This is a genomic window from Anaerotruncus sp. DFI.9.16 (assembly GCF_024461615.1).
In the GTDB taxonomy this organism is placed as follows: domain Bacteria; phylum Bacillota; class Clostridia; order Oscillospirales; family Ruminococcaceae; genus Anaerotruncus; species Anaerotruncus massiliensis.
The window spans coordinates 1-57,671 of record NZ_JANFZX010000003.1 but is presented as its reverse complement, the minus strand read 5'-3'; the positions used below and the strand labels follow the sequence as shown (position 1 = coordinate 57,671).

Below are 57,671 nucleotides of genomic sequence, written 5' to 3'. Positions count from 1 at the left end.
CCTGTCGCACAGGAAGATGGCGACGACCAGGCAGAGCAGCGTCCCGCAGCCGCCGAAGAGCACGAAGGTGTCGAAAAAGGTCTTGGTGGCGATTTCGGTGGGGGCCTGCCCGGCCGCGAGCCGGACAAGGTTCACGTCCATGCCCGTGCGGAAGACCTCGTGCGCGACCCCGTCGAGCACGTTGCTCCCGTGGATGCCGAAGAACCACATCAGATGCATCAGCAGGATGAAGAGCAGCCCGCTGTCCAGCCCCCGCCCCATCCGCAGGAAGAGCCCCTCGAACCAGCCGGAAAACGCCACCGAGTAATCGGCGCCTCCCAGCGCGCGGGTGAGCAGGACGCCCAGCAGGGCGAAGAGGCCGATCACCAGGCAGGCGGGCACGATCGCGGAGATCGACCGCTGGAAGGCGGAGTCCGAGCCGTCGGTGTAGGAGCGCATCCGGATGGAGAACCGCTCGGACAGCAGGGTGAAAAGCGCGCAGCTGGCGATCGTCACCACGATCGCGCCGAACAGCCGCGAGCTCTCAAAGGCCGCGAAGGTAAAGCCCTCCGGCCCGTAGGTGAACGCGAGGTAGGCGCAGAGGCTGACGAAGGGGAGGGTCCCCCGGTGTCCGGCGGGCGTCTCCTCCTCGTAGCTGTAGCTGATCGTCAGCAGCATGATCAGCGAGATGACGCCGAGCGTCGCGTCGCGCACCACCGTCAGCAGCAGCCGGAGCGACCCGCTCCACAGCCCGTCGAGCAGCGCCTGCCAGCCGCCGACCGGGAGGCTCAGAAGCAGCAGCGCAAAGGAGCCCACCAGGATTTCCGGAATGGCGAGCACCATTCCCCGGCGGACCGACGTGAGTATTCGATTGTCCTCGATGCCCCCGTAGAGGCGTTCCAGGACGCTGGGCGACGATTTCACCGCGTTCACCGTCCGATCTCCAACGCCGCCGCTCCGGCGCGCGTCGGCCATTTAATCTGTGTGTCCGGGGGCGCCGTCCCCGGGTCCCCCGTGGTAAAAGACGACCCTTTCCCTTGAGGTTTTCGCCTCGTAGAGCGCCATATCCGCCTTTTTGAACAGCGCGTCAAAATCGGGCGCGTCCGGGGGATAAAACGCGGCGCCGGCGCTGCACGAGCAGACGAAGCCGTCCACCTCGAAAACGCAGATCTTCTCAGCCCTCAGGGCGATCCGCAGCCGCTGCCTGTACTGTTCCAATTCATCCACGCCGAAACTGGTGCCTCCGTTTCATCTGATGGCTTCTTCCATGAAACACGGGTCAGGTCTCCGCTTTTACCAGCAGCACCACCGCCTCCACGTGCGCGGTGCGCGGGAACATGTCGACCGGCCGGCAGCGGACCGTCTCATACCCGAGGCGGGCGAACACGGCGCAGTCGCGGGCCATCGTGGCGCTGTTGCAGGAGACCATAACGACCCGCCCGGGAGCCATTCGCGCGACCGATTCGAGCACCGCCTCCTCGCAGCCCTTGCGCGGCGGGTCGAGGATGACCACGCCGGGGCGGATCCCCTCCCGCGCGAGGCGCGCGGCGGCTTCCGCCGCGTCGGCGCAGAAGAAGCGTGCGTTGGAAATGCCCGCGCGGCGCGCGTTGGCGACCGCGTTTTCCACCGCCTGCGGCACGACCTCGACGCCGATCACCTCTTTGCAGCGGCCCGCCAACGAAAGCCCGATCGTGCCCGCGCCGCAGTAGAGGTCGATCACCGTCTCCTCCCCGGTGAGCGCGGCGAAATCGGCGGCCACACCGTAGAGCCGTTCGGCGCCGGGGCTGTTCACCTGGTAGAAGGACTGGGGGGAGAGGTCGAACTCCACCCCGCAGAGCACGTCGCTGATCTGCCCCTTCCCATAGAGCACGCGGGTCTCCCGCCCGAGGATGACGTTGGTCGGGCGGTCGTTGACGTTGAGGACGATCGATACGATCCGCGGGTCGCAGGCGCGCAGGCGCTCGACCAGCTCCCGCTCGTGCGGGAGGCGGTCGCCGTTGACGACGAGGCAGACCATCGTCTCGCCCGAACGCTGCCCGGCGCGCAGATAGACGTGCCGCACAAGGCCCGTCCCCGCCGTTTCATCATAGACGGGGACGCGGCAGTCCCGCAGGTAACCAAGCACCGTCTCCAGGATCCGCGCGAAGCCGGGTGGCTGGAGGCGGCAGTCGTGGCAGTCGATCACCTCATGGGTGCGCGGCGCGAAAAAGCCCGCCGCGAGCTTCCCCTTCTGCATCCGGACGGGGTACTGCGCCTTGTTGCGGTAGCCCTCCGTCCGGGGCGACGGCAGGATCGGCTCCACTTCCAGTTCGATCCCGCCGATGCGACGCAGGTTCTGCTGGACGAAGGCCTGCTTGTAGCGCAGCTCCGCCTCATAGGAGACGTGCCGGAAGACGCAGCCGCCGCACCGGCGGCTCACCGGACAGTCGGGGGGGACGCGGTCGGGCGAGGAGGTCAAAACCTGCTCGATCTTCCCGAAGCAGTGGGTCTTGTTGACCTTGACCAGCCGCACCAGCAGCCGGTCCCCCACCGCCGAGGCGGGCACGAAAACCGCCATGCCGTCCAAATGCCCGACGCCGCTGCCTTCATGGGTCATATCGGTGACGTCGAGCGTCACCAGGTCGTTCTTCCGCGGCATCCGCCCACCCCTTTGCATTTCGGACAATCTATGCTATACTCATCCTGTATTTTCCGTTGAATTGCCGGCTCTCCGGATATTGTATCACAGTTTTTGGGCGGGTACAACCGGATTCTCCCGCGCCGATTGTGTTGCCCCGGTGAAGCCGCGTTGACGACAGTGTGAATTTGTTGCAGTAAATCGCGGGAAAAGCCGCACCTATTGATCGGTATGCCGGAAGGGGGTGGCACTTTGGAAACCGCCGCGCGGGCCAAAACCGGCCCGAAACCCATGATCAGCGTGCGCCATCTGCGCAAGGTCTACCGCATCGGCGATGAAAAAGTCGTCGCCCTCGCGGACATCAACCTGGAAATTTTAAAGGGGCAGGTCGTCTGCATCGTCGGGACCTCCGGTTCCGGCAAATCCACCCTGCTCAACCAGCTCGCGGGGCTTGAAAAGCCCACCCGCGGCTCGGTATATATTGGAAAGACCAACATTTCCCGCCTGTCGGAAAACCAACTCGCGATCTTCCGGCAGCGGTTTTTGGGCTTTGTCTTCCAGTCCTATAACCTCCTGCCAACCATGACCGCGCTCGAAAACGTCTCCCTGCCGATGATCTTCAAGGGGGTCTCCAAATCGAAGCGCAACAAGGCGTCGATGGCGATGCTCGCCGCGGTGGGGCTCAAAAAGCGCGCCCACCACAAGCCCACCCAGATGTCGGGCGGCCAGCAGCAGCGCGTGGGCATCGCGCGCGCGTTTGTCTCGCGGCCGAAAGTGGTTTTCGCGGACGAGCCGACCGGCAACCTCGACACCCGGACGACCATCGACGTCATGCGCATGATGGTCCGGTTCGCTCGCCGGTACCAGCAGACGCTCATCATCGTTACCCACGACCCCGAGATCGCCGACTACGCCGACCGGGTCATCACCCTGATCGACGGCGCGATCACCTCGGACGTCACCCATACGCCGATCTACGACGGGACCGCCGACGCGGATTCCCTGCCGCCCGAATCGGTGCTTCCCGAGGAGCCAAAGCTCCCGGAAGGGCCCATCCCGGCCGAGGAGGAGCTCCCCCTGCCGCCCGACGACGAGCCGCTGATCCTTCCGGACGACGGGGACGCGCCCTGTGCTCCGCCGCCCGCCCCGGCGGCCGCTGAAGAAGAAAAAGGAGAACTGCCGATATGAACCATCTTTCCAGCCGCGTGATCTCCCTCGTGCTCGCCGTGATCTTCCTCTTTTCGGCGGCGGGCATCTCCTTTGCCACGCTCTTTCGGGGCACGACCGTCTACGCAGAGGAGGGCGATACCGCCGGCACCTCCACGCAGGTGGAATCCCAGGCGCCGAAGGAGGAACCCGACGCGGTGCTCTCCTCCTCCCGGGCGGGCAGCCGCATGCTTGCCGCCGCGAACGAACCCAAAACAGGGGAAGGGACCGACACCGGCGATAAAAACGACGAACAGGATCCCTCGCCGAATGAGTACAGCATCCAAGGCGTCGAGTTCTGGCTTGGCGGAGAGCGTAAACAGGAAGTATCCAGCGGTCAAACCGTTGATCGAATGGTCATCACCATCGTCGACACCCGGTTCAGCTACAAGGACTACAAGGACCTTTCCGGCGGCGAAGGCGACAGCGATGAAGTGCGAAACAAAAACTTTTTCGCCAGCCTCAATTCGGAAAACTTTAAATCGGAATCCGAACCCTCGTTTGTATTCAAGGAGGGAAAGAAGGACTCTGTCTATTACACGGTTACATATGCAAGCGTTCGTTACACTGGGGAGAGCAAGACTCTGCGCCTCTCCGTCTCCTACCCGCCCGCGTGGGGCATCGGCATGACCGATTTCAGCAAGGAGCTCAACGAGCTCAAGGTGAAATCCCCCTCGAGCGAGCGGGAGCACAACAAGAACGACGACGATGACGACGACTCCTCCAGCCGCCCGGATATCGCGCCGCCCACTCCGACGCTGATCGTGTCGGAGTTCGACTACGGCGGCGCGAGCGTGGCCGCGGCCAGCGACTTCTCCCTCAAGCTGCGTTTTACCAACACGAGCAAAAAGCTCCCGATCGACAACATCGTCATCAAGATCACGGTGCCCGAGGCGTTCACCCTCAAGGGCTCCTCCAACACCATCTACCTTGAAAAGATGTCGCGCGAGTCGTCGATCGAGCGCACGATCGCGCTGTCGGTCAAGCCGGGCGCGGAACCGATCTCCCACGCGATCAAGCTCGACTTTGCCTATGAGGCGGTCATCGACGAGGCGCGCAAGCAGCTGACCTCCGAGCAGGAGATCAGCATCCCCGTCACCCAGCTCGACCGCTTCACCCTCAACCCCGTCGAGGTCCCCTCCGAACTCTATGTCGGGGACGACACGAGCATCGAGGTCTCCTTTGTCAACAAGGGGAAATCCCCCATCTACAACGTCTCCGCCGAAATCGCCGGCAACATCGCCCAGCCCGGCCAGCGCCAGTTCATCGGCAACATCGAGGCCGGCAAGGAGGATTCCGCCGATTTCCAGCTCGGCGCCCTGGAGGGCGGCGAGGTCAAGGGCGAGATCATCATCACCTACGAGGACGCGAACATGCACGTCACCGAGATCCGCGAGCCCTTCACGACGACCGCGATCTCCTTCTCGATGCCCTCCGACGACGGCATGGACGCGATGAACCCGATGGACGAGGTCCCCGAGGAGACGCCCTGGTACCAGACGATCCCCGTCTGGGGCTGGATGGTCGGCGGCGTGGTGCTCATGATCTTCGCGGCCTTCCTGATCAGGCTCATGCTCGCGCGCCGTAAGGAGGACGAGGCCTTCCTGGAGGACGACGATGAAGATATCTGATATGATTTCCATGTGCTTTGGAAATCTCTTCCGCCGAAAGATGCGTTCCATCCTCACCGTGGTCGGCGTGGTGGTCGGCACCTGCGCGATCGTCGTCATGATCTCCCTCGGCCTCGGCATGAACCTCCAGCTCGAAAACACCCTCGCGCAGATGGGCAGCCGCCTCACCACCATCAGCGTCTACAACTACCGCTACAGCGGGATGGGCGAGGGCGACGCCGCCGTCATGGACGACAAGGCGGTCGAGCAGATGCAGAACCTTCCCGGCGTCGAGGTCGCGACCCCCATCTATTCCCCCGGCCTCCAGGCGCGCATCTACACGGGCAAGGACGACCGTTACCAGATGGAGCTGTGGGACATCACCGGCATGTATGCCAAAGCCATGCCCAAAATGGGCTACACGCTGCTCGAGGGGGAATACCCCACGGGACCGCAGACCGAAAAGAAAAAGCCGATCTATGTGGTGGTCGGCGAATACACCGGCTACAGCTTCCAGGACAGCAAGAAAAAGTTTGACAACTACCGCTGGCCCGAGACGGACGAGAACGGCGAGCTCAAGCAGAAGCCGTTCGTCGACATCATGAACGACGAGCTCATCCTGCGCAGCAACAAGCAGGACGAGGACGATCCCGACAGCACCCAGTTCTCCCGCGAGATCAAGCCGGTCGGGCGGGTCAAGCAGGACTACGACAAGGGCTGGGAGACCTCGCAGGGCATCATCATGGACATCGAGGACATCAAGTGGCTCGAGGCGGAATACAACCGCGTCAACAAGATCAAGACCAGCACCCGCAACAACAAGGGCTACAGCAACGTCACCGTCAAGGTCGCCACGATGGAGGATGTCGAGCCGGTTCAGGAGGCCATCAAGGCGATGGGCTTCGAGACGAACTCGGCCGAGGACGTGCGCAAGCCGATGCAGGAGCAGGCCCGCCAGCAGCAGATGTTCCTGGGCGGACTGGGCGGCATCTCCCTGCTCGTCGCGGCTATCGGCATCACCAACACGATGATCATGTCGATCTATGAGCGGACCCGCGAAATCGGCGTCATGAAGGTGCTCGGCTGCAAGGTCAAGAACATCCGCTCCGTCTTCCTGATGGAAGCCGGGGTCATCGGCTTTGTCGGCGGCATCATCGGCGTTATCCTCAGCTATTTCATCTCCTTTTTGATGAACTACTTCAACTTCTCCTTCGGCGGGGACAACAGCGGCATGTCGATGCGCTATATGGGCTACTACGGGGGCGGCGGCGAGCAGGCCGCCGCGCAGGTCTCCCTCATCCCGCCGTGGCTCGTCGTGGCGGCGATCCTCTTCGCCACCCTCATCGGCCTGATCTCCGGCATCCTGCCCGCCAACCGCGCGATGAAGATTTCCGCCCTCGAGGCGATCAAGCATGAGTAAACCGAAAAAGCGCCTCCGCGCGCTCCCGTTTCTCCTGCTCCTGCTGGCCGCAGCGGTCCTGCTGACCGCCCGCACACAGGCTGAGAAACAGAAGTACATCGACACGCGCCCCGACACGCCCCTGATGGCCTCCCTGCGCGCACAAAGCCCCAACCACAGCCTTGACCTCGACGAACTGGTCGCCTCTCCCCTGCCCGCCGAGCAGGACGCAGGCCCCATCCTCTATAACGCGACCTTCTATCCCGACGCGCGCACCGTCGTCTGTACGGTCAGCGTCCCCGGGGGAGGAGAGACGGCGCCCTACCTCGTCCGGTACGACCGCAGGCCGATTCCCGGCCGGCACGACCCCGGCGAGGACCGCTACGGGGTGCGCAGGCTCTATTTCGAGGAGGTCTCCGTGCCCCGGTTCGGATGGCTCGACCTTGTGGACGCCGGCTCGCTGAACGGGATGGAGTATAACCCCTATGCCGATCCCCCGCCCGGCCGGGTGCGGTTCCTGCTCGACGAGGAGTATGCTTTCCCCCGTTAGCTTTGGCGCCCCGGCGGGCCTCTTCTCTTAGGTCTTCCGCCCAGCGGGCGCAGGGCCTGCCGGTAGTCGACCGGCGGCGAGTTCCTTTCTTGTTCGCCCAAGAAAGGAAGCGAAGAAGGCCAGTTCCGATAAATCAATCATCAAAAAATGCGGGCCGCTTCGCGGTCCGCATTTTATTATTCCTTTGGCACCCGGTAAGGAGCAACCCACTCATAGGGAATTTTCTTTTTGATCAGGAAGTCTTCCACTGCCTCGTCTATGATCTTCGACATCGGCACCAACGACTCTTCGCTATAACCCTTGATCGCCTTATACAGGCCCTTATCAACGGTCGTCGATAACCGATCTCTATTTTTGAGATCTCCGCTTACTTTGATTGTCGCCATTGCTATCAAAACCTTATCTGTTTAATAAGGTTATTATACAGCATAAACTTATTGACATTCCTACTTATTATGCTGTATAATATTATTACGCTTCATAAGTACGTTTGCTTTGGTGGACCGAATTTGCCTCGTTACCGTTTCCCTTGGTAACTCATCGGCAGTTACTCCCTTCTATAACGGCCGCCTTTGCAAAAAGAGCGCGCAGCGATCGCTGCGCGCCCTTTTCTATTTGCACCTTCCGTTCCCGGCTGTTGGGAGCGTCCGCAACCCGAATTGTGCCCACAGCTGGTGTACCCGTGGGGAGCGGCTGTAACCTGCGGGTACTGGCAAGGTACTCCAGGGGATTCCTAAGGGGGCGGCGGAGCCCCCTTAGGCGGACTTTTGGTTCCTTTTCGTCCGTCCGAAAAGGAACCCGTGGCGCGCGGCGGAACGCGCTCGTGATTCTTGCCGCTTGGAAAGCGGCAATTCCCGTCTACGCCCCGCCGGGCGCAGCGCGGCAAATCAAAGCCTGGCTTCAATCGCCGCAATGATCGCCTTGAGCGTCCGAATGCGGGCGTAGCGCTTGTCGTTCGACTCGACGACAATCCACGGCGCATAGGCGGTGTTGGTACGCAGGAGCATCTCGTCGACCGCCTTCTCGTAGTCGTCCCATTTGTCGCGGTTGCGCCAGTCCTCATCGGTGATCTTGTACTGCTTTTCCGGGGTGTTCTGGCGGTCGGTAAAGCGGGCGAGCTGTTCGTCCTTGTCGATGTGCAGCCAGAATTTGAGGATGATCGCGCCCCATTCGGCAAGCCCCCGCTCAAAGCGGTTGATCTCGTCGTAGGCGCGGCCCCACTCCTCGTCGGTGCAGAACCCCTCGATGTGCTCGACCATGACGCGGCCGTACCAGGTGCGGTCGAAGATCGCCACATGCCCGTCCTTGGGCAGCGCGTTCCAGAACCGCCAGAGGTGCGGATGGTTTTTTTCCAGGGCGGTCGGCGCGGCGATCGGGATGACCTCGTAGCCGCGCGCGTCGAGCGCCGCCGCCACCCGCTTGATGTTGCCGCCCTTGCCCGCCGCGTCCCAGCCCTCGTAGGCGAGGATCATCGGGATGCGGCGGCGGTAGAGCTCGTTGTGCAGCTCGGAGAGGCGTTTCTGGCAGTCCTTGAGCTGCTTGCGGTATTCCGCTTCCTCGATCGTGACGCTCAGGTCGATCTCCCGCAGGCGCGGCGCGGGCAGCGTCTTGATGTCGTCCGACACGCGGATGCCGGTGAACGGCTTTTCATAGCCGTTCTCCTTGCGCTCGATCGCCTGCTCCATCGCGCCGATCACCGTGGTAAAGACCTTCCAGGTCGCATAGCGGCGGTCGGTCGACGCCACCACCGTCCAGGGGGCGTTGTGCCGGTCGGTGCGGGAGATCATCTCATCGAAAATTTCCAGATATTCGCCATACCGGCGGTTGTGGTCCCAATCGGCCTTTGTCACGCGCCAGCGGGTCGATTTCTGATCGTCCAGCAATTTGAGCCGCTTCTTCTGCTCCTTCTTGGAGATGTGGAAGAAGAATTTCACCAGCACGTACCCGTCGTCGGTAATCTGCTGCTCAAAGTCCACGATCTCGTCGAACCGGTGGTTGAGATCGCGGCGGGTGAGGCGTTCCTCATCCCGCGCCACCGAAACCGCGCGGTACCAGCTCCGGTCGAAGATCGCCGTGTCCCCGTAGGTGGGCAGCGCCTGCCAGAAGGGCCGCATCCATGGGAACCGCCGCTCGTCCGCCGTCGGCGCGAGGATGCTGTGCACCGAAAAACCGCGCGGGTCGAGGTTAGTGATCAGGCGGGAGATCTTGTCCCCCTTGCCGGAGGCGCCCCACCCTTCAAAGACAAGCACCATCGGGATCTTCAGCGCGCGGATGCGCTGCTGAAGCACGCCGAGCTTCTGTTTCAGGCCGTCGGACACCGCGTCCCACTCCTCTTTTTCCATCCGAACATCCAAATCCAGATTTTCCAGCATCGTTCATTCCTCGCTTTTCATTCCGAGCTTCCTCCTATTGTGCCCGGTGCGGAGAGGTTTTTCCGCGGGCACATGAGCGGAGGGTTGTTACTCTTGATTATACAATATTTTTCCACTTTCTTCAACCAGAATCGTGCATGATTACAAAAACGGTCCGCCAATGGCGGACCGTTTCCTGTCAGAGCGTGGTTTCGATGAGGGAAAAGGCGGCGGGCTCGCCGCAGAAGGAGACCACATAGTCCCCGACGCGCCGGGTCACGAGGTCGTCCCGGCCGGCCGTTTCGACCTCCCGCAGCGGCAGGGTGATCCCCCGCCCATCCCGTTTGAGAAGCGCCTCCTTGCGGGTCCACACCGCGATCACCTCCTCCGGGCAGTCCGCGAGGGAACGCTCGGCGCCGGTAAAGAACCGCGCGGGGAACCAGTCGTGCAGCGTGCGGGAGGCCGGTTCCACGTCCACGCCGGCGGGGCGTTCCGAGAGTGCGACCGCCACCGCGCCGCGCGTGTGGGAGATGCTGATTTGAATTCCCGGGAAATCCGGCAGAAAGGGCTTTCCCCGCGCGTCCTTTTCGACGCGCGGGGGCTCGGGCAGGCCAAGCGCGCGCGCAAGCAGCGCGCGGGCCGCCGCCGAGAGGTCCCGCGCGCCGGTGCGCGCGAACCAGACGGCGTTTTCCATCACGCCTCCCCCTTCCCGTAGGCGACTACCCAGAAATCCGCCTCGGTCGTGAGGGTTTCCAGCGCCGCGAGCCGGGCCGCCCCCTCCGCTGGGGTCTTATAGTAATAGGGAGTCATCGAAAAGAGGCTCTCGATGAGGGCGCTCCCCTCCAGCGTAAAGGAATAGCGCACGCGGCGGCGGTCCGTGATATGGAACCCCTCCAGCTCGAAGGACTTGTCCGCGTTTTCATAGGGCGCGTCGTAGAGGACGCTTTTGAGCCCCCACAGGTGCCGGGCCGCCGGATAGGCGGCGACGAAATGCCCGCCCGGGGCGAGCCCGCGGGAAAATTCCCGCGGGCAGAGGGGGGAAAAGACGTTGTAGACGAGGTCGGCGCTCCCGTCCGCGAGCGGCAGAGCGAAGAGGCTTGCGACCGCGAAGCGGCCCCCGCGGCAGCGGCGGGCCGCGTGCCGGACGGCGGGCTTCGACAGGTCGACGCCGAAGAGGGCGGGAGCCCTCCCCGCCCCTTCCAGCGCTTCAAAGAGGCGAGCGGCGTAATAGCCCTCCCCGCAGCCCGCGTCGAGGATGCGGGGCGCGTCCCCGCAGAGAGCGAGGACCGTCCCGTTCAGCGCGTCGGAGAGCGGGGCGTAGCTGCCGCTGTCGAGGAACCGGGTGCGCCCCGCGACCATCTCCGCGTTGTCCCCCGGGTTGGGGCTGCTCTTTTGGTTGGCGAGCAGAAGGTTGACATAGCCCTGCGCGGCGATGTCGAAGGAGTGCCCCTCCGGGCACCGGCAGGCGTGCTCCCCCCACGCGAGGCTCCCGCCGCATACCGGACAACTGTACAAATCCATGTCCCTCCCGGTCAAGCTGTTTTATTCATTGTACCAGCCTTGCGCCGCCCCGTCAATTTCCGGTTGTGTCCGGCTTCCCATGCGTGTATAATGGTAGCTGGAATCGAATTGGAAGGGAAGAACCGCATGAAGATCAAACTCCTCGCCCTGGATATGGACGGCACGACGCTCAAAAGCGACCATGTGACCGTCTCCCCCGCAAACCGCGCGGCCATCGAGGCCGCCAACGCGCGCGGCGTGTTCGTCGTGACCGCCACCGGCCGGATGCGCCACCGCCTGCCCGAGGCCATCGAGCAGACGCCGGGGCTCCATTACGCCGTCACCTGCAACGGCGCCTCCGTCTTCGACCTGCGCAGGGAGGCCCCCCTCTACGCCAACCCCATCCCCATGGACACGGCGCTGCGCGTCTTCGACACGCTCGCGCCCTTTCCCGTCTTTATCGAAATCTACAGCGGCGGCTTCGACTACGTCGAACGGGGCCGCATCCCCTATATCGAAGCCTCCGGCTTTTCCGAGAGCCGGATGAAAAACCTCCTGCGCGGCCGCCGCACCGTCGAGGACCAGCGGGAATACCTGCTGCATCCCGCCGCCCCGGTCGAGAAATTCAACGTCCCCTACCTGCCGCCCGAACACCAGCAGGCGGTGTGGGAAGCGATGCGCGGGGTGGAGGGGGTCGCCCTCACCTCGTCGGTCGCGCAGAACATCGAAATCAACGCCGCCGGCACGGACAAGGGGGACGGCCTGCGGTTCCTCTGCGAATACCTGGGCGTCGCGCCCGACGAGGTCATGGCCGTCGGGGACAGCCGCAACGACCTGGAGATGCTCACCTTCGCCGGGCTGGCCGCCGCCCCCGCCAACGCCACCGACGACATCAAGGCGGTCGCGGACTGGGTCGGCCCCTCCAACGACGACGACTGCGTCGCCCGGGCGATCGAACGGTTCCTGCTCTGAGCTTCGCCCGCAAAAGAAAAATGCCCGCGCCGCGGGTATTTTTGCGCGCCGAAGGCGCGCGGCCCTTTTGCGGGCGGGCGGCTGGGAGCCCAAAAAGACGAAACGGCGCCCCGCCGGCGCCGGGAACAAAATACGGCGCGGCGTCCGGCCGCGGCGGGAGGAAGGTTATGGCACCAAAAATCAAGAAATTCCTGCTGATCACCGTCAGCACCCTGATCATTGTGGCGGGCACCTATTTCTTCAAATTCCCCAATAACTTTTCCTTCGGCGGCGTGACCGGCATCGCGGTCGTGCTCGCGCGCGTCATGCCCTTTTCCGCCGCGTCGATCAACTTCGTCATCAGCATGGCGCTGCTTGCCGTCGGCTTCTGCTTCCTCGGCAGGGGGTTCGGCCTCATGACCGCCTACTCGAGCGTGCTCCTGTCGGTCGGGCTGTCGCTGCTCCAGCGGTTCTGCCCCATGTCCGCCCCGCTCACCGACCAGCCGCTGCTCGAGCTCTGCTACGCGATTGCGCTGCCCGCCTTCGGGTCGGCCATCCTCTTCAACATCGGCGCGTCGAGCGGCGGCACCGACATCGTCGCCATGATCTTAAAAAAGCACACGAGCACCGACATCGGCGCCGCCCTCTTCTTTACCGACCTGATCGTGGCGCTCTCCGCCTGCTTCGTCTTCGACATCAAGACCGGCCTCTTCTCCTTCGTCGGCCTCATGGTCAAATCGCTCGTCATCGACAACGTCATCGAGTCGATCAACCTCTGCAAATACTTTAACATCATCTGCGACAACCCCGAGCCCATCTGCGATTTCATCGTGCATGTACTCAAGCGCAGCGCGACCGTCTGCGAGGCACAGGGCGCCTTCACCCACGGCAAAAAGGCAATCGTCTTCACCGCGCTCAAGCGTCCCCAGGCCATGGCGCTGCGCCAGTTCGTCCGCGCCACCGAGCCGAACGCCTTCATCCTGATCTCCAACACGTCGGAGATCATCGGCAAGGGCTTCCTCAACAGCTGACCCATTACGCCCGACAAGGAGTGTCCGTCCATGAAACCAGCCTATCCGGCGCGCGAATTCATCCTGCGGGTCCTCTACTTCTGCCTCGGTACCGCCGTTTGCGCGCTCGGCTGTTCGGCGTTCGTCCTGTCCGGCATCGGGACCGACCCGTTCAGCATGCTCATGCAGGGGGTGGCGCGCACCGCCCACATCTCCAACGGCACCGCCCACATCGCCATCAACTTCACCCTGCTGGTCCTCTATTTCTTCATCGACCGCAAATATATCCGCGCGGGCACCTTCGCCGCCCTCTTCATCACCGGGCCGATGATTGACGCCGCGAGCCGCCTGCTCCGCGGCGTCATCCACGAGGGCCTGCCCTTCCCGGTGCGCGTCGTCATCGTACTGGCGAGCTGCGCGCTCATCGCGCTCGGGCTTTCCGCCTCCATCAACGCGAGCGTCGGCGTCGGCGCGAACGATTCGCTGGCGATCCTCCTGAGCGACAAGCTGCACCTCCAGTTTCGCTGGATGCGCGTCGCGGTCGACCTCACCTTCGTCGTCAGCGGGTTCCTGCTCGGCGGCGTCATCGGGGTGGGCACCGTGATCACCGCCCTGCTCACCGGGCCGATCGTCCAGTTCTTCATGCCAGGCACCGCGCGGCTGCTCTATTCCATCCTGCGCCGCCTGACGCCGCAGACCGAATCTGCGTGAAAACGAAACCAAAAAGCCGCCTCCCGGACCTTCCGGGAGGCGGCTTTTTTACGCGCCCGCTACTTCACAAAGGCGGGGAGCTTGGGATTTTCATTCTTGACGAGATTCGCCGTCTCGTGGTAGCTCTCCCCCTCCCGCACAAGCCGTCCCATCACGACGAAGCGCTGGTCGGGGTTCTGGGTGTAGGTGCCGTATTTGTAGCTGCAGGTCGAAAGGGAGAGAATCCGGTCCTCCGGCGTCACCTCGACGTCGTAGGTGTATTCCGACCGCGCCTTCACGTCGCCGATGAGGGCATTGAAACGCTCGTCGGAATACTCGGCCATGTGGTAGGGCACGGGCGAGGTCTCCGCCTCGCAGTAAAAGACCGCGAAGATTTCAAAGACGTGGGCCGCGCCCTCGGTGGTCAGGTAGACATAGGGGGTCTTTTGGGCGAGCTCGATGTCCTCGAGCTTCAAAAGCTGCGCGAATTTGGCGCCCTCGGGGTCGTCCTTCACCCCCATCGGACTGCCGAGGTTGTGGCCGTAGATGATCGTGTTCTGCGCCAGGTCCGCGCCGTTATCGAACATCACGCTCTCGTAGTCCATATAGTAGCAGCCCTCATAGGCATAGTTCTTTTTGACGTCCCGCCGCAGGTAATAGTCATTGTTGGTCGTCTGCACGACCGCCTCGTTGATCGTGGTGTTGGGCAGGGTGAGCCAGCCGACCACGTCGGAATTCTGCCTGACCGCGTCCGCCAGCTCTGCGGAGACGTTCGGAAGCGCCGGGCGGTAGTTCCCCGACTGGTCGTATTCGCCGTCCTGGGTCGTACCCTGGCCGCCGGATTTTTTGCAGCCCGCGCAGGAGACGAGCAGCGCGGCCGCAAGCAGCAGGGCGGTCCATCGCATGGTAGTTTTCATGGGAACGCTCCTTTTCTCGCAGTTGATACCGCTAGTTTGTGCAAAAAAAGGGCGTTCTAAAAAGGGAAAGGTTGGGTTGGGCTTTTTGCCGCGGTTTTTTCATATACCTTATTATCAAACAAGTCCGTGGTGAAACTATGAAAAAAATACAGCGTTTTTTCCTCAACGCCATGATCATGACCGCGACCTCGCTGCTCATGAACGCCGTGGGCGTCTGGTTCAACCTCTATATCTCCGGTAAGATCGGCGCGGAGGGGATGGGCGTCTTCCAGCTCATCATGTCGGTCTATTCCTTCACCGTCACCTTCGCGGCGTCGGGCATCAATCTCGCGTCGACGCGGCTCGTCGCGGAGGAGGCCGCCAGCCCCAACGGCAACGTCAAGGGCGCGATGCGCCGCTGCTTCGGCTACGCGCTGCTCTTCGGCGGCGCGGCGTCCCTCTTCCTCTTTTTCGCCGCGCCCTTCATCGGGGAGACCTGCCTCGGCAGCGTCCAGACCGTCCGCCCCCTCAAGACCATGGCGCTTTCGATGCCCTTCATCGCGATGTCCTGCGCGCTGAACGGGTACTTTACCGCCGTCGGGCGGGTGGCCAAATCCGCCGCCTCACAGATCTTCGAGCAGTTTTTGAAGATCAGCCTCTCGATCGTCGGCCTGACCTTCCTGATGCCGCCCGGCCTCGAATACGCCTGCCTCGCCATCACCGGCTCGGGCGTGATCGCCGAGGGGCTCTCCTTCGTGAGTTCTCTGGCCCTCTACCTCGGGGACAGCCGGGGCTTCCGCCGGAAGGGCGCGCCCAAAAACCGCCTGACCGGACGGCTGTTCGGCATCGCGCTGCCCATGGCGATGAGCTCCTACCTGCGCTCGGGGCTCGCCACCGTCAAAAACCTGCTCGTCCCCGTCCGGCTTCAGGCGGGCGGGCTCGCGACGGGCGCCTCCTTCGCGGTCTTCGGCGCGGTGCACGGCATCGCCCTGCCGGTCATCCTCTTCCCCGCCGCCTTCCTCAACTCGTTTTCCAGCCTCATCGTCCCCGAGATCGCCCAGCGCCACAGCCGCGGGCAGAGCATCTCCCACCTCATCCAGCGGATGTTCGCCCTCAACCTGTGCTGCTCGATCGGGGTGTGCGGCGTACTCTTCGCCTTCTCCCATGAAATCGGCGCGGCGGTGTCGCAGAACCCCGACGTGGGCGTCTACATCCGCCTGCTCGCGCCCGTCATCCCCGTCATGTACCTCGACACCGCCGTCGACTGCATGCTCAAGGGGATGGACGAACAGCTCTCGGTCATGCGCTACAACGTCGCCGACGCCGCCATCAGCATGGTGCTCGTCTATCTGCTGCTGCCCGTCCTCGGCATCAAGGGCTATATCCTCGTCATCGTTTTGAGCGAGGTCTTCAACTTCTCCCTCAGCCTCGGGAGGCTCATCCGTGTCGCAAAGTTCGAGGTCGACATCACCGAGCGGGTCGTGAAGCCCCTGCTCTGCGCCGCCATCTCGGTGCTCGCCGCGCGCATTCTCTCCCGCGCGGGGCTGCCGCTGCCCGGCTCCCCCATCGGGTTCGCACTCCTGCTTGCCCTGGTTTCCGCCGGGTGTTATCTCCTCCTCCTGCACCTGGCGGGCTGCGACCCGCGCCGCGTGTAAAATCGCGCATAAGGACAGGCAAGTCCGTCATATCCATGATACCGGGCGGGCTTTTCGCCCGCAGTGAAATGTAAAAACGGAAGGAGGGCTTTCCATGCCGCTGACGGACCGGGAACTGTTTGCCCGGCTGATCCAGTGCGAGGCGGGCGGAGAGGGGGACACCGGGATGAAGGCGGTGGCCAGCGTCGTGATGAACCGCGTGAACGCGCCGGGCGGGGAATACAAGCGCATCGGGCAGGGCAGTATCCGCAAAATCCTCTACCAGACGGGGCAGTTCGTCTGCATGTCCGAGACCGAACGGGGCTCCTACAACGCCCAGAACGTCTACAACATGCGCCCCGAACAGATCCACTACGACATTGCCGATTGGGCGATCGCCGGCAACCGCCTGATGGACCTGGGGCAGGCGCTCTGGTTTTTCAACCCCTTCTCCCCCAGCTGCCGGAAGAACTTTCCCAGCAGCATCGGCTATCTGGTCACACGGATCGGCGACCACTGTTTTTACAATCCCACCGATGCTTATTACAAAACATAGAAAGAGGGGTATCATATGGCGAACGGCGACAACAACCTGAACTTCGGGCCATTCGAAAGCCAGCAGGCGGAGGAGAACCCGCAGAATAACGAGGAGGTCTTTCTCGGCTCCTTTTCCTCCATCCTGCAGGCGAACCTCGGCGCCTATGTGATCTGCGAATTCCTGATCGGCACCAACGGCCTGGAACGCAAGGAGGGCTACCTCTATTCTGGCGGCATCAACTACATCACCCTTTACCAGCCGAGCGAGGAGCAGTATACCGTCTGCGACCTCTACTCCCTCAAGTTCGTCACCTTTGTCGACACCCGTCTCAGGCCCCGGCAGGACATGGCCGGCGCGGCCGGACAGCGCTACCTGCCCCCGCAGGCGGTCCCCGGCACCATGACCAACCCCGTCCCCGGCGGTTCGGGCGCCCCGGGCGGCGGGTTCCCCGGCCCCGGTATGGGCGGCAGGGGCTATCCCCGCATGGGCCGGTAAAACAGCAAAAAAAGCGTGCGGCTTTCGCCGCACGCTTTTTTCATGTTCAGATCAGCTGGCGGTTCATCCACCTGCCGCGCAGCAGGCGGGCCATAAACATGGCCGCGCGGAAGACCCAGTCGATGATCATCGCGACCCACACCCCGAGCAGCCCCATCCCGAGATAGCGGCCGAGGATATAGCTGAAGATCACCCGGAACACCCACATCGATACGACCGACGTGATCATCGTGTACTTCACGTCGTTGGCGGCGCGCAGGCCGTTCGGCAGCGCGAAGGACATCGGCCAGAAGAGGATGTTGCCGAGCGCACAGACGAGGCAGATCTGCCAGGCCGCCTCCGCCGTCGCCGCCGAAAGCCCGAACAGCCCGATAACCGGGTGCAGCGCGAAAATCAGGATCAGGTTGAGCAGCAGGTTCATCCCGTGCGCCGCGCCGACCAGCCCCAGCATGTACTTTTTGGCTTGCGGGAACTCTCCCGCACCCACGCACTGTCCCACGACCGTCACCATCGCCAGGCTGACCGCCGCGCCCGGCATCTGGGACATCGTCATGACGCTGTTGCCCACCGCGTTCGCCGCGATCGCCACCGTTCCGAAGGTCGTGATCAGTCCCGCCACCATCAGCTTGCCGATGTGGAACATACTGTTCTCCAGCCCGTTGGGCACCCCGATGCGCAGGATGCTTTTGATCATCGTCGGGTGCCACTCGAGCTTTTTGAGTTCATCGAGGTAGATGCGGTTATTGTGGTGGCAGAGCACTGCCAGCAGGAACGCCGCCGACACCCCGCGCGCGATCAGCGAGCCGAGCGCCGCGCCCGCCGCGCCCAGCCGCAGCCCGTAGATGAAGAGCGCGTTGAAGGAGATGTTGACGATGTTCATGACGAGCGCCGCCATCATCGAGATCTTCGAGTTGCCCTGCGCGCGGAAGAGCGCGGCGCAGGCGTTATAGACCGCCATGAAGGGATAGGAGAGCGCCGAAAGCAGGAAATACACCTCGGCGTTCCCCATGACCGCGGCGTCCGCGCTGCCGAAGAGGGCGTGCAGGATGAGTTTGCTGCCCGGCATGCAGACGGCGACCAGCCCGAAGGAGACAAGCGTCGTCACGGTCAGAAGCTGCTTGGCCGCCGCGTTCGCGCTGGGCTGGTCCTCCCGCCCGAGATACTGGGACGCCACGATCGACCCGCCCGTCGAGAGCGCCGCGAAGACGTTGAGCAGCAGCAGGTTGATCGAATCGACCAGCGAGACGCCCGAGACCGCCGCCTCCCCCACGCTCGACACCATGAAGGTATCCGCGATGCCGACCGTCGCCGCGAGCACCTGCTCAATGATCAGCGGGATGATCAGCCGCACCAAATCTCTTCTCGTAAACATCAGCAAACCGCACCTTCTCATAATCTGCAATCATTCTGCACCTTGTGCATAAAAATTGCAAGCCAATTTTTACATTTTGGCAATTTGCCGGGGAGCGGACCGTGCCGCAATGTAAAATCTGTGTGAAATCCCGGTGGGCGCCCGCGCCGCCTTCCAGCAAAAGGAAGGGCGGCCCTTTCCGTCGCCGGAAAGAGCCGCCCAACCCCGATTTCTGCAAGTTTGCAGAGAAATGGAGCAAAATCTCACAGACTTCTGATGGTTTTTAGAGGTCCGCATTCAGATCCTTGGTAGCCGCGACCTCGTATTCTTCCTCGTTAAAGACATAGTCGTTTCCGGGGAGAATCGCATTCAGCAGGATACCGAGGATTGCCGCGATCGCAAGGCCGCTGAGCGTGAAGCCCGCCCCGCCGATCTGGAAGGAGATACCGCCGATGTTGTTGAAGCCGAGGCCGCTGACGAGGATGATCGCCGCAATCAGAACGTTGCGGGACTCGGTCAGGTCGACCTGGTTCTCAACCAGGTTGCGTACGCCGATGGCGGAGATCATGCCGTAGAGGATGAAGGAAACGCCGCCGATCGTCGCACTCGGGATGGTATGGACGAACTCACCGAACTTCGGGATGAAGGAGAGCAGGATCGCCACTACGGCGGCGATTTCCATGACGATCGGGTCGTAGACCTTGGTCAGCGCCAGAACGCCGGTGTTCTCACTGTAGGTGGTGTTCGCCGGGCCGCCGATGAGGCCGGCAAGGCTCGTGGCAAGACCGTCGCCGATGAGGGTGCGATGCAGGCCGGGGTTCGCCAGGAAGTTGCGCTCGCAGGTCGCGCTGACCGCCGCGATGTCGCCGACATGCTCCATCATGGAGGCCAGCGAGATCGGGACCATGATCAGAATGGCGCTCGCGTCAAATTTCGCAAGGGCAAACGGCGCGATACCGACAAGGTTCGCCGCCGCAACGCCCGAGAAATCGACATGCCCGGTGACCAGCGCCACAAGATAGGACACGATGATGCCCAGCAGGATCGGGATGATCTTGATCATGCCGCGTCCAAAGACGTTTGCCGCCAGGATCACGATGATTGCGACGATCGCCAGCAGCCAGTTGCCGCTCGCGTCGTTGATCGCGTTCGGAGCGAGAATCAGGCCGATGAGGATGATGATCGGGCCGGTAACGACCGGCGGGAAGAAGTGCATGATCCGCTTGATGCCGCACGCGCGAATCAGCGCCGCCAGAATAACATAGACCAGACCTGCGCAGACGATACCGCCGCAGGCATACGGGAGCTTTTCAGCCTCCGTCAGCGCAACGCCGGCGGAATTGGTCAGCGGCAGTGCCTTGACAGCCGCGAAACCGCCGAGGAACGCGAAGGAAGAGCCCAGGAACACAGGCGCTTTCCGCTTGGTGATAAAGTGGAAAAGCAGCGTGCCGATACCGGCGCAGAAGAGCGTTACCTGCACGCTCAGGCCGGTGATAATCGGGACAACAACCGTCGCACCAAACATCGCAAAGACGTGCTGCAGACCCAAAACAACCGTTTTCGGCCAGCCGAGTTCCTGCGGGGCATTATAGATTCCTCGATTGGTATTGGCCATTGACTTACCTCCTCAACATAGTATTAGCCTTGTCTCCATTTCTCTATGTATTTCAGGGCCGAAGCCCTTTATACCGCCATGCTGTCCAAAACACACCTCCGGGCGGCCGGGCCGCATGGCCGCGGCCGCCCGGTCCTTATTTTCTTTAAGCCTCCTGGGCTTTCTTCTCCTTGAGCGCCTTGAGCACGTCGTCGGCCCTGATCGGCATCCGGAAGAACCGGCACCCGATCGCGTTGGCCACCGCGTTGGCGATCGCCGGCGCGCCCGGTACCATGACCGGCTCGCCGATGCCGCGCGCTCCGTACGGGCCCGTCGGCTCCTCGTGCTCCGCGACGCGCACCGTCAGTTCGGGCATGTCGTCCGCGGTCGGGATCTTGTAGTCGACGAAGTTGCGGTTGAGAATCCGCCCGTCCTTGAGCATCAACTCCTCGAAGATCGCGGTGCCCAGCGCCTGGACCATCGCGCCCTCCACCTGCGCCTCGTAGAGCGCCGGGTTGATGACCTTTCCGGGGTCGAAGCAGGAGATCATCTTGAGCACGCGGATCTCGCCCGTGTCGGTGTTGACCTCGACCTCGGCGCCGTTGACGCCGACCGTCCAGAAGGCCACCGGCTTGGGGCTCTGGCCGGTCTCCTGGTCGTAGCCCACGTTGTTCGGGACCACGAAGGAGCCCTTGCCGATCAGCGGGCCGTGGATGCCCGACGCGTCGGGCAGAGTGAGCCCGAGCGCGAAGGTGCTCAACGGGACCTTTTTATCCTTGTGGATCTTATGCACCACATAGCCGTCCTTGAGCTCGAGGTCGCGCTTGCTGCATCCGAACTTGATCTGCGCCAACTCGAGGATCTCGTTCTTCGCGTCCTCGGCGGCCAGTTTGACCGCGTTGCCCGCGCAGTAGGTGGTGCGGCTCGCGACCGTCTGCCACTCGTAAGGGGTGTGGTCGGTGTCGCCGGTGCGGATGGTGATCTTGCTCGGATCGATGTCGAGCACCTCGGCGGCGATCTGGGTGAGCACCGTGTCGGAGCCCTGGCCGATGTCCTGGCCGCTCGTCATGAGCATAAAGGTGCCGTCCTCGTTCATGCGGATGATCGCGGCCGAGGCCACGTCAGTGGGCTGAGACGGCGATTTCCAGCCGCCCGCGATGCCCTTGGCACGGATGAGGTTGGGCGCGACCTGCTCGCAGGGCTTGTCGTACTCGAGTTCCTTGACAACCGTCTCGAGGCAGTCCTGATAGCCGCAGTCCTCGAGGATCTGGCCGGTCGCGGTGGCGCCGCCCGCCCGCAGTCCGTTGACCCGGCGGATGTCGACCTCCGACATGCCGATCTCGTGCGCGATCATATCGAGGTTCTGCTCGATGGCGAAGTGGATCTCACACATGCCGAAGCCCCTGTACGGGCCGCCGACCGGATGGTTGGTGTAGACGCAGTAGCTGTCGCACCAGATGTTGTCGATGTCGTAGGGGCCGGGGCAGGCGATGCCAGCCGCCTTGACGATGTTGACGCCGTACTCGGTGTAAGCGCCGCCGTCCCAGACATACTCGATCTTCTGGGCGAGGATCTTGCCGTCCGACTTGCGCACGCCGGTCTTGAGGGTCGCATAGACGCCCTGGCGGACATACGCGTCCTCGAACTCCTCCTCACGGGTGTAGGTCATCTTGACCGGGCGCCCGCAGTTGAGCATCGAGAGCGGGATGACGATGCCTTCGAGGGTGGTGCCCGCCTTGGAGCCGAAGCCGCCGCCGACATACGGGGAGATGACCCGCACCTTGTTGAGCGGGATGTCGAAGGAGGTCGCCAGCGCCTGGCGCACCGCGAAGGGGGACTGGCAGCTCGCCCACACGGTGAGCTTTCCGTCCGCCTCGTACTGCGCGACGGCCACGTGCGGCTCGATGGGCACGTGCTGGACGTGCGGGATATAGAAGGTGTGCTCCGCGACGTAATCCGCCTCGGCAAAGCCCTTGTCGACGTCACCCTTGCGGAGTTTGTAGTGGTGGGAGATGTTGGTGCCCGGCACCGGGTGGAAGATCGGGGCGACCTTGTAGGTGCCCAGGTCGGGATGGATGAGCGGCGCGTCCGGCTTCATGCCCTCGACCGGGTTGGTGACCGCCGGCAGCTCCTCGTACTCCACCTTGATCAGCTCGACCGCCGCCTTCGCGATGTCCAGCGTCTCAGCCGCCACCGCCGCGACGGCTTCGCCGCGGTATTTCGCGGTGCCCACCGCGAGGAAGTTTTTGTCCTCGAGGTAGAGGCCGCCGCGTTTCTTATAATAGTCGCCCGTGATGACGCTCTTCACGCCCGGCAGCTTCTCCGCCTCCGACGTGTCGATGCTCAGGATTTTCGCGTGCGCGTAGGGGCTGCGCTTCACCTGGGCGTAGAGCATCCGGGACATCCTGATGTCGTCCACGTATTTCGCCTGGCCGGTGACCTTTTTGACGCCGTCAACCCTGTCGATCGTTGTTCCGACTGTCCTCATTTGCGCTCGCCTCCTTCCGTATGTGCCGCAACGTCCTCGATGGCCTCGATGATCCGTTTGTAGCCGGTGCAGCGGCAGAGGTTGCCGCTGATGCCCGCCTTGATCTCGTCGCGGGTCGGGTGCGGATTCTCCTTCAGGAGCGCCGTGGCGGTCATCAGGAAGCCCGGCGTGCAGAAGCCGCACTGGAGCGCGGCATGCTTGATGAACGCTTCCTGCAGCGGGGAGAGGTTGCCCTTGCGGTCGGCCAGCCCCTCGACGGTGGTGATGTGTTTGCCGTCCAGCTCGGGCGCCAGCACGAGGCAGGCGTTGACCGGCTTGCCGTCCATGATGACGGTGCACGCGCCGCACTCGCCGGCGCCGCAGCCTTCCTTGGCGCCCGTGAGGTCGAGCTCCTCGCGCAGGACGGTGAGCATCGTTTTATTGGCGTCGACGTAGAGCTCGACCGGCTCCTCGTTGACGAAGAAATTGACCTGGTATTTCATATGTATCCCCTCCTTATTTCGCCAGGGCTTCGAGGCTTCTCTTGACGATCAGCCCCACGATGGTGACGCGGTACTCCTTGGAGGCGCGCACGTCGTCGATCGGCGCGACCTCGGTCTTGGCCAGCTCGGCCGCCTGCTCGATCAGCGCGCCGTCCAGCTTTTTGCCGCGGAGCAGCTCCTCGGTCTTGACGAGCCGCAGAGGGGTGGGCGCGACGGAGCCGAACGCGATGCGCCAGTCGTCCCCGTCCCGCACCACGGTGGCGCAGACGGTGGAGAGGTCGACCTCGCGGCGGCGGGAGATCTTGGTGTACACGCCCTCCGAGCCCGCATGGTAGGGCACCCGGATGGCGGTGACGATCTCATCCTTTTTCAGCGCGGTCTTGCGCACGAAGATGAAGAATTCACGGATGGGGATCTCCCGCTTGCCCTCCGGGCCCTCGGCCAGGATCACAGCGTCGTTGGCGAGCAGCGGGGTGCCGGTATCGGCCAGCGGGGAGGCGTTGACGATGTTGCCGATGCAGGTCGCGCGGTTGCGCACCTGCTTGGAGCCGACCGACAGCGCCGCCTTGCCGAGGTAGGGATAGTACTTCTGGACGAACTCGTTGGCGCCGATCTCGTTCATCGTGACGCAGGCGCCGATGGTGAGGCCGGTCTTTTCGTCGAACGTGATCGTGTCCAGGCCGGGGATCTTCTTGATGTCGATCACGTACTCAGGGGCGATCAGGTTGTCGCGAAGCCGCACGACGACGTCGGTGCCGCCGTTAAAAACCACGGCGGAGTCCCCGTGCTCCGCCAGGAATGCAAGTGCTTCGGGCAAGGATTTTGGTGCTAAATAATTAAATTGTTTCACGATAAGCACTCCTTTTTAGGCATAATGTCACTACCACTAACCTTATTATACTGAGATGGGCAAATCATATCAATCGATTTTTTCCAAATTTTCTGTAATGAATAGATTTCGCAAGAGAATTTAGGCATTTTCGATCATATCGATTTATAAAAACTTCACAACATTTTATGGCGGACCGTCAGGTTTTTTGGGAATCGCATATTTGGCTTGGTCATACTTATGATTTTTGAAGGCCATGTTTGTTTACGCACCTATTAAAAAATCCCCGATATGCTGAAAAAATCACAATGCAGTTTGCCCGAAAAAAATTGCGTTTTTTGTAATATTGGGCGAAATGCATAAATATTATCAACATTTTCTGTGATCAAAAGGCATTTCCTCCAGTTTACAAGTTGGGGATTATCCACTATAATGTAGATAACCTACAAACTAGATTTCCCCTTGAAAACGGCCGCGGTCACATCGAAAAGAAAGAATTTCCTTCTTTACCATGCAAAATCGTCCGGCCGGCAGCGGAAGGCTCCTTCCCGTCCTCTTTTCGTGACCCTGCGGGGCGGATGGGACGGATGCGCGGCATTTTGGGAAGAATCCACAAGATTCCCATGGATTTATTGCTGTAAGTATAGCACATGATATGGAGTTATTACAACAGGTAATTGATTTCGTCTCAAAAACCGCCGGCGGGGCCGGCTTTCTCATAGGGCCGGCGCGGCAAACGGCGGCCGGCCGTGGAAGATTGTATACATTATATGAAACGGGAGGAATCACACTATGACAACCAAACCACTGAGCGGCATCAAGGTGCTGGATATGACCAAGGTCCTCGCGGGCCCCTACTGCGGCATGATGCTGCGCAACCTCGGCGCCGAGGTCATCCACTGCGAGATGCCCGGTTCGGGCGACGACGCCCGCGCCTACGGCCCCTACGTGGAAGGGCAGAGCATCTACTTCCTGAGCATCAACCGCGGCAAGAAGAGCCTCGAAGTCAACGCCAAGACCCCCGAGGGCAAAAAGGTGCTGACCGACCTGGTCAAGAACGTGGACGTGTTCGTTCAGAACTTTAAGCCCGGCGCGCTCGACAAGATGGGCTTCGGCTATGAGGACGTCAAGAAGATCAATCCCCGCTGCGTCTATGTTGCAATCTCCGGCTTCGGCCAGACCGGGCCCTATTCCGGCAGGCCGGCCTACGATATGATCGTCCAGGCGATGGGCGGCGTCATGAGCATCACCGGCGAGCCGAACGGAAACCCCGTGCGCGTCGGCACCTCGATCGGCGACATCATCGCCGGCATGATGGGCGCCTACGGCGCACTGGCCGCCCTCTATGAGCGCGAAAAGACCGGCGAGGGCCAGCTTGTCGACATCTCGATGCTCGACTGCCAGGTCGCCATCCTCGAGAACGCCATCGCCAAGTACTCCGCGACCGGCCAGGTCGCGCGGCCGCTCGGACTCAAGCACCCGTCCATCACCCCCTTCGAGGCCTACCGCACCAAGGACAGCTGGGTCATTGTCGCCGCCGGCAACAACAAGCTCTTCGCCAAGTTCTGCGAGGTCACCGGCCGCCAGGAGCTCATCAATGATCCCAAGTTCTCCACCAACCCCGAGCGCAACAAGCATATGCAGGAGCTCAGCGACCTGATGCAGGAGCGGATCAAGGACAAAACCACCGACGAGTGGCTCAAGATCTTCGTCGACAACGGCATCCCCTGCGGCCCGATCAACTCGATCGACCGGCTGTTCGAGGACCCGCAGATCAACTACCGCAACATGCTCGTCGAAGTCGAGCAGACCCACATGGGCAAGGTCAAGGTCGCGGGCAACCCGGTCAAGCTGAGCACCGTCCCGCCCGAGGATGAGCTCCCCAGCGAGCCCGCCCCGCAGGTCGGAGAACACAACGTCGAGGTTCTGCGCGACATCCTCGGCTATTCGGAGGACGACATCAAGGCCTACATCGACACGCTGCCGAAGAAGGAGTGAGCGCCATGACCGACGAGAGATGCGAGAACCACAACGGGAAACCCTTCATGCTCGAGGAGGCGACCGTCGCCTCCGTCCATGAGGCGATGCTCGACGGGCGCCTCACCTGCCGCCAGCTCATCGAGGGCTGCCTCGCCCGTATCGAGGCCTATGACAAAAAGGGCCCCGAGCTCAACGCGGTCATCCTCGTGAACCCCCACGCGCTCGAGGAGGCCGACCGCCTCGACGAGCGGTTCCAGACCGACGGGCTGACCGGCCCGCTCCACGGCATCCCCGTCCTGCTCAAGGACAACTGCGAAACCTTCGACATGCCGACCACCGCGGGCTCCCTCTCCCTCGAGGGGTTCGAGACCCACAAGGACGCCTATATTACCAAAAAGCTCCGCGAGGCGGGGGCGGTCATCATCGCCAAGACGAACCTGCATGAGTTCGCCGTCTGGGGCGAGACGATCAGCTCGATCCTCGGCCAGAGCTACAACCCCTACGACCACACCCGCACCCCCGGCGGCTCGTCGGGCGGCACGGGCGCGGGGCTGGCGGCCAACTACGGCATCGTCGGCATCGGCACCGACACGATCAACTCGATCCGCTCCCCCTCCTCCGCCTGCTCCCTCGTGGGCATCCGCCCCACCATCGGGCTGGTGAGCCGGGACGGCATCGTCCCCTATTCGCTGACGCAGGACACCGCGGGCCCGCTCGCGCGCACCGTGGCGGACGCCGCCGCCGTGCTCGACGTGATCGCCGGCAGCGACCCGAAGGACCCCGTCACCGAGGCCTGTCTCGGTAAGATCCCGGCGAGCTATCTCGACTACCTTGACGACGAGGGCCTGCGCGGCAGGCGCATCGGCGTGCTGCGCAGCTTCTTCGGCCCCGACGACGACCTGCACCGCGAGGTCAACGCCTGCATGGAAAAGAGCCTGCAGATCATGCGGGACGCCGGCGCGGAGCTCGTCGACATCTCCGAAAAGATCGACTCGGGCTACCTCGTCAAGAACGTCAGCGTACATATTCACGACCTCAAGGCCCACCTCGGCCAGTACCTCGAGGGCTTCGGCGACGCGGCCCCCATCCACTCGCTGGCCGACGTGCTCGCCAGCGGCAAGTACCACCCCGGCCTCAAGAGCAACCTCGACGAGGCGATGGGCTACGACGTGGGAACCCCCGCCTACAACGAGCGCCTCAAAAAGCGCGCCGAGCTCCAGAAGCAGGTGCTCGCGATCATGGACGAATATGCGATCGACGCGATCGTCTACCCGCACCAGCAGCAGCTCGTCTGCAAGACGGGCGGCAGCCAGCAGGAGCGCAACGGCGTCATCGGCTCGGTGACCGGCTATCCCGCGGTCGTCGTGCCCGCCGGCTTCTCCACCCCCTCGGACGACGCCCCCATCGGCGTGCCGGTCGGCATGGAGATCCTCGGGCGCCCCTTCGCGGAGCCGCAGCTCATTTCGATCGCCTACGGGTTCGAGCAGCACAGCCATCTGCGCCGCCCGCCCCTTTCCACGCCGCCGCTCGCGTGACGGCCCCCGCCGGGCTTCCCGGCGAAATTCCCGGCCGCCGCGCCGGTACCTGACTATGAAGGGATGGAACCAAAATGAATAAGATCGAAGACCTTGTTGCCCGCAAAACAGCGATCTACCAGGGCAACGCCAAGGCGATCGAAAAGCAGCACGCCGGCGGAAAGCTGACCGCCCGCGAGCGGCTCGGGCTGCTCTTTGACCCGGGCACCTTCGTCGAGATGGATACCTTCGTCACCCACCGCTGCACCTACTTCGACATGCCTCAGAAGCACCAGCCGACCGACGGCGTCGTCTGCGGCTACGGCAAGGTCGACGGCCGCGTCGTCTTCGCCTACGCGCAGGACTTCACGATCATGGGCGGCTCGCTCGGCGAGATGCAGGCCAACAAGATCTGCCACGTGCTCGAGGCCGCCCGCAAGGTCGGCGCGCCCGTCGTCGGCATGAACGACTCGGGCGGCGCGCGCATCCAGGAGGGCATCGACGGCCTCTCCGGCTACGGCAAGATCTTCTTCCGCAACACCGCCGCCTCGGGCGTCGTCCCCCAGATCACCGCGATCATGGGTCCCTGCGCCGGCGGCGCGGTCTACTCCCCCGCGCTCACCGACTTCATCTTCATGGTCGACAAGACCAGCAAGATGTTCATCACCGGCCCCGACGTCATCAAGACGGTCACCGGCGAGGTCGTCACCGGCGAGGACCTCGGCGGCGCGACCACCCACAACAAGAAGAGCGGCGTCGCCCACTTCATGACCCAGAACGACCAGGACTGCATCGCGCAGATCAAGCGCCTGCTCTCCTTCCTGCCCTCCAACTGGAAGGCAAAGGCCCCTGAGATCGACTTCGGCGACGATCCCTACCGCCTCGTGCCCGAGCTGGCCACCATCCTGCCCGACAACGCCAACCGCGCCTACAACATGTACGACGTGATCCGCGGCATCGTCGACCGGGGCGACTACATGGACTACCAGCCGCTCTATGCCACCAACATGATCACCTGCTTCGCGCACATCAACAAGCAGGCGGTCGGCATCATCGCCAACCAGCCGAAGGTCGGCGCGGGCTGCCTCGACATCAACGCCTCCGACAAGGCCGCGCGGTTCATCCGCACCTGCGACGCGTTCGGCCTGCCGCTGCTCACCATCGTCGACGTGCCCGGCTTCCTGCCCGGCACCCACCAGGAGTACGGCGGCATCATCCGCCACGGCGCCAAGATGCTCTACGCTTACAGCGAGGCCACCGTGCCCAAGGTCACCCTCATCCTGAGGAAGGCCTACGGCGGCGCCTACCTCGCGATGTGCTGCCGGGAGCTCGGCGCGGACGTCTCCTTCGCGTGGCCTGACGCGGAGATCGCCGTCATGGGCCCCGAGGGCGCAGCCAACATCATCTTCCGCAAGGAGGGCCCCGAGCAGCGCGCCCAGTCGATCGAGCAGTACAAGGCCGAGTTCGCCACCCCCTACAAGGCGGCCGAGCACGCCTTTGTCGACGACGTCATCCACCCCGCCGAGAGCCGCCAGAAGATCGTCGCGGCGTTCGAGATGCTGCGCGGCAAGGAACAGTCGATCCCCGAGAAGAAGCACGGCAACATTCCGCTCTGATTTGCGTGTCCCTCCCCCTGTGCTGCCGTCCCGCCCGTCAGGCGGGCGGGACGGCGGCCCCTCCTGAGAAGGTTTTGTGAGATTGTAAAAGTTCCACAGTGTTTTGCACTCTAAAAATTGGCAATTCTTTAACAATTCGTTTATTTTTCTGACTTATTTGGCTATTTTCACAATTTTTTGGGCCATTTATATTGAAAAACTCCTATGTCAAAGTCGATCAAAACAAAGCGAATTTTTCTACATTGTATATTTTACACAACAAATGTTGACTTCGCTTTTTTTAATAGTATGATGAAAGTAATGACAGGGTAAGCCGGTCCGTTAGGAGGTTCCCCCATGGATAAAACATACGGCATTTCTGTCAGGTCGGTGCTCGAGATGGAAGTCCTCAAGGGCGCCAAGCTGATCGCGGGCAGGGGCGGCCTCGACCGCGTCGTCACCTCGATGAACGTCATGGAGGTACCCGACATTATCGACTGGGTGAGCGGCGGGGAGCTGATCGTCACCACCGCCTATTCGATCAAGGACGATGTGGAAAAGCTCGTCGAGCTGGTTCCCGCCCTCAACAGCCGCGGCGTCGTGGGGCTGGGCATCAAGCCCAAGCGGTATATCCGCGAAACCCCGCAGGCGGTCATCAACGCCGCCAACGCGCTCTCCTTCCCCATCTTTGAGATCCCGCCGGAGGTTTCCTTCTCCAAGATCATCACCCCCGTGCTGACCACCATCGTCAACAACCAGGCGCAGGTGCTCATGGACATCTACGACCTGCAGAAGTCGCTCACCGCGACGATGCTCAGCGGCGGGAACCTTCAGGCGATCACCCAGACGCTGCACAACCGCTACGGCAACAGCGTCGCCATCTACAACGAGTTCTTCTCCTCCTACGTCATCTCCGCCACCTACAGCCGCCGCGACGCGATCTACCGCCAGATGGAAAACTGCGTGCGGGACAACGCAGGCGAGCGGCACGGCAGCGACAACGCCCTGAGCTGGCGGGAGCTGTGCAAGGTGGACGGGCGGGAGTGCAGCAAGATCACCGTCCCCATCTACAGCGACAAGAAGCTCTACGGCTACATCTTCATGTGGGAGGACAACCGCGAGGTCACCAGCGTGGACCTGGCCGTCATCGAAGCCTCCACCTCGCTGATCGCGCTGGAGATGCTCAAAAAGATCTCCCTCTTCGAGATGGAGAACAACCACAAGGTCTCCTTCCTCGACGACCTGCTCGTCAACGACGAGCTCAGCCAGCGCAAGGCGCTGGCCAACGCCGAATACTTCGATTTCGACATCGAGGCCATCCACCAGGTGGCGGTGGTCCAGGTGATTAATTCGCACAACTCCCTCTCCCTTTCCAACGGCGCGCTCTACAAGATGAACAACAACATCGTGCGCGTCCTGCGCCGCCTGTCGCGCAGCGCCTCCTACAAGCTGCTCTTCGTCAACAAGTGCGACAACATCGTGCTCGTCTTTGAGCAGAGCTCCCGTTCTCCCGCGCTCTGCAAGCAGGAGGTCTCCCAGTTCATGGAGGTCTTCGGCAAGGCGCTCGCGGACGACGGGCTGCTCGAGTTTATCAGCATCGGGATCGGAAGGGCCTACCCCGACACCGCGGACCTGTGGAAAAGCTGCTCCGAAGCCAAGCGCGCCGCCGGGTGCGGTTCTGTGGGCGGGGTGCGGGTCCACTATTTCGAGGATATGGGCGTCTACCGCTTCCTCTCCTGTGACACCCTTCAGAACGAGCTACAGTCCTTCTACACCGAGACCCTCAAGGTCCTCGTCGACTACGACCGCGACCACGACTCCGAGCTCGTGCGGACGCTCCAGACCTACTTCAAGTGCGGGGGCAACCTCAAAAAACTCGCGGAGGAGCTGGGCGTCCACTACAACACCGTCGCCTACCGCATCCAGCGGATCAAGGAACTTGCCGGCGTGAGCTTCGACAACGCCGACCAGCTTCTCAATCTGCAGATCGCGCTGAAGATTTATGATGTGCAGAGAGACAGATGAAGGCGCGGTCCCGGCACTGGAGATCTGCAACAGCCTGCGCAGATCGATCCCCGCCGGGGGCTGTCCCGCAACCGTTCACTCCGTTTTTGACCGGGCGGTCAACCTTGTCACCCCCCTCGGGCTCGTGACGCTGCTTCCCAAATGCCGTCCGCTCTATCCCTTTTCGGTGCGCATTGACATCGACATCCCCTTCCCCGCCCTCGGGCTGCGGCCCGATATGAGCGCGATGCTCCTGCCGGGGGAGGCGGCCGCCGGGGAACTGCGCGTGGATATGGCGGACGCCGCCGCCACCGACCTCTCTGTGCTCGATCGCAAAGAGCTGATCGTCCCGCACGACCTGTCCGACAGGCTCGAACGCCTCGCGGGGGTCATCGGCGAGGAGGGCAAGCCGGAGGGCATGGCGCCGCTCGTCTTCCACCTGGAGGAGGGCTCCTCCGCAGATTACGCGGAGCGCTTTCCCCACAACCACTACACCGCTTTCCTGCTCCCACGCGTCCGGCGCCTCTTCGACGCGCTGCACACGGGGCAGATCGTGGAAATCTCCGCGGCGGCCGGCGCGATGGCCGGCTGCGGGCCGGGCCTCACCCCCTCCTCCGACGACTTCCTGTGCGGGATGATGGCGGCGATGCTCGCCCGAGGCGGCGCAAGGGGCCGTGTGCTCCGCACGATGGACATCACCCAGCGCATGGGCTACGCCGCGCGCGTCAAGACCAACGTCATCAGCGGCAGTTTTCTCGTCCGCTCGTCGCAGGGCCTGCTCTCCGCCGACGTGCTCGACACGGTCGGGCAGCTCTTTTCAAACGGACCCACGCAGTCGCTCGAAAGCGCTGCTTCCAGAGTCATATCCTTTGGGGAAACGTCCGGGACGGACATCCTCAGCGGCATCTATTTCGGCGCAAAAATCTAACATAATGGAGGAATCGGCATTGGTTAAGCTGGATATCAAGCAGAATACCTATTACGACTCGGTAACCCTCATGCTCATCTCCAAGGACCTCAAGAAACTCGACGGCGTCGAGGAGGCCCTCGTCGGCATGGGCACCGACCTCAACCGGGACATCGCCCACAACCTCGGCCTTGTGACGCCCGAGTTCGAGACGATCACCGCCAACGACTTCTTCGTCGCCATCAGGTGCGAAAACGACGACGTCATGGCCGCCGCCCTTGCGAAGGTCGACGAACTGCTGACCAAGAAGAAGGAGAACAGCAGCGCCAACTACTATCCGCCGACCCTCTCCTCCGCCATCAAGATGGATGACCAGCTCAACCTGGCGATCATCTCCGTCCCCGGCAAGTATGCCGCCGGCGTCGCGGACGAGTGCCTCGACCACGACATCAACGTCATGCTCTTCAGCGACAACGTCACGATCGAGGAGGAGAAGCGCCTCAAGGAGAAAGCCGTCTCCAAGGAGCTGCTCATGATGGGCCCCGACTGCGGCACCGCGATCATCAACAACGTCCCGCTCGCCTTCGCGAACGTCATCCGCCCGGGCGACATCGGCATCGTCGGCGCCTCCGGCACCGGCACCCAGGAGCTCTCCTCGCTGATCGGCCAGTTCGGCGGCGGCGTCTCGCAGGTCATCGGCACCGGCGGCCGCGACCTCAAGATCGAGATCGGCGGCCTCATGATGACCTTCGCGCTCGACGCCCTCATCCAGGACCCCAAGACCAAGGTCATCGCGCTGACCTCCAAGCCTCCGGCCGAGGAGATCGCGGATAAGATTCTCAAGCAGGCCGCCGCTTCCGGCAAGCCGGTCGTCGTCTGCTTCGTCGGCGGCGATCCCGAGCAGGTCAAAAAATACGGCCTCATCCCCGCTCTCTCCCTCGAGGACGCGGCCCGCAAGGCGGTCGCCCTCTCCAAGGGCGAGCCGGTTGTCGACTTCACCGGCTTCTCGGCCCCCGACGTCGAGATCGACGCGATCGTCAAGGCGGAGACCGCCAAGTTCGCTCCCACGCAGAAGTACGTCCGCGGCCTCTACACCGGCGGCACCCTCTGCGACGAGGCGATGAAGATGCTCACCAAGGCGTTCGGCGGCGTCTATTCCAACATCCCGCTGAAGCCCGAATTCCAGCTCGAGGACGTCAACGTGGGCGTCGAGAACACCTGCCTCGACTACGGCGACGACGACTTCACCCGCGGCCGCCCGCATCCGATGATCGACCCGTCCCTGCGCGCCGAGCGCGTGGTCAAGGAGTCGCTCGACCCGACGGTCGCCGTCATCCTCGCGGACTGTGTCATCGGCTACGGCTCCCATCCCAACCCGGCCGAGGACCTTGCCGACGCCATCCGCACCGCCAAGGCGAACGCCGAGAAGGACGGCCGCTACCTGAGCGTCATCACCTCCGTCTGCGGCACCGAGGAGGACCCGCAGTCCCTCTCCAAGACGCAGCAGCAGCTGCGCGACGCGGGCGCGGTCGTGATGCCCACCAACTCGCAGGCGACCCGCCTTGTTGAGCGGATCATCTCGAACATCAAGTAAGGGGGTCAGGAACATGAGCAAACTCAACGAACTCTTCAATAAAAAGCTGCACATCGTCAACCTTGGCATCGAGTCCTTCTACGAGGACCTCAAGACCCAGAAGCAGGAAGCGATCCACGTCGACTGGAAGCCGGTCGCCGGCGGAAACAAGAAGATGGCGTCCCTGCTTGGGATGCTCAAATAAAATCTTCGCGGTTCAATTCACAAATTTCAGATAACAGGAGGAATTTACAATGACGTTGGGCGAAAAGATCAACCAAGCCAACGCGGAGGCGTTAAAACGCATCCTCGGCGCGCAGCCGACGCTTGTCGGGATGGGCACTGCCGGAGAGGACATCCCCGGTATGACCAAGAAGACCATCCTTCACGCCGGCCCGCCGGTCACATGGGATAAAATGTGCGGCCCGGTCCGCGGCGCCGTCATCGGCGGCCTCATCTACGAGGGCCTCGCCGCCAACAAGGAGGAGGCCGAAAAGCTGGCCGCCTCGGGCGAGATCACCTTTGACTCCTGCCACCACCACAACGCGGTCGGCCCGATGGCCGGTATCGTGACCTATTCGATGCCTGTCTGGAAGGTCGTCAACAAGACCTCCGGCAACTACGCGTACTGCACCGTGAACGAGGGCCTCGGCAAGGTTCTCCGCTTCGGCGCCTTCGGCGACGAGGTCATCGACCGCCTGAAATGGATCCAGAACGAGTTCTACCCGATCGTCAAGGAAGCCATCGCCATCCACGGCGAGATCAACCTCAAGACGATGATCGCGCAGGTCCTGCAGATGGGCGACGAGGGCCACAACCGCAACAAGGCCGGCACCTCCCTGCTGATCCGTGAGCTCGCTCCCGCGATCGCGCAGACCCACTTCCCGCTGGAGAAGATCGTCAAGGTCCTCGAGTTCCTCAACTCCAACGACCACACCTTCCTGAACCTCACGATGCCCGCCTGCAAATCCACCATGGACCCCGTGGGCAACATCCCCTACTGCACCATCGTCTACACGATGGCCCGCAACGGAACGGAATTCGGCATCCGCGTCTCCGGCTTCGGCAACCGCTGGTTCACCGCTCCCGCGGAGATCATCGACGGCCTCTACTTCCCCGGCTACACCCAGGCGGACGCCAACCCGGACGTCGGCGACAGCTGCATCACCGAGACCACCGGCATCGGCGGCTTCTGCATGGCGGCGGCCCCCGCGATCGTCCAGTTCGTCGGCGGCACCGTGGCCGATTCCATCAAGTACTCCACCCAGATGTATGAGATCACCGAGGGCGAGGGCAACACCTACCAGATTCCGGCCCTCAACTTCCGCGGCAGCGCCACCGGCATCGACATCCGCAAGGTCATCGAAACCGGCATCCGCCCGATCATCAACACCGGTATCGCCCACAAGGACATGGGCGTCGGCCAGGTCGGCGCCGGTATCGTCAGCCCGCCGATGAAGTGCTTCGAGGATGCGCTTGAGGCGTGCGGCGAGTGGATGGAATAATTTCTTCCCCTCTCCCGTATCCTGTCCCCATGGGGACCTGAAAACAGTCGTTTGTATACCTACATACAATTCAATCTTAAGGAGGCAATTTTATGAGCAAGTGGAGCGACGTGAAAATCTATGACCTGAGCATCCCGATTGGTATCCTCACCCCGCCGTGGCCGACCTATGAGCCCATGCAGATGAAATTCTTCAAACGTCTGGCGCCGAACGGTGCGAACGGCCAGCTGGTGACCCATTCCAACCATGTCGGCACCCATCTCGACGGCCCCCTGCATTTTGATACCGCCGGCCGCGACATCGCGTCCCTCGAGCTGACCAAGCTGTGCGCCCCCGGCGTCGTGGTCGACCTGTCCGATATGGCGCAGGATTTCGGCATCTACACCCCGAAGGACATCACCGACCGCGCCGACGTCCACAAGGGCGATATCCTGATCATCAACACCGGCTACCACAAATACGGCTTCGATCAGCCGACCGCGGATGAGAAGCGCTACATGCTGCGTCACCCCGGCCCGTCGATGGACTTCATCCAGTGGGTCCGCGACATGGAAATCAAGTGGATCGGCGTCGACTGCGGTTCCGCCGACCATCCGATGAACACCAAGATCCGTGACTGGGAGCCTATGGAGGCCGAGGCCTGCGACAAGATCTTCATGGAGCGCTATGGCAAACACCTCAACGAGATCTACGAGTGGCCGAAGAACTATCAGGCCATGCACATCCAGCTCTTCTGCCAGCCCTACGAGGCGATCCACGCCGAGTGCCTGGGCGGCCAGATCGACGAGCTGAGCAACAAGCGCTGCGTCATCGGCTGCTTCCCCTGGAAGTTCACCGAGGGCGAGAGCTGCATCAGCCGTATCGTTGCCTTCACCGGCTTCGACGATGTCTGATTGATCTCTCCGTAAATTACGGTTCGTGTCTTCCTCACGGCTGCGGCCGCCCCGCTTACGCGGGGCGGCCGCAGCCATGCCCGGATGTGGAAAGCGGCGCCCGGCCACTTGGCCGGACGCCGCTTTTCTTCGGTTGCTCCGCGCTTCAGGAGACGACGTTTTCCGGCGCGCCGTCCAGCCACGCCGCGAGGTTCTCGAAGACGATCACCGCGCGCTTTTCAAGCGCCTCCTTCGTGGCGAACGCGACGTGCGGCGTCGCGACCAGGTTGGGGGCGGAAAAGAGCGGATGGTCCCGCGGGATGGGCGGCTCGGTCTCGAAGACGTCGATCCCCGCGCCCGCGATCACCCCGTCGGACAGCGCCTTCGCGAGCGCCGCGCTGTCCACCACCGGGCCGCGCGCCGTGTTGATGAGGAAGGCGGTTTTCTTCATGAGGCCCAGCTCCCGCGCGCCGATGAGCCCGCGCGTCCCGTCGTTGAGCGGCACGTGCAGCGACACGACGTCGCAGCTGGAGAGCAGCTCGTCGAGTCCGACGTAGCGCAGCCCCGTCTCCGGCTTTTGGGTGCGGCTGTAGGCGACCACCTCGCATCCGAACGCCTCGGCGATGCGCGCGACGCGCAGGCCGATCGCCCCGGCGCCGACGATCCCGAACTTCTTGCCCTCCAGCTCGGTCCCGATAAGCCCCGCCTTGGTGCCGCCCTCCCGCACCGCCCGGTCGCAGGGAAGGATGCTGCGGCAGAGGGCGATCAGCAGCCCAAACACGAGGTCGGCCACCGCGACGGTGGAATAGCCCGCGCAGTTGCAGACGGTGACGCCGCGTTCCCGGCAGGCATCCATCGCAACATGGTCGACGCCGGTAAACGCCACCAGGATCAGCTTGAGGGCGGGGCACCGCTCGATCACCTCGCGCGGATAGGGCAGGTTGGAGAGCACGACCGCGTCCGCGTCCCGGCTGCGCTCGATGAGCGTGGGCACGTCCTCGGCGCGGGTGTCGTAAGAAACGATTTCGATCCGCCCAGCGGCGGCCTTCTCCGCCATCGCCAGCAGTTTTTCCTTTTCCACGCCCAGCGGCTCCAGAATCACCAGTTTCATGGGAATCCTCCTTGCAGCGGCCCGGGGGCCGGTATTCTCATGGATATCATAGCATGTCCCGGCGTATATTGCATCCCCGGGAAGAAAATTTTACCGGTCGGGCAGCGTCACCGTGCAGGTTGTCCCCGCGCCCGGCGCGCTCTCGTATTTGATCGCGCCGCCGTGCAGGTCGAGGATCCGTTTGACGATCGAAAGCCCGAGGCCGTTGCCCTCGCGGGAGTGGGAGCCGTCCCCCTGGTAAAACTTCTCAAAGATGCGCTGCTGCGTCTCGGGAGACATGCCGATCCCGTCGTCGGCGATCTCCACCCGCAGCCCGCCGACGACCCGGCGCAGCTTGACCGAGATATTGCCCCCCTCGCCGGTGAACTTGATCGCGTTGGAGAGCAGGTTCAGCCAGAGCTGCTGCACGAGCTCCTCGTCCCCCCGGTAGTCCGCCCGGTCAAGCTGGATGTCGAGGTCGATGTGCCTGGCGTGCCACTGGTTTTCCAGCAGCAGGATGCAGCGCCTGATCTGTTCGTCGAGGGAAAAGACGGTGGGGTTTTCCGCGGCCGACTGGTTTTCCAGCCTGGACAGGCGCAGCAGATTGGAGGAGAGGCTCGCCATGCGGTCAGTCTCGTCGGAGATCAGGCGGGTGTACTTCTGGAATTTCTCCTCGCTGAGCTTTCCATAGGGGGCCGAGGTCAGCAGCTTGACGCTCCCCTGGATCGCGGCGATCGGGGTCTTGAACTCGTGGGAGACGCTGCTCACAAAGTCCTTGCGGAGATATTCGATGTTGCGCAGCTCCCCGACCATCCAGTTGAAGTTGCGCACCACGACCCCCATTTCGTCGCGGCTCTCAAAGTCGACGTGCACGTCGAAGTTGCCGCGCGCCACCTGCCGGATGGCCTGGTTGAGCTTCTGCAGCGGGCGGATGGCGCGGTGGATGGCGACCACCGCGCCGAGGCTCGCGATCGCCGCGCAGAGGAAGAGGGTCTGTAGCACCAGCTTCCGGATCCCCGTGAACTGGCCCGGCGGGGGCGTGACAGAAAGGTACAGGTAGCCGTCTGGCATCCGCACCGCCCCTTCAAAACGGCCCTCCACCGTGCGCATCTCGAGCTTTCCCGGCTCGAGCGCGGCGCCGGAAAAGGGTCCGGGCAGCTCATCCGCGCGCTCGTAGACCTCCACGACGTCGAGGCGCTTTCTCAGCTCGTCGACGATGTCCCGCGTCGTCAGGCCGGAGCGGTCCATGAACCCCGCGAAGATGTCCACGACCGACTGGATCTGCAGTTCGGCCGACTGCTGCATCCTGCCCCAGATGTTGATGAAGGTGACCAGATAGGTGATCCCGCACGCCAGGAAGATGACCACGAAGAGGGTCACCAGGTATTTGAAGCGCACCGAGTGAATCCGCAGGATGTCGGCCGCCTCGCGGCCGTCCCTTTTACCCGCGTTCATACCAGCTTCTCCGCGCGGTAGCCCAGCCCGCGCACCGTCACGAGCTTGAACTGCCGCAGGCCGCCGAATTTTTCCCGCAGGCGCTTGATGTGCACGTCCACCGTGCGCTCGTCCGCGTCGGAGTCGAGCCCCCAGATGTCGTCCATCAGCTGCTGGCGGGTAAAGGTCTTGCCGGGGGCGTTCAGGAGCTTGAACAGGAGCTGGAACTCCTTTTTAGGCAGCACCGCGGTGCCGTGCTCGTCGGTCACCGAGAGCGCGTCGTAGTCGAGCTCGATGTCGCCGATGCGCAGCTTGTGGCCGCTGGCCATCTGCGCCCGCCGCAGCAGCGCCGACACCCGCCAGAGCAGCTCCTCGAAATCGACCGGCTTGACCATATAGTCGTCGGTGCCCGCCAGAAACCCCTGGTGCTTGTCCTCCAGCGTCTCCCGCGCCGTCACCATGATGACCGGCAGCGTATACCCCGCCTGCCGCAGCTCCTGCGTCAGCCGGTAGCCGTCCAGCTCCGCCATCATGATGTCGCAGATCAGCAGGTCGATGTGCGCGTCCTCCATGACCGCGAGCGCCTCCGCTCCGTTTTTCGCCTGATAGACCTGGTATCCGTTTTCCGCCAGGTAGTCGCTCATCAATTCCCGCAGACTGTAATCGTCCTCCGCCACCAGGATATGGAACATCAGCATCACGCCCCCAAGAAAGTTTCACAAGTCCATGTTGAGTATATCGGATTTTTATGAACAAAAGGTTAAATTTCCGCCAAAGACCGCTCTACGGGTTCGGGAGTTCAAAAAAAGTTCATACAGAAGGACTATGATTAAGCCTGTTGTATTTTTGTTATATCATTTGGAGGGATATCCGCATGAACCAAAACCGCACGCGCTTCGCAGCCTGCCTGACGGCGGCCTGCCTGATGGCCGGAACCGCCGGCTGCGCCCCCAAGGCCGTGGAGACGGCCGTCCAGGAGAAAAGCATCTATGTGGAAACCGTGACCGCCGAAACGGGGGACCTTTCCCTCAGCACCGAGTTCATCGGCACCGTTGAACCGGATGAGCTCGTCAGCGTCTTCCCGAAGGTCGCCGGCACCGTGCTGGCCGTCCATAAAAACGTCGGGGACGAGGTCAAAAAGGGCGAGCTCCTCTTTGAAGTCGACCCCTCCGACATCCAGCTGTCGGTGAACATCGCGCAGGCGCAGCTCATGAGCGCGCAGGCCCAGATGGACCAGGCGCTCGGCAGCTCCTTCGACATGCAGATGATCCAGCTCGAAAGCCAGCTCAAGCAGGCGCAGAACGCCTATTCGAACGCCCGCCAGAGCCTGCGGGACTACAACGACGGCACCGAGGACTCGATGGACGACATCTCGAACGGCATGGCCGCCTTCCAGCAGTCGATGCAGAGCCTGAAACAGCAGATCGCCGAAAAAGACGCGGCGATCAAGCAGGCGCAGGAGGCCGGGGACCCGGATGAAGTCGCACGTCTGCTGGCGCAGAAGCAGGGGCTTGAGGCCTCCTACGACCAGGCGGAAGCCCAGTACCTGATGATGCGCGCCAACTACAACGATCTCGACGACGGCGACGACGCGCAGCATAAGCAGCTCCGCACCGCCGTGCGCAACGCGCAGACCGCCTACGAGTCGGCCGAGCAGATCTACGAGCTGACCAAGGACGCGGTACATAACGACGCGATCAAGGTCGCCAAGGCCTCCCTCGGGCAGGCGACCGCCGCCTTTGAGGCGCAGGCCAAGCAGCTCGAATACACCCGCGTCACCTCCCCGATCGACGGCGTGATCGAACAGAAAAACGTCTCCGAGCAGGGGCTGGTCTCCCAGTCGAGCCCCGCCTACACCGTCTCCAACAAATCAACCCTCATGGTCACCTTCTACGTCCCCGCCGACGCGGTCGACCAGATGGCGGCCGGCGACAAGGTCACGATCGAAAACGGCCGCAGGACCTATAAGGGCACCATTGCCGAGGTCGGCACGATGGTCGACCCCGCCACCGGACTCTTCAAGGTGAAAGCCTCCGCCGACGGGGACGACGGCGCCCTTCTGACCGGGCTTTCGGTCAAGGTCACCGCCGACACCGCCAAGGCGCGCGGCAGCCTGCTCATCCCGCAGAGCGTCGTCTACTATGAGGACGGCGCGGCGTATGTCTACCTGCTCGAGAACGGCCATGCGGTCAAAACCTTTATCGAGACGGGAATCTCCAACGAGGAGTCGGTCGAGGTCACGTCCGGGCTGACCGCCGCCTCCCGGATCATCTCCACCTGGCACCCCAACCTCACCGACGGCGCCGCCGTCGTCCCGGCGGCCGAGGCCGCGGCCGCCTCTTCCACCGCCTCCGAAGAGGCCTCCTCCGCAAAAGCCGCTTCCGAAGGCCAGCAGGCCGAGCCGGACGCCGCCGCTTCCGACGCCGCTTCCGGCGGCGCACAGGAGGACTGACGCCCTATGAATTTAACGAAACTTGCGATCAGGCGCCCTGTGTCGATGTTCATCGTCGTGCTGGCGCTGGTGGTCTTCGGCTTTTCGGCCATGCTCGGGGCCCCGCTCGAGCTCATGCCCGACATGGAGATGCCCGCCATGATCATCCTCACCATCTATCCGGGCGCGGGGCCCGAGGAGGTCAACGACCTCGTCACCTCGGTCATCGAGGACTCGGCCGCGAGCCTCAGCGGCGTCAAGAACGTCACCTCGCAGTCCAAGGAGAACATGTCGATCGTCATGCTCGAGATGGACTACGGCGCCAACATGGACGTGGCGCACATGGATCTGCAGGAGAAGCTCGACATGTATAAGAGCACCCTGCCGGACGACGCCCAGACCCCGACCATCATCGAGGTCAGCATGGACATGATGCCGAGCATCGTCCTCTCCGCCAACGCCACGGGCGACGTCGACCTGCTCCGCCTCATCGACGACGACGTTAAGCCCGAGTTTGAAAAGCTCTCGGGCGTGGCCACCGCCGACGTGATGGGCGGACAGAAGGACTACATCAGCGTCACCCTCAACGAGGAGCGCCTCAAGCAGTATAAGCTCGACATGAATACGATCATCGGGTTCGTGGGCGCCGCCGACTTCTCCATCCCGGCCGGCAGCGTCGACCGCGGCGACCAGGAGCTCTCCCTGCGCGGCGGCGTCAGCTACAACACCGTCGAATCGCTCAAAAACATCCCCATCACCCTCCCCACCGGCCAGGTCATCCACCTGTCCGACGTGGCGAACGTCTACCAGGGCACCGAGGAGGCCGGCTCGATCAGCCGCTACAACGGCCATGAGACGGTCATGATCTCGATCACCAAGCGGCAGAGCGCCGGCACCGTAGACGTCTCCCGCGCGGTCATCGACACGATGAACAAGATCAACGCCAGCAACATCGGCATCGAGATGTCGGTCATCAACGACTCGAGCGAGCAGATCCTCGCTTCGATCAAGACGGTCATCCAGACGCTGATCGGCGCGGTCATCCTCTGCATGATCGTGCTCTTCCTCTTCTTCCGGGACTGGCGCGCCTCCCTCATCGTCGGAAGCTCGATCCCCGTCTCGGTGCTCACCACCCTCATCCTCATGAACATGATGGGCTTCTCCTTCAACGTCGTCTCCCTCGGAGGGCTCATCATCGGCGTCGGCATGATGGTCGACAACTCGATCGTCGTGCTCGAAAGCTGCTTCCAGCGGCAGGAGCGCCAGCTCACCCACCGGGAGGCCGCGCTCGAGGGCGCGAAGTTCGTCACCAGCTCGATCATCGCCTCGACGATCACCACCATCGTCGTCTTCCTGCCCATCAGCATCCTGAAGGGCCTGTCCGGACAGATGTTCCGCCAGCTGGGCTTCACGATCATCTTCTCGCTGACCGCGTCGCTCATCTCCGCGCTGACCATCGTCCCGCTCATGTTCTGCCGCCTCAAGCCGGTCGAGCGGGAGGGCAGGTTCGGCCTCTGGCTCAAAAAGGTGGAGGTCTCCTACGGCGGCTTCCTCAAAAAGACCTTCCGCCACAAGGCGCTGGTCGTCATCGTCTCCGTCGTGCTGCTCGTCGTTTCGGTCGGCATGGTCTTCTTCATCCCGATGCAGCTGATGCCCGACATCGACCAGGGCTCCATCTCGATCTCGGTCGACACCAAGCCGGGGCTCAAGCTCGAGGAGGTCGACAGGATCCTCACCGGCCTCGAAACGATGGTCGCCGAATGCCCCGACGTCGAGCGCTATTCCCTGTCGAGCGGCGGCGGCTCGATGCTCTCGTCGGGCGGGGGCGGTTCGATCTCCGTCTATCTCCGGGGCGACCGCGAGAAGAACACCAAGGAATGGGTCGACATCTGGCGCGCCCAGACTGCCAACACGGTCGGCTACGACGTCGACGTGAGCGCCTCGAGCATGATGTCGATGATGGGCGGCGGCTCGAGCGTCGACGTGAATATCCAGGGCAACGACCTCGACACCCTGCGCGGCGTCTCCAGGCAGATCGAAGAGCAGCTGCGCGGGCGCGGCGAAGTCGTGCGCGTTACCTCGGCCGTCTCCTCCGGCGACCCGCAGGCGGAGATCAAGGTCGACCCGATCAAGGCGACCGCCGTCGGGCTCACCCCGAAGCAGGTCATCGGAACCGTCTACAACATCATGGAGGGCAACTCCCCCGACACGCTGCGCGTCAACGGACAGGAGTACGACATCCGCATCGAGTACCCCAAGGACCGCTACCAGACGGTCGCGGACCTGTCCGGGCTGATGCTCACCGCCCCCGGCGGCCGGCAGGTCCCGCTCCTGGACATCGCGACGATCGAGTACTCCAACGCGCCCCTCCAGATTGACCGCCAGAACAACCAGTACATCGTGACCGTCTCCGGCCAGCTCACCACCGCCGCCGAGAGGAACGCCGCGAAGATCACCCAGGAGGTCACCAAGTCGGTCGAGGGCATCCTGCCCATCGGCGTTTCGATCGCCACAAGCGACATGATGGAGAGCATGAACGAGGAGTTCTCCGCCCTCGGCGGGGCCATCCTCACCGCGATCCTGCTCGTCTTCATGGTCATGGCGATGCAGTTTGAATCCGCGCGCTTCTCAATCATCGTCATGATCTGCGTCCCCTTCTCCCTCATCGGCTCCTTCGGGCTGATGCTGCTGTCGGGCGTGACGATGAGCATGCCCTCTCTGATGGGCTTCCTGATGCTCGTCGGCACCGTCGTCAACAACGGTATCCTCTTCATCGATACCGCCAACAGCTACCGGGGAAGCATGGACGCCGAGACCGCGCTCATCTACGCGGGCCGCAGCCGCCTGCGCCCCATCCTGATGACCACGCTGACCACCGTCCTCTCGATGCTCCCGATGGCCCTTGCGATCGGGAGCAGCGCCGAGGCGATGCAGGGCATGGCAATCGTGATCATCGGCGGCCTGACCGCCTCCACCGTGCTGACGCTGCTGCTTCTGCCGACCTTCTACCTGCTCTTCCGGGGCAAACCCCGCAAGAACAACGACACCGACCCCGAGGCGGCGCTGAAGCCGCCCGCGAGCGATCTCACCCCAGAGGAGCTTTCGCAGTTCTGACCCGCATTTCTGCGCATGAAAACGCCCGTCCCGCCTGCGCGGGGCGGGCGTTTCGCGTCCCTCCGCCCTTCCCCGCGAAGGCATATCCCATACGTGTCCGGAATAGATATTAGGGACAAGAGTATTGACGGGAAAGGACTGAAACATCCTATGGAGGACTATCAGGGACTGACCGGCCGACAGGCCGAAAAACTGCTCGCCGAGCACGGGGAAAACCGCATCCGCGCGGGCAAGAAAGCCGGTATGCTCAAAATCTTCGCGGGACAGTTCCGCGACGCCATGATCATGATCCTGCTCGCGGCGACGGTCGTCTCGGCGCTGATGGGGGAATATACCGAGGCGCTCACCATCGTCGCGATCGTCTTTATCAACGCCCTGCTCGGCTTCTTCCAGGAGTACCGCACCGAGCGCACCCTCGAAAAGCTCGGCGAGCTCTCCGCGCCCTGGGCGGTCGTCGTGCGCGACGGGCAGGCCCGGAGCATCCCCGCCAGCGAGGTGGTTCCGCAGGACATCTTCTGCCTCAAGGCGGGCGACCGCGTCCCCGCCGACGGCTGCATCCTCGGGGGCGGCGGCATCCTCTGCGACGAATCGATGCTCAGCGGCGAATCCGCCGGCGTGGAAAAGTCCCCCGCCGCCGACCCCGCCGCCCCCGCCAAAAAGAACCTCGTCTACATGGGCACCCTCGTCACCCAGGGCAAGGCGATCTGCCGCGCCTCCGCCACCGGCGCGGACACCGAAATGGGTAAGATCGCGGACATGCTCGGCGGCATTGAGGCGCAGCCCACCCCCCTCCAGAAGCGCCTCGCCCAGATGGGCAAGGTCATCGGCGTGGCCTGCCTCGTCATCTGCGGCGTCGTCGCCGTCACTGGCATCCTGCGCGGCGAGGACCCCTTCAATATGCTGCTCACCGGCATCTCGCTGGCCGTCGCCGCCATCCCCGAGGGCCTGCCCGCCGTCGTCACGATCGCGCTGGCCCTCTCGGTCGGGCGGATGGTCAAGCGGGGCGCCCTCATCCGGCGGCTGCACGCCGTCGAGACGCTCGGCTGCGCCAACGTCATCTGCTCGGATAAGACCGGGACCCTCACCGAGAACCGCATGACCGTCAAGGCGGTCCAGACCCTCGACTGCCGCCTGGAGGTGAGCGGCGCGGGCAACGAGAGCACCGGGCAGTTTACCCTCAACGGACGCGCCGTCGAGCCCTGCGACTTCCCCTCCGCCGCGATGCTGCTCGACGTGGCGCTGCTCTGCAACAACGCCTCCGTCACCCCAAAGCGGGAGGGGCTGCGCGGGCTGGTGGGGCTCTCCAGGGGCGGCGAGCTCGAGGTGTTCGGAGAACCGACCGAGGCCGCCCTGCTCGTCATGGCCGCCAAGGCGGGGCTCTACCGGGAGTCCCGCCCCTACGAGGTCGAGGGGGAGATCCCCTTCGACTCCACCCGCAAAATGATGTCCGTCATCGTCCGCCGGGAGGACGGCAGGCGGTTCCTCTTCACCAAGGGCGCGCCCGACATCCTTCAGAAGCGGTGCACCCGGTGTGCCACCAAATCCGGGATCGTCCCGCTCACCCCCGAACTGCGCAGGCAGATCGCCGCCCAAAACGAGGCGATGGCGGGACGCGCGCTGCGCGTGCTCGGCTTCGCCTACCGGGAGGCCTCCTCCCCCGACGACCGCGGCGAGCAGGGGCTTATCTTCACGGGGCTCGCCGGCATGCTCGACCCGCCCCGCAAAGAGGCCTACGGCGCGGTCGCCAAATGCCGCGAGGCTGGCATCCGGCCGGTCATGATCACCGGCGACCACGCTGTGACCGCCAAGGCGGTCGCCGCCGAGCTTTCGATCTACCAGCCGGGCGACCGGGTCGTCACCGGAGGCGAGCTCGACGGGATGAGCGACGAGGCGCTTGCCCGGGAAATCAAGCGCATCTCTGTTTTCGCGCGGGTCACCCCCGCGCACAAGCTGCGGATCGTGCGCGCCCTTAAAAAGCAGGGCAACGTCGTGGCGATGACAGGCGACGGAGTCAACGACGCGCCCGCCGTCAAGGAGGCGGACATCGGCGTTTCGATGGGCGTCACCGGCACCGACGTCACCAAGGAGGCGTCGTCGGTCATCCTGATGGACGACAACTTCGCCACGCTGGTGGCCGCCGTCGAGGAAGGCCGCGTCATCTACCGCAACATCCGCAAGTTCATCCGCTACCTCTTCTCCTGCAACATCGGCGAGGTCGTCACGATGTTCTTCGCCATGCTCATGGGCATGCCGGTCCCGCTGCTGCCCATCCAGATCCTGCTCGTGAACCTCGCCACCGACGGGCTGCCCGCCATCGCCCTCGGCCTCGAGCCCCCCGACAAGGACGTCATGCGCGAAAAACCCCGCCGCGCCGACGAATCGGTCTTCTCGAACGGGCTGGGCTTCACGATCGTCATCCGCGGACTGCTCATCGGCATCTGCACCCTCGGGGTGTTCACCTCCCTCATCCGCTCCTGCGGCGACCTGCACACCGCCCGCACCGGCGCGCTGCTCGCGCTCGTCATGATGCAGCTCATCCACGTCTTCGAGTGCAAGAGCGAGACAAAAAGTATCTTCGCGATCAACCCCTTCAACAACCTCAAGCTCGTGGGCGCGGTGCTCAGCTCCGCCGTGATCATGTATTTCGCGATCTACAACCCCCTGCTGGCCCCAATGTTCCGCGCCGTCCCCCTCACCCTCTCCCAGCTCGTGACCGTCGCCTCCTACTGCATCTTCGTCCCGATCGTGTCCGGCGTCATCCTCGGCGTCAAAAACCGCACCGCCCGTCACACGGTCGCCACCGCCAGCGAGCTTGCCTCCGCGCGGTAACGCCGCAAAAAGCCCCCCCCCCGGCGGCGGGCCGCGGGGGGGGTTCCATACCCTATCTCAGCAGGAGCGGCGTGTGCGCGCGGCAGGCGAGCACCTCCTCCATCGTGGGCAGCGCGGGGATCGCGCCCGGGCGGGTGGTCGTCATCGAACCCGCCGCGTTGCCGAAGGAGAGCACGTCCTCCAGCTCTTCCCGGGTGAGGCTCCGGATCTCCGCGAGGGACTTTCCGCAGAGGCGGTAGAGCACCGCCCCGAAGAAGGAATCCCCCGCGCCGTTGGTGTCGACCGTCCTGACGTCGAAGGTCGGCTGGCGCCCGCACAGCTCCCCGAGCCGGAAGAACGCCCCCTTCGCGCCCAGCGAGACGAGCGCGAGGGACGCGCCCGCCTCCAGGAGCTTTTGGGAGCCGCGTTCGAGGTCGGTTTCGCCGGTGAGCAGCGTAAGCTCCTCGTCGGACACCTTCACGATGTCCGCGAGGGAGAGCCCCTCGCGCATCCAGCGCTTCGCCTCGCCGGGGCTTTCCCACAGGAGCGGGCGGTAGTTGGGGTCGTAGCTGACGACCGCGCCGGCCTCCTTCGCGGCGCGCACCGCCGCGAGGGTCGCCGAACGGCTCGGCTCGTCGGTGAGCGACACCGAGCCGAAATGCATGATCCGCGCCTGTCCGGTGAGCTCCCGCTTCACCTCTCCGGGCGAGAGCATGATGTCCGCGCCCGGCTTGCGGTAGAAGCTGAAGGAGCGGTCTCCGCGCTCGTCGAGCTGGACGAAGGCGAGGGTGGTCGGGACCTCCCCCGTCATGACAAGCCCGGAGGTGTCGATCCCAAGGCCGTCGAGGGTATCCCGGAGGAACCGCCCGAAGCCGTCCTCCCCCACCTTGCCGATAAAAGCGGTCTTTCCGCCGAGGCGGGTGACCGCCGCGAGCACGTTCGCGGGCGCCCCGCCCGGGTTGCGCGCAAAGAGCGCCGCTCCGCGGCCGCTCGTTCCGGCCGGGGTAAAATCGATCAGCAGTTCGCCGACCGCCACTACGTCGTACATATTCAGCCCTCCCGTCTTTTTCCACAGTATAGCATATCCGCTGCGGGAAGGGGAGATTTTCCTGCCTGTTTTTTCAAATTTCCACGCCCGGGCGGTTGAGCCCGGACGCAATCCATGATAGGATGGAAAAAGGATATCCCCGCAAAGGAGGTTTTCACATGAAGCGTCATCTCGTCCGCGTCCTCGCCCTGGCCGCGGCTTTTCTGCTGACGGCCTGCGCCGCCCGCCTGCCCTCCCCGGAAGCGCGTCGGGCTCCTTCCACGGCGGAGTCCGCCGTTTCGGCCGCGCCGGAGGCGCTCGAACCCGCCCCGCCGCTCGCCGTTTCCCTCGGGGATCGGGCCGAGCTGGTGGAAGCGGGCGCGGAAGCGCCCGTCTTTCCGGTCTCCGACCCGGCGGAGCTGCCGCTTCTTCCCGGCGGGTACGCGGTCACCGTGACCGACGCAGGGGGCGGGACCGTCTTCGCGGGGGAGTCGGGGGAGCTTGGCGGTTTTCTGCCGGCGCGAAACGGCGGCTATGCCTACGAAGCCGCCGCCGGCGGAACCCTCTACCGCTTCACGGTCGACTGCGCGTTCCCGGTGCAGCTCTCGTTGAACGCCGCCGCGCGGCAGGGGGAGACGGTCGTCCTGCGCACCCTCTACGCCGACGGCGCGGAGCTTTCCGCCGAAAGCGACCTCGGGTTCTCGCCCCGCTTCTTCTCCGCCGGAGACGGAAGCCAGATCGCGCTGCTGCCGGTGCGCTACACCACCCCGGCGGGCGTTTACGGCCTCACCGTCACGGCGGGGGATGAGGTCCTCACCCGCGAGATCGTCGTCGAGCAGCGGGAATTCGAGGTGCAGTACCTCGAGATGGACGCCGCCACGGCGGAGGAGACGGCGCTCTCCGCCGCCGCAAACGCCGAATGGGAGGAGAAGGTCGAGCCGCTCAAGGCGGTCGCCGACCCGGTGCAGTACTGGGAGAACCCCTTCCTCCAGCCGGTCTCCGGCGAGATCACCACCCAGTTCGGCTGCATCCGCTACACCAACGACGACCCGACCCCCTCCCGCCACGGGGGGATCGACATCGCCGCCAAAACGGGCACCGACGTGCTCGCCGCCAACAACGGCCGCGTGCTCTTCGCCGAGCGCATCCAGCTCACCGGCAACACGGTCGTCATCGAGCACGGCTACGGCCTCAAGAGCTTCTACTACCACATGGATTCTCTCTCCGTCTCCGCCGGCGACGCCGTCAAAAAGGGCGACAAGATCGGAGAGGTGGGCACCACCGGCTATTCGACCGGGCCGCACCTGCACTTCGCGCTGGCGGTGAACAACGTTTTCGTGAACCCGTGGACCGCCTTCGATCCCGGCATCTGACGCGCAGCGGCAAAAAAGCCCCCGGCCGGCGGCCGGGGGCTTTTTATTTTGGTTCCTAGTCCTTTTTCTTCTGGTTCTTTTCACGTAGCTTGTCGTTGGCGGCCAGCAGTCCCTGCGACACGTAGTCGAGCTGTTCGACCTCGTCGTAGCGGTCGACCAGGTCGCTCTGCTCCATCTCCTCGGGGGCCTCGCCCTTGGCGGGCTTAAAGACCAGCTTGAGCAGGATGGGCGTCAGCATCGCCGCGCAGACCACCATGATGATCACCGGGCCGAAGAAGGCGGGCGGCATGAGCCCCATCGCCATGCCTTTGTTGGCGACGATCAGCGCGACCTCGCCGCGGCAGGCCATGCCGAAGCCGACCTGCACGCACTGGCGGTTGGTGAATCCGCAGAGCTTCGCGCCGAGCCCGCAGCCGATCAGCTTGGAGACGACCGCCACCAGCACCATCATCACCGCGAAGAGCACGATCGCCGCGTCCATCTTGGGCAGCACGACCTTGATGCCGATGCTCGCGAAGAAGATCGGGGTCAGCAGCAGGTAGGAGAGCGGGGAAAATTTCGATTCGATGTATTTTGCCTTGGGGGTGGTGGCGATGATCACACCCGCGGAAAAGGCGCCGATGATGTCCGCGACGCCGAAAAACTCCTCGGCGCAAAAGGCCATCACGAGGCAGAGGACGAAGGCCAGCAGGGGGAAACGGTGCAGATCCTTGTCGTGCATGACCTTGGTCATATACCAGCCGAGCAGCCTGCTGACGAGCACGCCGACCACGCCCACGAAGACGAAAAAGGCGACGATCTTGACAAAGACAACCACCATGCTGACCTGCGCGCCCGCCAGGCTCGTCACGACGGTCAGCGCGATCAGGCCGAGGATGTCGTCGATGAGGGCGGCTGCTAAGATCGTGTTGCCCACCCTGGTGGAGAGCTTGCCGAGCTCCTTGAGAGTCTCGACCGTGATGCTGACCGAGGTGGCGGTCAGGATGACGCCGATGAAGATGTTCTGGAGCAGGACGCTTCCGGGGTGCGCAAATTCGCCCCGGTTGAAGAAGAAGGCCAGCCCCGCGCCCATCGCGAGCGGGACGAGCACGCCGCACAGCGCGACGACAAACCCCGCCTTCCCGGTCTTTTTCAGTTCCTGGATGTCGGTGCCCATACCGGCGGTAAACATGATGACAATGACGCCCAGTTCGGACACCTGCGCCAGAAAGTCGGTCGCCTGCAGGACGTTGAGCATCGCCGGGCCGAGGATCAGCCCCGCGAGCAGAGCGCCGACGACCTGGGGCATCTGGTAGCGTTTCGTCAGGAGCCCCAGAACCTTTGTGCTCACCAGAATGAGCGCGATGTCCATCAGAAATTTGTATGACATTCGATTCTCCTCTTTCCTTCCCCATTTTCTCACACTTTTTTCACAGTTATTTATTATAGACCTTTCGGCGTAATTAGCAAGTTCTTTTAATGGTTTTTGTGCAATATTACCTCTACTTTTTCCGTATCCGCCACGCTGACAGCCGCCGCGCGGCCGGTTTTTGGCGGATACGACAAGGACGCCCCGGCCGCGGAAGCGGCCCGGGCGTCCGGTTTCTCCTATTTTGCGGGGACGGCCTCCTTCGGGCGCACCTTCCCCGACCGCACCAGCTCCACAAAGACGGGCGCGAGCTTGGGGTCGAACTGGGTGCCCGCCCCGCGTTCGATCTCCGCGATCGCGAACTCCACCGGCATCGCCGGCTTGTAGGAGCGCGCGGTCGTCATCGCGTCGAAGGCGTCCGCGATCGCCAGGCAGCGCGCGGACAGCGGGATGTCCTCCCCCGCGATCCGCCGCGGGTAGCCCTTGCCGTCCCACCGCTCGTGGTGGCCGATCGCGGCCGGGATCACGTAGTCGAGCGAGGGCAGGTGGCGGATCATCGCCACCGAGTTCTCCACATGCTTCTGCATGATGTTGTATTCCTCGGGGGTCAGCCGCCCCGGCTTGGTCAGGATGTGCTCGGGGATGCCGATCTTGCCGATGTCGTGCAGCAGCGCGGCCTCGTAGATGATCTTGACATGGTCGGCGTTCAGCCCGATCGCCCGCGCGAGCGCGGTGGAGTACTCCGCCACGTTCTGTGAGTGGTTGAAGGTGTAGTGGTCCTTGGCATCGATCGCGGCGGTCAGCGCGAAGATGGTCGGCGCGTATTCCTCGTAGCGCCCGCCCTCGATAAGCGGGGACTCCATCGGCGCCTGGGAGAGGGGCGACTCGAGCGAATAGGCGATGATCTTGTTCTTGCCGCTGCGCTTGGCGTTGTAGACCGCCATGTCGGCGTTGCTGATGAGCTGCGCGAGGTTGGAGGCCGCGTAGGGGTAGACGCACACGCCGCCGCTGAGGGTGATGACCTTGAGGCTCTCCCCCTCCACGCCGCGGTTCATGTTGGCGATCTGGCCCTTGATGTCGGCCGCGAGGTTGAGCGCCTTCATCGTGTCGAAGAAGGGCAGGATGAGCGCGAACTCCTTCCCCCCGTACCGCGCAGCGGAGCCGTTGCTCCCCAGCGTCGTGGAGATGATCCGCGCCACATGCTGGAGCGCCGCATCCCCCTCGCGGTTGCCGTAGAGCTGGTTGAAGAGCTTGAAGTCGTCGAGGTTGAGGATGACGAGCGCGATCGAGTGGTTCTTGCACCGCTCGAACTCCTCCCCCAGCTTCTCATAGAAGGATTTCCGGTTGAGCAGGCCGGTCAGCGGATCGATGCGAGACTCGTCGTACGCCTTCTTGTAGAGGTTCGCGTTTTTGATCGCGATCGACGCCACCGACTGCACCGATTCGAGGAAGGCGATGTCGTCGAAGGAGTAACCGCCCTTTTTGGGCTTGGTGGAGAGCAACAGGATGCCCACGAGGTCGCTGTCGCTCTTGAGCGGCACAATGCACTCGATGTGCATGTTCGCCAGCATCTGCTTCTCCGACTCCCACATCGATTTATAGAGCACGCTGCGCTGAAAGTCCCGGAGCATCAGGCAGCCGTCGTGCTCCTGGAACCACTGGATGCAGGGGTTGGCCGCCTGGAGGGAAAAGGATTTCACGTCGAGCGGGCTGGCCGAATAGGCGGTGCGGTAGGTCTCGCCGCCGCTGTCCTCGAGGCAGACGTAGACCTTCTCGACCGAGACGGTGTCCTTGACCACCTCGACCAGCTCGCGCAGGATCTCGTCGAGGTTGAGGCTCTTGGATGCGCGCAGGCTGAACTCCTTGAGGTGCTGCGCGCGCACCTGCGTATCCCGCACGAAGAGGTTGTCCATCACCCGGTAGAGGAGCTTGTAGGAGGCGAGGATGATCCCCGCGAAGAGGATCGCGATGATCAGCGTCTGGTAGCCCCGGACCTGCGGGAAATAGTCGAGAATCATCCGCTCGAGCGGGCCCGCCCAGTAGGCGAAGAGCACCGACACGAGCACCGCGCTGGCCGCGAGCATCGTGCCGCGCGAGACAAGCAGCGTCAGCCTGAAGAGCCGCTTGCGGTAGAGGGCGTAGAACATGTAGCCCGCGTTGATGATGCCCGACAGGGTGTCCCACGGGAAGATGTTGCCCGGCACGATCGACAGGACGTTGCCCAGAAAGAGAAAGCAGATGCCCACCACGATCGGGCGGGTCCAGGCGGAGGTGAGCTCCCGCGACTTGAAGAGCATCACCGCCGACGAGAGGATGATGAAGAAAAAGAGCACGCAGGGGATGGCGATTTCCCAGCCGGTATCGTAGCGGAAAACGCCCGTCCCGTTGCCGAGGTCGATGAAGACGGGCCGCTTGAGGAAGACCTCGAAGTGGGTCAGCACGAGGGTGGCGGCGGTCAGGCCCGTCCACAGCCGCTTTAAGAAGCGGCCCTTCGCGTCGACGAAGTTGAAGATGAAATTGTAGAGGAGCAGCGGAATGCAGAAGAGGCTGAGGATCGAGACCTCGTACCACAGCTCAAAGCCGGGGTAGAACTGCAGCCGCATGAGCATCGATCCGGCCGTCCAGAGCAGGTAGCAGCCCAGCAGGTTCATAAAGGAGCGGATGAGCCGGTTCTTTTTGGCGGCGGCCAGCGCGAGCAGCAGGATGGTGTAGCAGCAGACGCCCGCGATCGGGACATAAAGGAACGGAATCTGGATCATGGCGTCACGACTCCCCTTTCCAGCGGATAGTCCCGCTCCTGGAAACGCAGCAGCTCGGAGATGCGGAAGCTCGACTCGTTGATCCGGCGGACCTCCTGCCCGGTCGCCCGGCGGAAGGCGTCGAAGGTGCCGGTGCGCAGGATGGTGATCTGCAGCGGCTCGATGCCGAGCATCTTTTTCAGGTCGTTGTAGTCGTTGTCAAAGTACTTGAAGTAGACGCTCAGATGCTCGCGGAGCAGCTGCTTGTTCACCGCCATCACCTCGAGCGACCCGGAGGCGATCTCGAGGTAGAGGTGCAGGTAGGGGCGGTTGTCCGCGCTGTACTCCTTGCGCGCCGCCCAGTCGTGGATGCCCAGCCCCGACAGGCGCACCACGTCGGAGATCGTGTCCTCGGTGATGCGGGTGAAGCCGCCGATGTCGATGACGGTGGGGATCCGGTCCACGAAGGTGAAGCGCGGCAGGCGCGTCCCCTCCTGCTCGCCGCCCGTGCTGAGGCACCGGAAGACGTCCCCCACCCGGTAGCGGACGAACGCGCCCCCCTTGAGCACCGTGATGACCACCTCGTAATTCTGGTTGGCGGTCAGCTCGTCCATCAGGCAGGTCTTGGGCTGATAGGTCCGGTCGTCGAGATTTTTATACATCTCTCCCTCCGGGATGAACTCATAAAAGCAGTTGTCGGGGAAAAAGACGAGGCCGTTGCGCGCCCACGTCTCGGTCGCCATCAGCGTCGGCTCGGTGCCCGCGTAAATCTCCATCGGGCGCACCCCCCACGCCTCCTCGAGCGAGGGCTTGTAGTAGCTTGTGTCGGTGCCCGCGCAGATGAGCGCCTTGAGGCGGAAGATGTCCTTCGGCTGCACGGTGCGGCCGTCCCGCTTCGCGCGGTAGGAGGCCGCGAGGTAACGGCAGACCATGGCGGGGGAATACTGGAGCAGGTTCTTTTTCGATTTCCCGCCCCCCGCGGTGAAGCTCGTGGTGATATAGCTGATGACGCTGCTCAACCCGAAAAAGAGGTCGAGCCCGTTTTGCAGGCCGAGCGCGAAGCCCTTTTTGTTGCGCTCGCCGAACGACATCTTCACCGCCTCGTCCACCGGCGGCAAAAACCGCAGGGGCAGCTCCTCGTCGAGCATCAGCGGGAACAGCCCCGTCACATAGGGCAGCGGCGCCAGCCCGTAAAGGGTTCGGTCGCAGGGCGCGATGGAAAACTGGCCGGGGCGCTTGCTGGTGGCCAGCATGAGCGCCGCCACCATGTTGCGCTTGAAGACGTCGAGCATTCCGCGCGTATAGGGCGCGAGCTTGATCGGGTGCTTGCCGCCCTCCCAGGTGGTCTGGATCCAGACCACCGGCTCGGCGGGCAGCATTTCGCTGCGCTTTTGCAGCAGGACGTCGGCGTAGTCCTCGAAGGTCGTCAGCGGAACCGCGCGGCGGAACTCCTCGACCGTCCGGGGCCTTCCGCCGTCGAGGAGTTTTTTGCCGAGCGCGCTTGCGCTCCACAGCCCGATCTGCTCCTCCATCAGCCTTCTCTGGATCTGCATGTAGCCGCCGATATCCAGGTCCAGGAATCCGCAGTACTCCTGCCAGAGATCGTCGTACTGCTGGTTCCTGAGCTTCTCCTCAAAGTTCACGCCCATGCTCCTCTCCTGCCTTTATCGTTGCCGCGCAGCGCCGCATGCTGGCGCGGTTCGGGATCAAAAAGGGGGTGGTCTTCCGGTATTCGCCGTAGTTGCCGAAGGTGCGCGGGAAGATGTAAAGGTCCTGCAGCACGATATATCCCACGTTGAGCAGGCTGAAGAGGACCCACGCCCAAAAGAGCGCGTCCGAGCCCCGCACCAGCCAGCAGCAGAGGTAAAACAGGATGAACCAGAGCACCCCCGGGTGCCGGCAGAGGGCGTAGACCCCGCGGTCGTACGCGCGGCGCTCGGCGGCCTCCTCCAGATAGGTCTGCTGGAAGGGGAGCGCGAAAAAGAGGGAGTAGACGAGCAGGAGGAGGAACAGAGCGCCCAAAAAACCGGTCAGCCCGCGCAGCGGCGCAGGGAGCAGGAAACGTGGGCGCGCGGTGATGAGCAGCGCCGCCGTGGACCCCGCCAGCAGCAGGCACCCGGCAAAAAAACAGGGCCGCAGCGCGCGCACTCCCCAATTGACGCTGTTCAGATCGCAGAGCACGAAAAGCAGAAAACTCAGGCAGCCCAGCAGTAGGATCATCAAATCGGTTTTCTCCTGTCACATTGTCACAGTTTGTCCATAAGTTGGTAAATTTAATTATAATATATTTTCCATTTTTCTGCAATATGCGACATTTGAATCTGGTAATATCCAACAAATGTCATGTCAATTTTTTACACCCTGTTGTAAGGTTTCCCTTTGGCGAAAAAATCGTGGTTGACAAATCCTTCCCGCCGCTGTATAATCTCTCTAAATCAAACGAACGGCAAACCGACGACCGAGAAGAGTAGGCGCGTTCGCCATCCCCACAGAGAGCCGCAGGCGGTGCGATTGCGGCGGGAGGGCCCGGGCTGAATGGACTCGCGAGGGCGGGACGAAAGGGATTTCCCGAGTAGTGCCCGACGGGATCTTCACCCGTTATCCAGGAAGCGCATATGTCAGTATGCGGAATGAGCGGGCGTTTCGACGCCAATTTGGGTGGTACCGCAGAAGCCAAGGCTTTTGTCCCAGCAGTCGCTGGGGCAAAAGCCTTTTTTGTTTGCCCGTTTGTTTGCAAATCCAACATCTGAAAGGAGCACCCGCCATGAAATCGAACAACGTGCCGCACAGGATCTATCTCTCCGAGGACCAGATTCCCCGCCAGTGGTACAACCTGCGCGCCGATATGAAGGAACAGCCCGACCCGATGCTCAATCCCGCGACGATGCGGCCGGTCACCGAGGCCGACCTGCGCCCCGTCTTCTGCGACGAGCTGGCGCATCAGGAGCTCGATGCCGTGACCCGCTACGTCGACATCCCCGAAGAGATCCGCGAGTTCTATAAAATGTACCGCCCCTCCCCGCTCATCCGCGCCTACAGCCTGGAGCGCGCGCTGGGCACCCCGGCGAAGATCTACTACAAGTTCGAGGGCAACAACACCTCCGGCAGCCACAAGCTCAACTCCGCCGTGGCGCAGGCCTACTACGCCAAGCGGCAGGGGCTCAGGGGGCTTACCACCGAGACGGGCGCCGGCCAGTGGGGCACCGCGCTCGCCGAGGCGTGCTCCTATTTCGGGCTGCCGCTGACCGTCTACATGGTCAAGGTCTCCTACAACCAGAAGCCCTTCCGCAAGGCGGTCATCCAGACCTTCGGCGCGGACGTGGTCGCCAGCCCGAGCGACACCACCGAGGCCGGCCGCCGCATCCTCGCCGCCGACCCCGAGACGGGCGGAAGCCTCGGCTGCGCCATTTCCGAGGCGGTCGAAAAGGCCGTCTCCACCGAGGGATACCGCTATGTGCTCGGCTCGGTGCTCAACCAGGTGCTGCTCCACCAGTCGGTCATCGGCCTTGAGAGCAAGACCGCGATGGAGATGATCGGCGAGTACCCCGACGTGATCATCGGCTGCGCGGGCGGCGGCTCCAACCTCGGCGGCCTCATCGCCCCCTTCATGCAGGATAAGCTGACCGGCAGAGCCGACCCCCGCATCGTCGCGGTCGAGCCCGCCTCCTGCCCCTCCCTCACCCGCGGACGGTACGCCTACGACTTCTGCGACACCGGCAGGATCACCCCGCTCGCCCGCATGTACACCCTCGGCTGCGGCTTCATCCCCTCCGCCAACCACGCGGGTGGGCTGCGTTACCACGGCATGTCCCCCATCCTCTCCAAGCTCTACCACGACGGTTACATGGAGGCCGTGTCGGTCGAGCAGACCAAGGTGTTCGAGGCCGCCGTCTTCTTCGCCAAGCAGGAGACCATCCTCCCCGCCCCCGAGAGCGCGCATGCCATCCGTGCCGCGATCGACGAGGCGCTGCGCTGCAAGGAGACGGGCGAGGAAAAGACCATCCTCTTCGGCCTCACGGGCACCGGCTACTTCGACATGACCGCCTATTCCGCCTTCCATGACGGCGCCATGAGCGACTACATCCCCACCGACGCCGACCTGCAGAAGGGCTTCGACGGGCTTCCCGCCGTCCCCGGCGTCCGGTAAACACCCAAAATAAAAGCGGCGCGCCGTCCGGATGGACGGCG

At 63.3% G+C, this 57,671-nt stretch carries 45 protein-coding genes and 1 other annotated feature (1 of these 46 running past the window's edge); of the genes, 24 read left to right on the top strand and 21 right to left on the bottom strand.

Annotated elements, in window-relative coordinates:
- The 3 genes in view from NE609_RS02795 to rlmD are tightly spaced (at most 52 nt apart) and all read right to left on the bottom strand, a layout consistent with a single transcriptional unit that may run on beyond the window.
- Nucleotides 1-912 carry the start of an EAL domain-containing protein gene (locus NE609_RS02795; RefSeq protein ID WP_256151630.1) on the bottom strand. The gene continues 1,206 nt to the left of window position 1, outside the view, so 912 of the gene's 2,118 nt are visible here — the first part of the coding sequence; its start codon is at nt 910-912; its stop codon lies off the left edge, out of view.
- 42 nt (nt 913-954) lie between these two features.
- Nucleotides 955-1,206, bottom strand: a complete 252-nt coding sequence (locus NE609_RS02790) for a diguanylate cyclase domain-containing protein (RefSeq protein WP_256151629.1) — start codon at nt 1,204-1,206, stop codon at nt 955-957.
- A gap of 52 nt (nt 1,207-1,258) precedes the next feature.
- Complete coding sequence (rlmD, locus tag NE609_RS02785; protein ID WP_256151628.1) at nt 1,259-2,617, bottom strand: 23S rRNA (uracil(1939)-C(5))-methyltransferase RlmD; 1,359 nt, start codon at nt 2,615-2,617, stop codon at nt 1,259-1,261.
- 231 nt (nt 2,618-2,848) lie between these two features.
- Here rlmD and NE609_RS02780 point away from each other — a divergent pair, with 231 nt between their 5' ends.
- From NE609_RS02780 to NE609_RS02765, 4 genes are read left to right on the top strand one after another with little or no spacing between them, the layout of a single operon-like run.
- Complete coding sequence (locus tag NE609_RS02780; RefSeq protein ID WP_370867121.1) at nt 2,849-3,784, top strand: ABC transporter ATP-binding protein; 936 nt, start codon at nt 2,849-2,851, stop codon at nt 3,782-3,784.
- Nucleotides 3,781-5,433: a hypothetical protein gene (locus NE609_RS02775; RefSeq protein WP_256151626.1), complete on the top strand. Its 1,653-nt coding sequence runs from the start codon at nt 3,781-3,783 to the stop codon at nt 5,431-5,433. The genes NE609_RS02780 and NE609_RS02775 overlap by 4 nt, the downstream gene beginning before the upstream one ends.
- Nucleotides 5,420-6,832, top strand: coding sequence for an ABC transporter permease (locus NE609_RS02770; protein ID WP_121586774.1), 1,413 nt, complete (start codon nt 5,420-5,422; stop codon nt 6,830-6,832). Before NE609_RS02775 ends, NE609_RS02770 begins: the two co-directional genes overlap by 14 nt.
- Nucleotides 6,825-7,361 carry a hypothetical protein gene (locus tag NE609_RS02765; RefSeq protein WP_256151625.1) on the top strand — a complete coding sequence of 179 codons (537 nt, stop codon included), beginning with the start codon at nt 6,825-6,827 and terminating at the stop codon, nt 7,359-7,361. Before NE609_RS02770 ends, NE609_RS02765 begins: the two co-directional genes overlap by 8 nt.
- Nucleotides 7,362-7,537: 176 nt before the next feature.
- Here NE609_RS02765 and NE609_RS02760 read toward each other — a convergent pair whose 3' ends face one another.
- From NE609_RS02760 to NE609_RS02745, 4 genes are all read right to left on the bottom strand, one after another.
- On the bottom strand, nt 7,538-7,747 hold the full coding sequence (locus tag NE609_RS02760) for a ribbon-helix-helix domain-containing protein (protein WP_101549987.1): 210 nt from the start codon (nt 7,745-7,747) through the stop codon (nt 7,538-7,540).
- Nucleotides 7,748-8,248: 501 nt separating this feature from the next.
- Nucleotides 8,249-9,733 carry a polyphosphate:AMP phosphotransferase gene (pap, locus tag NE609_RS02755; protein ID WP_256151624.1) on the bottom strand — a complete coding sequence of 495 codons (1,485 nt, stop codon included), beginning with the start codon at nt 9,731-9,733 and terminating at the stop codon, nt 8,249-8,251.
- Between the two features lie 178 nt (nt 9,734-9,911).
- Nucleotides 9,912-10,406 (bottom strand): 4'-phosphopantetheinyl transferase superfamily protein, encoded by a 495-nt coding sequence (locus tag NE609_RS02750; RefSeq protein WP_256151623.1) that lies wholly within the window; start codon nt 10,404-10,406, stop codon nt 9,912-9,914.
- Complete coding sequence (locus tag NE609_RS02745; protein ID WP_256151622.1) at nt 10,406-11,233, bottom strand: putative RNA methyltransferase; 828 nt, start codon at nt 11,231-11,233, stop codon at nt 10,406-10,408. Before NE609_RS02745 ends, NE609_RS02750 begins: the two co-directional genes overlap by 1 nt.
- A gap of 126 nt (nt 11,234-11,359) precedes the next feature.
- On the opposite strand from NE609_RS02745, the gene NE609_RS02740 reads away from it, so the two are divergent.
- The 3 genes from NE609_RS02740 (at nt 11,360) to NE609_RS02730 (ending at nt 13,884) form a co-directional block, all read left to right on the top strand.
- On the top strand, nt 11,360-12,184 hold the full coding sequence (locus NE609_RS02740; protein ID WP_256151621.1) for a Cof-type HAD-IIB family hydrolase: 825 nt from the start codon (nt 11,360-11,362) through the stop codon (nt 12,182-12,184).
- A 167-nt stretch (nt 12,185-12,351) separates the two neighbouring features.
- Nucleotides 12,352-13,194, top strand: coding sequence for a YitT family protein (locus NE609_RS02735; RefSeq protein WP_121586768.1), 843 nt, complete (start codon nt 12,352-12,354; stop codon nt 13,192-13,194).
- 30 nt (nt 13,195-13,224) lie between these two features.
- Nucleotides 13,225-13,884 carry a YitT family protein gene (locus tag NE609_RS02730; protein ID WP_256151620.1) on the top strand — a complete coding sequence of 220 codons (660 nt, stop codon included), beginning with the start codon at nt 13,225-13,227 and terminating at the stop codon, nt 13,882-13,884.
- A 59-nt stretch (nt 13,885-13,943) separates the two neighbouring features.
- On the opposite strand, the gene NE609_RS02725 is transcribed toward NE609_RS02730, so the two are convergent.
- The gene (locus NE609_RS02725) at nt 13,944-14,780 is read right to left on the bottom strand and encodes a class B sortase (protein WP_121586766.1); all 837 of its coding nucleotides are present in this window, start codon (nt 14,778-14,780) and stop codon (nt 13,944-13,946) included.
- Between the two features lie 137 nt (nt 14,781-14,917).
- Here NE609_RS02725 and NE609_RS02720 point away from each other — a divergent pair, with 137 nt between their 5' ends.
- From NE609_RS02720 to NE609_RS02710, 3 genes are all read left to right on the top strand, one after another.
- Nucleotides 14,918-16,414 carry a polysaccharide biosynthesis C-terminal domain-containing protein gene (locus NE609_RS02720; protein ID WP_256151619.1) on the top strand — a complete coding sequence of 499 codons (1,497 nt, stop codon included), beginning with the start codon at nt 14,918-14,920 and terminating at the stop codon, nt 16,412-16,414.
- A 94-nt stretch (nt 16,415-16,508) separates the two neighbouring features.
- Nucleotides 16,509-16,949 carry a cell wall hydrolase gene (locus NE609_RS02715; protein ID WP_121586764.1) on the top strand — a complete coding sequence of 147 codons (441 nt, stop codon included), beginning with the start codon at nt 16,509-16,511 and terminating at the stop codon, nt 16,947-16,949.
- A gap of 15 nt (nt 16,950-16,964) precedes the next feature.
- The gene (locus tag NE609_RS02710) at nt 16,965-17,426 is read left to right on the top strand and encodes a hypothetical protein (protein ID WP_121586763.1); all 462 of its coding nucleotides are present in this window, start codon (nt 16,965-16,967) and stop codon (nt 17,424-17,426) included.
- A 46-nt stretch (nt 17,427-17,472) separates the two neighbouring features.
- On the opposite strand, the gene NE609_RS02705 is transcribed toward NE609_RS02710, so the two are convergent.
- From NE609_RS02705 to NE609_RS02685, 5 genes are all read right to left on the bottom strand, one after another.
- Complete coding sequence (locus NE609_RS02705) at nt 17,473-18,798, bottom strand: MATE family efflux transporter (RefSeq protein ID WP_256151618.1); 1,326 nt, start codon at nt 18,796-18,798, stop codon at nt 17,473-17,475.
- 262 nt (nt 18,799-19,060) lie between these two features.
- A complete protein-coding gene (locus NE609_RS02700) occupies nt 19,061-20,392 on the bottom strand; it encodes a uracil-xanthine permease family protein (RefSeq protein WP_256151617.1) in 1,332 nt (443 codons plus the stop codon).
- A gap of 145 nt (nt 20,393-20,537) precedes the next feature.
- The gene (locus NE609_RS02695; RefSeq protein ID WP_256151616.1) at nt 20,538-22,859 is read right to left on the bottom strand and encodes a xanthine dehydrogenase family protein molybdopterin-binding subunit; all 2,322 of its coding nucleotides are present in this window, start codon (nt 22,857-22,859) and stop codon (nt 20,538-20,540) included.
- On the bottom strand, nt 22,856-23,341 hold the full coding sequence (locus NE609_RS02690; RefSeq protein WP_101549961.1) for a (2Fe-2S)-binding protein: 486 nt from the start codon (nt 23,339-23,341) through the stop codon (nt 22,856-22,858). The genes NE609_RS02695 and NE609_RS02690 overlap by 4 nt, the downstream gene beginning before the upstream one ends.
- 13 nt (nt 23,342-23,354) lie before the next feature.
- On the bottom strand, nt 23,355-24,191 hold the full coding sequence (locus NE609_RS02685; RefSeq protein WP_158595618.1) for a xanthine dehydrogenase family protein subunit M: 837 nt from the start codon (nt 24,189-24,191) through the stop codon (nt 23,355-23,357).
- 771 nt (nt 24,192-24,962) lie between these two features.
- Here NE609_RS02685 and NE609_RS02680 point away from each other — a divergent pair.
- From NE609_RS02680 to NE609_RS02640, 9 genes are all read left to right on the top strand, one after another.
- Nucleotides 24,963-26,168: a CaiB/BaiF CoA-transferase family protein gene (locus NE609_RS02680; protein WP_101549957.1), complete on the top strand. Its 1,206-nt coding sequence runs from the start codon at nt 24,963-24,965 to the stop codon at nt 26,166-26,168.
- A 5-nt stretch (nt 26,169-26,173) separates the two neighbouring features.
- Complete coding sequence (locus tag NE609_RS02675) at nt 26,174-27,685, top strand: amidase family protein (RefSeq protein ID WP_256151615.1); 1,512 nt, start codon at nt 26,174-26,176, stop codon at nt 27,683-27,685.
- A 74-nt stretch (nt 27,686-27,759) separates the two neighbouring features.
- Nucleotides 27,760-29,280, top strand: coding sequence for an acyl-CoA carboxylase subunit beta (locus NE609_RS02670; RefSeq protein ID WP_101549953.1), 1,521 nt, complete (start codon nt 27,760-27,762; stop codon nt 29,278-29,280).
- Between the two features lie 336 nt (nt 29,281-29,616).
- On the top strand, nt 29,617-31,284 hold the full coding sequence (locus NE609_RS02665) for a PucR family transcriptional regulator (protein ID WP_121586758.1): 1,668 nt from the start codon (nt 29,617-29,619) through the stop codon (nt 31,282-31,284).
- Nucleotides 31,265-32,191: a DUF2877 domain-containing protein gene (locus tag NE609_RS02660; RefSeq protein ID WP_121586757.1), complete on the top strand. Its 927-nt coding sequence runs from the start codon at nt 31,265-31,267 to the stop codon at nt 32,189-32,191. The genes NE609_RS02665 and NE609_RS02660 overlap by 20 nt, the downstream gene beginning before the upstream one ends.
- A gap of 19 nt (nt 32,192-32,210) precedes the next feature.
- Nucleotides 32,211-33,764 (top strand): acyl-CoA synthetase FdrA, encoded by a 1,554-nt coding sequence (fdrA, locus tag NE609_RS02655; RefSeq protein WP_256151614.1) that lies wholly within the window; start codon nt 32,211-32,213, stop codon nt 33,762-33,764.
- A 13-nt stretch (nt 33,765-33,777) separates the two neighbouring features.
- On the top strand, nt 33,778-33,948 hold the full coding sequence (locus tag NE609_RS02650; RefSeq protein ID WP_101549944.1) for a fdrA domain protein: 171 nt from the start codon (nt 33,778-33,780) through the stop codon (nt 33,946-33,948).
- Between the two features lie 49 nt (nt 33,949-33,997).
- Complete coding sequence (locus tag NE609_RS02645) at nt 33,998-35,248, top strand: DUF1116 domain-containing protein (protein WP_101549942.1); 1,251 nt, start codon at nt 33,998-34,000, stop codon at nt 35,246-35,248.
- A 92-nt stretch (nt 35,249-35,340) separates the two neighbouring features.
- Complete coding sequence (locus tag NE609_RS02640) at nt 35,341-36,141, top strand: cyclase family protein (protein ID WP_101549940.1); 801 nt, start codon at nt 35,341-35,343, stop codon at nt 36,139-36,141.
- A gap of 145 nt (nt 36,142-36,286) precedes the next feature.
- On the opposite strand, the gene NE609_RS02635 is transcribed toward NE609_RS02640, so the two are convergent.
- The 3 genes from NE609_RS02635 to NE609_RS02625 all read right to left on the bottom strand — a co-directional run bounded on the left by NE609_RS02635 (nt 36,287) and on the right by NE609_RS02625 (nt 39,336).
- Complete coding sequence (locus NE609_RS02635; protein WP_256151613.1) at nt 36,287-37,231, bottom strand: 2-hydroxyacid dehydrogenase; 945 nt, start codon at nt 37,229-37,231, stop codon at nt 36,287-36,289.
- 90 nt (nt 37,232-37,321) lie between these two features.
- Nucleotides 37,322-38,665, bottom strand: a complete 1,344-nt coding sequence (locus NE609_RS02630) for a cell wall metabolism sensor histidine kinase WalK (protein ID WP_256151612.1) — start codon at nt 38,663-38,665, stop codon at nt 37,322-37,324.
- Nucleotides 38,662-39,336 carry a response regulator transcription factor gene (locus NE609_RS02625; RefSeq protein WP_101549930.1) on the bottom strand — a complete coding sequence of 225 codons (675 nt, stop codon included), beginning with the start codon at nt 39,334-39,336 and terminating at the stop codon, nt 38,662-38,664. The genes NE609_RS02630 and NE609_RS02625 overlap by 4 nt, the downstream gene beginning before the upstream one ends.
- Nucleotides 39,337-39,518: 182 nt before the next feature.
- On the opposite strand from NE609_RS02625, the gene NE609_RS02620 reads away from it, so the two are divergent.
- The 3 genes from NE609_RS02620 to NE609_RS02610 all read left to right on the top strand — a co-directional run bounded on the left by NE609_RS02620 (nt 39,519) and on the right by NE609_RS02610 (nt 47,018).
- Nucleotides 39,519-41,096, top strand: a complete 1,578-nt coding sequence (locus NE609_RS02620; RefSeq protein WP_256151611.1) for an efflux RND transporter periplasmic adaptor subunit — start codon at nt 39,519-39,521, stop codon at nt 41,094-41,096.
- 6 nt (nt 41,097-41,102) lie between these two features.
- Complete coding sequence (locus NE609_RS02615) at nt 41,103-44,189, top strand: efflux RND transporter permease subunit (protein WP_256151610.1); 3,087 nt, start codon at nt 41,103-41,105, stop codon at nt 44,187-44,189.
- A 150-nt stretch (nt 44,190-44,339) separates the two neighbouring features.
- Nucleotides 44,340-47,018 carry a cation-translocating P-type ATPase gene (locus NE609_RS02610; RefSeq protein ID WP_256151609.1) on the top strand — a complete coding sequence of 893 codons (2,679 nt, stop codon included), beginning with the start codon at nt 44,340-44,342 and terminating at the stop codon, nt 47,016-47,018.
- A 52-nt stretch (nt 47,019-47,070) separates the two neighbouring features.
- Here the strand turns inward: NE609_RS02610 and NE609_RS02605 are convergent, their stop codons facing one another.
- Nucleotides 47,071-48,045, bottom strand: a complete 975-nt coding sequence (locus tag NE609_RS02605) for a carbohydrate kinase (protein ID WP_256151608.1) — start codon at nt 48,043-48,045, stop codon at nt 47,071-47,073.
- A 158-nt stretch (nt 48,046-48,203) separates the two neighbouring features.
- Here NE609_RS02605 and NE609_RS17575 point away from each other — a divergent pair, with 158 nt between their 5' ends.
- Nucleotides 48,204-49,397: a M23 family metallopeptidase gene (locus NE609_RS17575; RefSeq protein ID WP_305144832.1), complete on the top strand. Its 1,194-nt coding sequence runs from the start codon at nt 48,204-48,206 to the stop codon at nt 49,395-49,397.
- 55 nt (nt 49,398-49,452) lie between these two features.
- On the opposite strand, the gene NE609_RS02595 is transcribed toward NE609_RS17575, so the two are convergent.
- The 4 genes from NE609_RS02595 to NE609_RS02580 all read right to left on the bottom strand — a co-directional run bounded on the left by NE609_RS02595 (nt 49,453) and on the right by NE609_RS02580 (nt 55,706).
- Nucleotides 49,453-50,766, bottom strand: coding sequence for a cation:proton antiporter (locus NE609_RS02595; protein WP_121587407.1), 1,314 nt, complete (start codon nt 50,764-50,766; stop codon nt 49,453-49,455).
- A gap of 218 nt (nt 50,767-50,984) precedes the next feature.
- Nucleotides 50,985-53,504, bottom strand: a complete 2,520-nt coding sequence (locus NE609_RS02590) for an HD domain-containing phosphohydrolase (RefSeq protein ID WP_256151607.1) — start codon at nt 53,502-53,504, stop codon at nt 50,985-50,987.
- Entirely contained in the window at nt 53,501-55,132 is a 1,632-nt protein-coding gene (locus tag NE609_RS02585) for a GH3 auxin-responsive promoter family protein (RefSeq protein ID WP_305144831.1), read from the bottom strand. The genes NE609_RS02590 and NE609_RS02585 overlap by 4 nt, the downstream gene beginning before the upstream one ends.
- Entirely contained in the window at nt 55,116-55,706 is a 591-nt protein-coding gene (locus NE609_RS02580; RefSeq protein ID WP_121587411.1) for a hypothetical protein, read from the bottom strand. Before NE609_RS02580 ends, NE609_RS02585 begins: the two co-directional genes overlap by 17 nt.
- 222 nt (nt 55,707-55,928) lie before the next feature.
- Nucleotides 55,929-56,176: a binding site (T-box leader), on the top strand.
- A gap of 71 nt (nt 56,177-56,247) precedes the next feature.
- Here NE609_RS02580 and NE609_RS02575 point away from each other — a divergent pair.
- The gene (locus NE609_RS02575) at nt 56,248-57,630 is read left to right on the top strand and encodes a TrpB-like pyridoxal phosphate-dependent enzyme (RefSeq protein WP_256151606.1); all 1,383 of its coding nucleotides are present in this window, start codon (nt 56,248-56,250) and stop codon (nt 57,628-57,630) included.
- The last annotated feature ends 41 nt before the right edge of the window (nt 57,631-57,671 follow it).

Excerpts from the sequence above, each read along its gene's own strand:
- rlmD (WP_256151628.1), bottom strand. The coding sequence starts at position 2,617 with ATGCCGCGGAAGAACGACCTGGTGACGCTCGACGTCACCGATATGACC.
- NE609_RS02775 (WP_256151626.1), top strand. The coding sequence starts at position 3,781 with ATGAACCATCTTTCCAGCCGCGTGATCTCCCTCGTGCTCGCCGTGATC.
- NE609_RS02770 (WP_121586774.1), top strand. The coding sequence starts at position 5,420 with ATGAAGATATCTGATATGATTTCCATGTGCTTTGGAAATCTCTTCCGC.
- NE609_RS02765 (WP_256151625.1), top strand. The coding sequence starts at position 6,825 with ATGAGTAAACCGAAAAAGCGCCTCCGCGCGCTCCCGTTTCTCCTGCTC.
- NE609_RS02760 (WP_101549987.1), bottom strand. The coding sequence starts at position 7,747 with ATGGCGACAATCAAAGTAAGCGGAGATCTCAAAAATAGAGATCGGTTA.
- pap (WP_256151624.1), bottom strand. The coding sequence starts at position 9,733 with ATGCTGGAAAATCTGGATTTGGATGTTCGGATGGAAAAAGAGGAGTGG.
- NE609_RS02750 (WP_256151623.1), bottom strand. The coding sequence starts at position 10,406 with ATGGAAAACGCCGTCTGGTTCGCGCGCACCGGCGCGCGGGACCTCTCG.
- NE609_RS02745 (WP_256151622.1), bottom strand. The coding sequence starts at position 11,233 with ATGGATTTGTACAGTTGTCCGGTATGCGGCGGGAGCCTCGCGTGGGGG.
- NE609_RS02740 (WP_256151621.1), top strand. The coding sequence starts at position 11,360 with ATGAAGATCAAACTCCTCGCCCTGGATATGGACGGCACGACGCTCAAA.
- NE609_RS02735 (WP_121586768.1), top strand. The coding sequence starts at position 12,352 with ATGGCACCAAAAATCAAGAAATTCCTGCTGATCACCGTCAGCACCCTG.
- NE609_RS02730 (WP_256151620.1), top strand. The coding sequence starts at position 13,225 with ATGAAACCAGCCTATCCGGCGCGCGAATTCATCCTGCGGGTCCTCTAC.
- NE609_RS02725 (WP_121586766.1), bottom strand. The coding sequence starts at position 14,780 with ATGAAAACTACCATGCGATGGACCGCCCTGCTGCTTGCGGCCGCGCTG.
- NE609_RS02720 (WP_256151619.1), top strand. The coding sequence starts at position 14,918 with ATGAAAAAAATACAGCGTTTTTTCCTCAACGCCATGATCATGACCGCG.
- NE609_RS02715 (WP_121586764.1), top strand. The coding sequence starts at position 16,509 with ATGCCGCTGACGGACCGGGAACTGTTTGCCCGGCTGATCCAGTGCGAG.
- NE609_RS02710 (WP_121586763.1), top strand. The coding sequence starts at position 16,965 with ATGGCGAACGGCGACAACAACCTGAACTTCGGGCCATTCGAAAGCCAG.
- NE609_RS02705 (WP_256151618.1), bottom strand. The coding sequence starts at position 18,798 with ATGTTTACGAGAAGAGATTTGGTGCGGCTGATCATCCCGCTGATCATT.
- NE609_RS02700 (WP_256151617.1), bottom strand. The coding sequence starts at position 20,392 with ATGGCCAATACCAATCGAGGAATCTATAATGCCCCGCAGGAACTCGGC.
- NE609_RS02695 (WP_256151616.1), bottom strand. The coding sequence starts at position 22,859 with ATGAGGACAGTCGGAACAACGATCGACAGGGTTGACGGCGTCAAAAAG.
- NE609_RS02690 (WP_101549961.1), bottom strand. The coding sequence starts at position 23,341 with ATGAAATACCAGGTCAATTTCTTCGTCAACGAGGAGCCGGTCGAGCTC.
- NE609_RS02680 (WP_101549957.1), top strand. The coding sequence starts at position 24,963 with ATGACAACCAAACCACTGAGCGGCATCAAGGTGCTGGATATGACCAAG.
- NE609_RS02675 (WP_256151615.1), top strand. The coding sequence starts at position 26,174 with ATGACCGACGAGAGATGCGAGAACCACAACGGGAAACCCTTCATGCTC.
- NE609_RS02670 (WP_101549953.1), top strand. The coding sequence starts at position 27,760 with ATGAATAAGATCGAAGACCTTGTTGCCCGCAAAACAGCGATCTACCAG.
- NE609_RS02665 (WP_121586758.1), top strand. The coding sequence starts at position 29,617 with ATGGATAAAACATACGGCATTTCTGTCAGGTCGGTGCTCGAGATGGAA.
- NE609_RS02660 (WP_121586757.1), top strand. The coding sequence starts at position 31,265 with ATGTGCAGAGAGACAGATGAAGGCGCGGTCCCGGCACTGGAGATCTGC.
- NE609_RS02650 (WP_101549944.1), top strand. The coding sequence starts at position 33,778 with ATGAGCAAACTCAACGAACTCTTCAATAAAAAGCTGCACATCGTCAAC.
- NE609_RS02645 (WP_101549942.1), top strand. The coding sequence starts at position 33,998 with ATGACGTTGGGCGAAAAGATCAACCAAGCCAACGCGGAGGCGTTAAAA.
- NE609_RS02640 (WP_101549940.1), top strand. The coding sequence starts at position 35,341 with ATGAGCAAGTGGAGCGACGTGAAAATCTATGACCTGAGCATCCCGATT.
- NE609_RS02635 (WP_256151613.1), bottom strand. The coding sequence starts at position 37,231 with ATGAAACTGGTGATTCTGGAGCCGCTGGGCGTGGAAAAGGAAAAACTG.
- NE609_RS02630 (WP_256151612.1), bottom strand. The coding sequence starts at position 38,665 with ATGAACGCGGGTAAAAGGGACGGCCGCGAGGCGGCCGACATCCTGCGG.
- NE609_RS02625 (WP_101549930.1), bottom strand. The coding sequence starts at position 39,336 with ATGTTCCATATCCTGGTGGCGGAGGACGATTACAGTCTGCGGGAATTG.
- NE609_RS02620 (WP_256151611.1), top strand. The coding sequence starts at position 39,519 with ATGAACCAAAACCGCACGCGCTTCGCAGCCTGCCTGACGGCGGCCTGC.
- NE609_RS02615 (WP_256151610.1), top strand. The coding sequence starts at position 41,103 with ATGAATTTAACGAAACTTGCGATCAGGCGCCCTGTGTCGATGTTCATC.
- NE609_RS02610 (WP_256151609.1), top strand. The coding sequence starts at position 44,340 with ATGGAGGACTATCAGGGACTGACCGGCCGACAGGCCGAAAAACTGCTC.
- NE609_RS02605 (WP_256151608.1), bottom strand. The coding sequence starts at position 48,045 with ATGTACGACGTAGTGGCGGTCGGCGAACTGCTGATCGATTTTACCCCG.
- NE609_RS17575 (WP_305144832.1), top strand. The coding sequence starts at position 48,204 with ATGAAGCGTCATCTCGTCCGCGTCCTCGCCCTGGCCGCGGCTTTTCTG.
- NE609_RS02595 (WP_121587407.1), bottom strand. The coding sequence starts at position 50,766 with ATGTCATACAAATTTCTGATGGACATCGCGCTCATTCTGGTGAGCACA.
- NE609_RS02590 (WP_256151607.1), bottom strand. The coding sequence starts at position 53,504 with ATGATCCAGATTCCGTTCCTTTATGTCCCGATCGCGGGCGTCTGCTGC.
- NE609_RS02585 (WP_305144831.1), bottom strand. The coding sequence starts at position 55,132 with ATGGGCGTGAACTTTGAGGAGAAGCTCAGGAACCAGCAGTACGACGAT.
- NE609_RS02575 (WP_256151606.1), top strand. The coding sequence starts at position 56,248 with ATGAAATCGAACAACGTGCCGCACAGGATCTATCTCTCCGAGGACCAG.